The following is a 57,671-nucleotide window of genomic DNA, read 5'->3' as shown; positions in this document are numbered from 1 at the left end:
GTACATTCTATCAGCGTGTTTGCTCCCAAGGCTTTTACCTGTTCCAGAAACGGCAAGACGACATCCGCTACCTCGTCTTTATCCCAAGACGTTGGATCGTATTGATCTGCACCTATAAAATCCACCAATAGGTGTTCATGAATTAGAGTCGAGCCCATTTGTTCGGGCAAAATAGGGCCCTTTACCGTCATAATCATTCGGTTTTCCTGCGCCATCAGGGAAGAACAAACAATAGAAATGAGCCATAGGGGTATCCAAAAGATTTTCATTATCTCTTATTTATTTTGGCCAGTAGTTGGCGGCCATAGCTGCGCCGATAATACCAGCGTTGTTTCTTTTTTCGGCCACAATCAATGGGACATCCACAGTGATTTGGTTTTCGAAAAGATCGAGCTTTTTACTGGCACCGCCCCCAATGATAAATAGATCAGGAGACATGATTCTATTAGTGTGTTTGAGGAATTTGTTGAATCGTTTTCCCCACACTTTGTAACTTAGGTTTTCTTTTTTTCGGGCAGAGTCCGCAGCAAAATACTCTATAAGTTCGCCATTTTTATAAAACACCCTCCCCAATTCGAAGTTTGGAATCAATTTACCGTCAAAGAAAACACCTGTGCCCAACCCAGTTCCAATAGTGATTGTGATCACCAGCCCCATTTTTCCTCTTCCTGCGCCAAACGTCATTTCCGCCAATCCGGCTGAATCGGCGTCATTGATCACTGTCACAGGCAGTCCGGTCGCTTCTTCAAAAAGTTTATCTACCTGAGTGCCGACCCAACTTCTATGGATATTACTTTTTGTGACCGACATTCCGTTTTTTACTACTGTAGGAAATCCGCAGCCGATTGGGCCTTTCCAGTTAAAATGGTCCACAAGAATTTTGACAGATTCTGCTACGCCATCGGGCTTGGTAGGCTTTGGCGTCGGTACCCGGAAGCGTTCTGCTGTCAATTCTCCTGTCGTGATGTCTACAGGAGCCCCCTTTATTCCGGATCCGCCAATGTCAATGCCTAATATTTCCATATTTTAACTGATTTTCCTAGCGAATTTTATCGCTGTTTATAAATGTGCGTACTAAGTTAGGGAATTTAAAAACGCCATTGCCGTATAACTGTAATTTTCTATTTCTTGGATGAAACTGAAAAGTATGTGATAGGACATTTAATCAAGCGGCTAGTTGGGGATAAATTCGTAAAAAATTCCTATTATTGTTAAAACTACATTTTCAATTAAAGATATAATGATGAAGAATCTCAGGAGAGAATTTATAAAAAAGGCATCGTTACTTACCCTTTCCGGGTTAGCAGCCACCCGACTGTTAGAGGCTAAGCCTGCCAAGAAAATCGGGTTGCAATTGTATTCGTTGCGGGAGGATATCAAGGACAATGTCAAGGGAGTATTAGAAGAGGTAGCCAAAATAGGATATAAAACCTTGGAAGCTGCAAATTATCAGAACGGGTCGATTTATGGCATGACTCCCATGGAGTTCAAGAATACCGTAAATGGGTTGGGAATGGAGATGCGAAGTGCCCATGTGGGTGGACCGAATTATACGAAAGAAGCACATTCCGAAGCAATCGACTGGTGGAAAAAGGCATCCGAAGATCACGCCAATGCGGGAGCAAGTTATCTGATAAAACCATCTATGCCCATACCAAAGACCCTTGACGAATTAAAGGTCTGGTGTGATTATTATAATAGTGTGGGAGAAATCACAAGAGCCGACGGTCTAATGTTTGGTTTTCACAATCATTCCCGGGAGTTTGAAAAAATTGAAGGGGAAATCATGTTTGACTTTATGTTAAAGAATACCGATCCCAAATTGTTTTGTATGGAGTTGGACGTATATTGGTGTCAGGAGGGAGGATACAACCCGGTAGATTACCTCAAGACCTACAAGGGTAGATTCCCTTTGCTGCATATTAAAGATGAAATGGAGATAGGCCAAAGTGGGAAAATGGATTTCAAGTCTATCTTCAAAGCGGCCTATGCGCAGGGTATGACGGATTATTTTGTTGAGGTAGAAAAATACAATTTTACGCCAATAGAAAGTGTCAGGAAGAGTTTTGATTACTTGGCTTCGGCTTCATATGTGAAAAAATAACAAAAACACATTCCGGGTATCTAATTTCTGCTAACCGCAAAGGTTTAGTGTATTAGATGCCCGGAATTTTTTCTACTTGCAATCAAACGCTTTTATTTAACTTCTTCTCTTCCATCGGCATGGATGGCAAATCTACCCCGCTCTTTAGGATGGGTGTGCTCATATTCAGGCCAAGGCCATCCGCCAAACTGGGTACGTTGAAACTCCCCAACGGCCTCTTGAATCTCTTCATTGCTGTTCATTACAAATGGTCCATGTTGTACTACCTTTTCATTCAGGGGTTTTCCCTGTAAGAAAAGGAAGGAGGATGGTTTTTCCCCGTTGACGAGGTTGATAGCTATATCCGCAGACAAATCCATACCATGGGAGACAGGTACACTGTTTCCGTCTATTTCCATGTTTTCACCACTGTAGTAAAAGAGTGTTCTGTTCACACCGGCGATAGATTTAGGAATTGTAAGTTTTGCTCCTGGTTCCATATGTATCAGCCAAATCTGCACTTCATGGGAAGGATCAGCCGCCCAAGAATCCGGAGCAGGTGCAGGACCCGGAATGTTTGCGAAATTTCCGCTAATAACCTTGATTTGCGAGACCTTGCCGGATTCATCTGTGTTTTTGTGAACAGGGATGTCCTCATGCCACATCATTTTGAAGTGGGCCGGAACATGTTTGCTTTGTTTAGGCAGATTTAGCCAAATTTGAAACAATAGCAGTTCGTTTTTTTCTTCCTCCTTTAACATAGGAAACATTTCAGAGTGCATGACACCCTTGCCCGCAGTCATCCACTGTACATCCCCTTCACCGAATCTTCCCGCTGCACCAAGGGAATCGGAGTGGTCAACCAATCCTTTTTCTACAATGGTCACTGTTTCGAACCCTTTATGCGGATGTGAAGGAAATCCGGGGATTTTGGTACCATGATACATGTTCCAGCCGTCTTTTCCCTGAAAATCATGACCAAGGGACCGTCCCTCCAAAGAAGCTTTTGGTCCCAGGTTGCCATCACCTTTTGGAAAAACGTCGTGGTGATAGGCACAAAACAAAAACGGATCTTGGGTCTGCCATTGCGACCCTAATTTCTGAATATTTAATATGGGTTTCATTTATCAACTATTTGATGTATATACATCAAATAAGTAGATTTCTTGAGATAAAGTTCCCCTAGAACTTTATCGCTGGAGATTAATTTACAGATCTCAGGGAAGACAAGTATCTTCTGTAGACAATCTGCCCCTGAAGCAAGTGGTCATTAAACCGATTGAAGTTAGGGGTACCTTCAACTTTATCTGAGAATGTAAGAAACAGAGAGCCTTCTAGAGAGATATCATCATACAATCCCAATCGGTAACTGATTCCTCCCCGTAACGGGACATATAAGGTAGATCGCACTTTATTTTCTTGGTATGTCTGTTCGTTTTTATACCTCAATTCCTGGTTTATGGCTAACAGATACCCCAAACCAGCTCCAGCGTAGATGTTGACACTCCTTCTTAATGCATGGTTAGTAAATTTAAATAGATGGGCAGTAGGCACCACATCCATAAAAACAATATTCGAGCGGGTTTCCACTGCGTAATTATTTTCTCCCCATGATGATATCAAACTTTGGCCGTAATATTCTTTGTCTTGACTTTTATAAAATTGATACCCTAAGGTTGCCTTCAGGTCAAAGAAAGAATTAATTTTCTTGCCCATGCTTGCCGAGATTGAAGGTCTAATGTTAAAATCCACATTTCTAAAACCACCGGCATTATCGGCATACATGAATGAGGGGCCAACCCCAAGTTGGACATATTTTTCTCGTGAAATTTTCTCCTTATAAAAATTTTGGGCTTTAGCCTGGGTTATTAGGCAGATAAAGGTACTTGCTAGTAATATAAGTCGGTAACGCATAGTCGGTTTTGCTCCATTCGCTCGGAATGGAGGTATTTGTTGGATATGTTTTCTAAATAAAAGAACGAATATAATGCTTCTTTTTTTATAATTATACCAGTATATTTATTGGTTATTATTTTGTATTACTTTTAAAGGGCTTTTAATGAGAGAAAGCCGCACATTTCGAAATTTTAAGAACGATGAAAGGAATTGTTTTGGCCGGAGGATCCGGCACGAGGTTGTACCCTCTTACTATTGCTGTCAGTAAGCAATTGATGCCAGTGTATGACAAACCCATGATTTATTATCCACTGTCGGTATTGATGATGTCAGGCATTCGGGAAATACTTATTATTTCCACTCCTGAAGATATTGGATCTTTTAAGAAGTTGCTGGGAGACGGGACTCAGGTGGGGTGTCAGTTTTCCTATGCGGTACAGCCTAAGCCTGAAGGCTTAGCACAGGCGTTTATTATCGGTGAGGAATTTATTGGTAAGGAAAAGGTAGCCCTTATCCTCGGGGATAATATTTTCTACGGTACAGGTTTGCAGCCTACGCTTAAGGACCACACAGATCCGGATGGGGGGGTTGTTTTTGCCTATCATGTGAATGACCCCAAAAGGTATGGCGTGGTGGAATTTGACAAGGAGAATAAAGTAATCAGCATAGAGGAGAAGCCTGACCATCCTAAATCAAATTTCGCCGTACCCGGGCTGTATTTTTACGACAATGAGGTTGTGAAAATCGCTAAAAACATAAAACCGAGTCACAGGGGTGAACTTGAAATCACAGATATAAACAACGTTTATCTCAAAATGAATAAGTTAAATGTCGGGATTCTTAACCGGGGTACGGCTTGGCTTGACACTGGAACCCATCAATCCCTGCTCCAAGCAGGACAATTTGTGGAGGTAATTGAAGAGCGACAGGGATTGAAAATTGGATGTATAGAGGAAATTGCCTATAGAAGTGGGTACATTAATGATGAGCAACTGATAGTTCAAGCCGAAAAGCTAGGCAAAAGTGGATATGGAGATTATCTCCGGCGTCTCGTCGACATGAAATAGAGGACCACCCTGTGGACAATCACCCTCTGAAATATATTGAAATACATAATATTAGATTTAAAGTACAAAAAAAAATATTTAAAATTTTTAATTAGCTTGTGTTTTTAAAAAGTTTATTTACTTTTGTACATATCATAATGTTTTTTAAATCTATTAATTTGTATTCCGATGGTGAGGATTGTGTTGATTGATGACGATGCTGTTAGTAGTTTTGTAACGGAAAAGTTTATCCAGAAAAATATTAAGCAACCGTACAAGATATTTAAGTTTACCAGTGCTTCTGAGGCATTGAAAGAAATCTACGCAATCAATCCGAGGTATTTGTTCGTGGATTTGATTATGCCCCAGATGACTGGTTGGGATTTTCTGGAAAATTTGGATGAAAAATCAATGGAGACAGAGATTTACATTCTGAGTAGTACAGTTGACGAACGGGAACTTCGAAAAGTAGCTTTTTGTCAAAAGGTAAAAAAATTCCTTCCCAAACAAACAGTAAAGCATTCTATCGAGGATATTTTTAGTAGTTGATTTTTCGTTTTTAGGTGGGGTAATTTCTATGTATAGTGGACGGTCACACTTACATAGCTAAATGATTCCACTGTTTACCTCGACTTATCTTGAAAGGTCATTTTCAATAACTTTTCAAATTTCGGTCTGTTAAAACGCTGGACCAAAACCGGATAAACATTCAGGAGAATGTTTAAGAGTAGGAGCCAAATAGATTTTACGATTCCGAATTTTACCGCGACGAATATGGTGAATATCATCACGATGAAAAAAATCACCAGGTGTCCAAATTCAGATTCTCGCGTAGCATAGGATAAATTCATTAGGGATTCCGAACTGTTTTTCACGGGTAGCGTTTTTTTGTTGAGCTTTTCCCACCCCACCCAAACCAGCAGCTTTCTGAAGATATTTACTCCTAGTAATTTATAAATTCTCCCCTCCTGTTCCCATTTTCTGATGGTGTAATAGGTTGATTTAAAAGTAGGTTGGACGGTTTTTGTAAAGGCTAATAAAGACATCATCAGCATAAAATTCAATACCCATGCGAATAAAAAGCTATCTAACCCGGTCCATACAGCTACCAAATAAATCACGAACGAGGCGAATATAACTGTAAGCGTGAGATTTAGAAATTTATGCATGATGAATATACTTTCAATGCGGGTTTCAACATGGATGGTTTAGGAGGGCTCTCTTATTTTGACGATCAAAAACCAGTCATTATCAAGCTCAAGGTACCCATAGTCATAGCAATATCCGTAGACATTTCCCTTTTTGTTGGTATAGGTATGGGTGGTGTATTTAAATTGAAAACCCATTTTCAAGAGTTTTTCCCTAGTGGTTTTTACCGTATCCCCATTGTCCGCTAGAAGGCTGAGCAAGATATTACGGTTTTTTTTCAGGGCATTGTTGATATTCCTTATCAGGTTGTTGCTGAAAGCCTTTAGCTGATTGTTGTAGGTATTCCGGCAGTAGTCATCACAAAACTTTTTATCCACCCGGCCCTGTATCGCTTTGTCGCAACTCAGGCATTTTTTGACGTCGGTTTGCATACAAATCCATTTATATCAAAAATACAACTGAATATATGGAAAAAAAATAACTTCGCAAGCGTTTGTAAACGTTTACAATCGGATTTAAACGAATATTAACCGACTTGCGGTTGCCAGCAACCAGATATTTGTATCGTTCGGTTCGTCGGATATGCTTACAAATAATTATTCAACTAAACTTTATATCATCATGAACGCAATGAAAAACAAAGTACAACTGATCGGGAGGCTTGGCGCCGATGTGGAATTGAAAACAATAACCGGTGGAAAAGCCATGGCCAAATTTAGTCTTGCCACTAATGAAAGCTACAAGAATGCCAAAGGAGAAAAGGTGGACGAAACCTACTGGCACAACCTGGTTGCCTTCGGCAAAACCGCTGAAATTATCCACAAATACACCCGTAAGGGGTCTGAAATCGGTATCGAAGGAAAATTGGTGAGCCGTTCCTATGAAGACAAGGATGGTCAAAAAAAGTATGTCACAGAGGTACAGGTAAATGAGGTCTTGCTAATGGGTGAAAAGGCTAACGCCTAATTGGATTGCCAAATTTTTAAAGCCTAGTTGTTAAGCCATTCATTTTTGAAAAATCCTTAAGGGAATTTGCTTTTTTGAATGTCCGAATAGGTTGGTGTACCTATCCTTTTTTAAACTGTATTTTTTATCTTTTTACGGTTATTTTTCGCTAAAAAGCCATGGTCCCTTGATAAACGGACCATGGCTTTTTGCAGTCAAATACAGTTATACAATACAGAAGTTTACCAAAGGGAATGTATAGAATCTTTTAAATACTCAGTATATACATCCTCAACAACCTGCATTTGATATTGGTTGAAATGAGGTAGCTCCGAGGCTCCGATATTTGCTTTTACTTGATCAATGGATGAGGCACCCGGAATTACTGTACTTACTTCCGGAAACATCAGGATCCATCTAAGGGCAATAGCAGCCAAATTATCCGAGACATTCAGCCGTTTTTTCAATTCCTCGACCGCCTTAAGTCCAAGTTCAAAATCCACCCCGGAAAAGGTCTCCCCTTTATCAAAGGCTTCGCCATTGCGGTTAAACGTGCGGTGGTCTTTTGGGTCGAAGGTAGTGGAAGCTTTGATTTTGCCGCTCAACAATCCACTTGCCAAGGGAACTCGGGCAATGATGCCACAGTCCTTACCCTTCGCCATCGAGAAAAATTCAGTAGCAGGTTTCAGGCGAAACATATTAAAGATAATCTGCACCGTGCATACATTTTCAAAGGCTAACGCTGCTTTGGCTTCTTCCACTTTTTCTACGCTAACTCCAAGATGTTGGATTTTCCCTTCTTCTTTTAGCCTTTCGAATAACTCAAAAATTTCCGGCCGATAATAAACCTCTGTAGGAGGGCAGTGAAGTTGGATCAAATCCAAGGTTTCCAATTGCAAGTTTTTGAGACTATTTTCCACATACTTCCGAAGAACGTCAGGTTGGTATCCTTCATTGACATGGGGCTGAATTTGCCTTCCGCATTTGGTGGCTACGAATATTTTCTCTTTTCTGGCCTTAAGGACCTTACCCACGGCTGCTTCACTGAGGCCTGCATCGTACACATCCGCGGTATCTATAAAGTTTATACCCGAATCAATGGCTGCGTTGATAATTTGGTCAGCCGCTCGATGGTCAAAGCTTCCTCCCCATCCTCCGCCGACCTGCCATGTCCCGAGCGAAATTTCAGATACCTTCATTTCCGTTTTGCCTAGTCTTCTATAGTTCATGTGGTTATGTTTTGGTTCTTGCTTTTTTTCTCCTCTATCCTTAATAATAAAAGGAATTAATATCTAAAGTTAATCGGTTTAGACCATTTCCACCTAGTCCGATTTATTTAAAAGGCGGAAAAACAGACAAGAGATTAAGATTAAAGGAGCAAATTCAACAGAAAGAACATCTTAATCAAAACGTTCCTTCTGAAATTGTGCAACAAGATGTTTCACAATTTAATGAAGAATTAGTGAAGCATATCTTCACTATTGATAAAAACTTAGTTACTGATGTGGCAGCGCGCATGCGCTTATCCTGAGAATTATTAAGTAGTTAAACCATTTGGTGTATCCAACGCTTTATCATCTAAGCCCGCATTCATATAATACCGGATTTCCATCAAAAACAGGTGTAGACAAAATATATCCCCCAACTATTTATTTCTAAGTACTTCTGGCTTAATTTTGAACCATGAACAATACCCTTACCGATTTCACTCCCCTTTTAAGCCAGTTAGCTAAATCTTTGGACGGAGAGTTACACAGTGATCAATTGATGAAGACCCTATATGCCACGGATGCTTCCGTATATAGGTCCTTGCCTTTGGCAGTTGCTTTCCCAAAAAACTCCCAAGATATTCAAAAGCTGATAAAGTTTGCATCTGAAAAGGGGACCTCTTTGATTCCCAGGACCGCGGGTACCTCGCTAGCGGGTCAATGTGTGGGTGACGGAATAGTTGTAGACGTTTCTAAACACCTCAACAAGATTCTTGAATTTAACAAAGAGGAGGGATGGGTTAGGGTGCAGCCAGGCGTAGTGCGCAATGAGCTGAACCATTTTTTGCAGCCTCATGGATATTTTTTCAGCCCGATTACCAGTACGGCGAGCAGGGCGATGATTGGTGGCATGGTAGGCAACAATTCTTGTGGGACGACATCCATCGTCTACGGAAGTACAAGGGAACACACCCTGGAGCTGAAGGTGTTGTTGAGTGATGGGTCTGAAGTAATTATCAAGTCTTTATCTCAAGATGATTTTGAGGGAAAATGTCAACTGAAATCATTGGAAGGAGACCTATACCGACATATCAAAGGCGAACTTAGTAGTCAGGAAACCCAAGAACAAATTAGAACTCACTTTCCAAAGCCCTCTATTCACAGAAGAAATACCGGATACGCTGTTGATTACCTTTTGGAAACAGAGATTTTTACTGAAAAAGATACTCCTTTTGATTTCTGCAAACTGATCTGTGGATCTGAGGGGACTCTTGCCATTGCCACGGAGATCAAGCTTCACCTCGACCCCTTGCCGGATCCTTTTGAGATAGTTGTCGCAGCCCACTTTGAATCTATCCACCAAAGCATGAAAGCTGCGCAAATAGCCATGAAACACCAGCCGACGGCAGTGGAACTGATGGATAAAATCATTCTCGATTGTACTTTGGAGAATGCGGAACAAAGTAAAAACCGCGATTTTGTGGAAGGAGATCCCATGGCCATTTTAATGGTGGAGTTTCGGGGCAAAGAGCTGGATGAAGCCAGAGCCCAAGGCGAGGCCTTTATAGATTCACTTAAAACGGCAGGGTTGGGGTATGCCTTCCCTATCATTGGCCCTGACCGGACCAAAAGTGCTTGGGAGCTGCGAAGTGCCGGATTGGGTCTGCTTGCAAATATCCCCGGTGACAGCAAGGCGGTCGCCTGCATAGAAGATACTGCGGTGGATATTGACGACTTGGCGGATTATATCGATGAATTTGCCGAGATCATGAAAGGTTTTGGGCAAAACCCAGTTTATTATGCGCATGCAGGAGCGGGAGAAATACATCTACGTCCGATCCTTGACCTTAAAAAGTCAGCCGATGTTCAGCGGTTTCATGAGATTAGCGAAGCCTCTGCCAAACTGGTCAAAAAATATAATGGCTCCCTGAGTGGTGAGCACGGTGACGGAAGAGTCCGGGCGGAATTTATCCCACTGATGGTGGGAGAAGAAAATTATGCCTTATTTAAACGTATTAAAAAGGAGTGGGATCCAAAAGGTATCTTTAACCCGGGAAAAATTGTGGATGCTGCCCCTATGAATTCTTCCCTCCGGTACCAGCCCGATATGCCAACGCCTGAGCATGAAACCATCTTTGATTTCAGTCATGAAGGAGGAATTCTCCGCATGGCAGAAAAATGTAACGGCAGTGGGGATTGCAGGAAATTGCCTAAATCGGGCGGAGGCACCATGTGCCCAAGTTATCAGGCTACACGTAACGAAAAAGATACCACTCGGGGAAGGGCAAACACATTAAGGGAATTTTTGACTACAAATACCAAAGAGAATCCCTTTGACCATCCTGAGATAAAAGAGGCGTTGGACTTGTGCCTTTCCTGCAAGGGTTGCACATCGGAATGCCCTTCCAATGTGGATATGGCTACGATGAAGGCTGAGTTCCAGTATCAATATTATAAAACAAATGGAGTACCCTTACGGGCAAAAGCATTTGCCTATATCAATTTGCTTAATGGTCTAGGAAGTAAAATTCCAGGTATATCCAATTTCTTTTTGGGAAATTCGCTAACAAGTGGTTTGTTGAAAAAGGTGTTGCGGGTTGCTCCCCAACGGAATCTGCCAGCAATTTCTTCCGTCTCCCTGAAAGCGTGGTATAAGAAAAATTATCAAAAACTTCCAGGAAAAACACCAACCATAAAGTCCCTGTATTTCTTTGCAGACGAATTTACCAATCACAACGATACGGAAGTTGGGATCAAGGCTATTACACTCTTGAAGTATTTGGGGTATGAGGTCAGGATGGTTGACCATCCCGAAAGTGGGAGAGGGGCTATGTCCAAAGGGTTGTTGGAATATGCCCGGAAAGCTGCGGATGAAAATGTACGTATTTTCAGTAAACTGGTGGGGCCGGAATGTCCATTGGTAGGAGTAGAGCCTTCGGCGATTTATAGTTTCAGGGATGAATATCCAAAATTGGTGTCCAAGGAATGGGTTGCTGATGCGAAGAGCCTGAAAGTGCATGCCGAGATGGTTGATGAATTTATTGCAAAAGAAATTATAGCGGGCAATATTACCGAAGGTCAATTTACCGTTAGGGAAAAGAAAATACTGCTTCACGGTCATTGCCACCAAAAAGCGCTATCTTCCGTCAGTTACAGCAAGAAAATCCTAAGTATTCCGAAAAACTACGAAGTAGAGGTGATTCCTTCCGGGTGTTGCGGAATGGCTGGTTCCTTTGGCTATGAAGCGGAGCATTTTGATCTTAGCATGAAGATAGGGGAGATGGTATTGTTCCCGGCAGTGCGCAAAGCAGCAGATGAGACAACGATTGCCGCGCCTGGCACAAGCTGTAGACATCAGATAGCGGACGGCACTGGCAGGAAAGCACTGCATCCTATTGAAATATTATACGAGGCCGCAGGTCTACACTAAGTTGAAATGGAATTCTTTTTCCGGAAGAATCGTTTTGTGTAAAATTAAATTCGGTAGCAAATCAATTAACATTCAATAACCTGCTTTATGGAATTTATTGATTATTATAAAGTCTTGGGGCTGACTTCGTCAGCTACTGCCGATGAGGTCAAAAAAGCCTATCGGAAACTGGCGCGTAAATTCCATCCGGATCTCAATCCGAACGACGTCTCTGCACAACGGAAATTCCAAGAAGTAAACGAAGCCAACGAGGTACTTTCTGATCCGGAGAAACGGAAGCAATACGATAAATATGGAAAAGATTGGAAGAATGCAGACGCTTTTGAAAGGGCTGGATCCGCTTCTTCCGGCAGAAGAGGATTTGGAGGTAGGACACAGGGTAGCGGTGACTATTCCGATCCATTTGGTCAAGCAGGTTTTTCCGATTTTTTTGAGCATCTTTTTGGGGGTGGGCAGACGTATGGCCGATCCCAAGCGAAATTTAAAGGACAGGATTTCAATGCCTCTCTTCAACTTTCACAGCGGGAAGTGTATGAAACCCACAAGCGAACCTTGGATATCAACGGTCAAAAAATACGATTGACAATTCATGCGGGAGTGGAAGATGGGCAGACGATTAAAGTAAAGGGATATGGCGGTCCAGGTACCAACGGCGGACCCCGGGGCGACCTTTTTCTAACGTTTCAACTTACCCCTGATCCCGCCTTCAAGCGGGAGGGCAAAAATTTGTATAAGACAGAAACATTAGATCTTTATACAGCAGTACTTGGTGGAGAAAAGACTGTCAATACTTTCGAAGGAAAAGTCAAACTTCAAATCAAACCCGGAACACAAAATGGGGCTAAAGTGAAGCTTAAGGGAAAGGGATTTCCAATTTATAAAAAGGATGGAGAATTTGGAGATCTATACCTGACATTCCAAATTGAAATCCCAACAAACCTGAGTACGGATGAGCGGGAGCTTTTTGTTAAATTGGCTGAGTTGCAAAAAATGAAAACACAAACTTCCTAAGCAGGTAGATTTTGGAAGATTTCGGCGGTAGCTCTACCTACAAAAGCGATAAACTTAACCTTATATAACGAAAGCAACTATTTTCAACCATTGAAGAAAATTAAGCATTTCAAGTAGGTCGTACCAGGCTCGAACTGGTGACCTCTGCCCTGTCAAGGCAGCGCTCTGAACCAACTGAGCTAACGACCTAGGTTCACGGTGCAAGTATACGGGGAAATGCCAACAAATTCAACCAACAGCCAGGATAAAAATTATCAACATTTTCCCCGTAACTTTACAAAAAGTATTCGATATGATCGTTAGCGTTGGTTTATTGCTGCTTGGGTTTGTTATTCTAGTCTACGGGGCGGATAAGCTTGTGGAGGCTGCATCTTCTCTAGCTTCTGGCTTTGGGGTTTCCCAATTGGTGATCGGGCTTACCATCGTTGCCTTCGGAACCTCCGCTCCAGAGATGGTAGTGAATGTTTTTGCGTCAATGGATGGATCTTCCCAGATGGTGCTTGGGAATGTTTTAGGAAGTAATATTTTTAACGTTTTTGCAATTTTGGGGATAGCAGCAGTAATTTTGCCCCTTCAGGTAAAAACAAATACTACATGGATCGAAATACCACTTAGTTTTTTGGCCGCCGTTTTGGTGCTCGTATTGGTCAGTGACGTTTGGCTTAATGATTTTTCTGTCAATTTAATTAGTAGAGGTGATGGTATTGTATTGCTCCTGTTTTTTTCGGTTTTTCTCGTTTATAACATCGTTGTATCCAAAAATCCAGACCAGCATCCCGATTCGTTGGAAATTCCGGTATATGCCACCCGAAAGGCAATCTTTTGGATATTGGTTGGCTTAGGTGGATTGATTTTAGGAGGGAAACTTATTGTAGATAACGCAATATCGATAGCCCTGGACTTGGGGCTTTCTGAACGGATAATCGGCCTAACAATCGTATCTGTTGGAACCTCACTTCCTGAATTGGCCACGTCAGTAGCTGCCGTTCGGAAAAATAAAGTTGACATTGCGATAGGAAACGTAGTCGGTTCGAATATTTTTAATATTTTCTTTATACTCGGTGTGTCAGCGGTAATCGGCCCAGTAGTCGTCGCCGATGCCAATTATGTTGATATTCTGATTAATATCCTTGCCGGTTTACTTTTGTTCATATTTATATTTACTGGGAAAGGCAGAATTCTTAACCGTTTGGAGGGAGGGATTTTCTTGGTGATATACGTGATTTATATCGCTTCCCTTGTGTTAATGGAATAAAAAAAGCCCTCCTGAAAAGGAGGGCTTTGATTCTGGGTCTTTTTTCGTATTAGATTACAGGCTCGACAGTAGAAGTGTCTACAGCTGCACTGTCAAGAATTTCTCCTTCAATTATCTCTTCAGATGGAATTTCTTCCATGGCTGGAGTTTCATCAATAATTTCGATAGGAGCAGAAGTTTCTTCTTCTGTTTTTTTCTGGCCGCAAGAGGCGATTACCATTGTTGCGGCGATCATCATCGCAAAGATGCTAGTTTTCATTGTTATAAGATAGTTGTTTAATGTCCACTTGGACGATACAAATGTAATAAATTCTATGCCAAAAAAATATAAACGGTAAAAAATAAGTTTAAAAAGGCAAATAATTTTTTCAACGGATTTAAATCGATTTTTCCATTGTCCGTATCCAAAGATTTTTACTGTTTATAATTTCAATACCTGACAAGTGGGTCTCTAATAAATGCGGGTTGGATCTATTTTAAAATAATAGTATGGTAAGAAGTTTTTATACTTTTGATAATATTACGTAAAATACTCAGTAGGTTTCTGTAACGGAAAAAGAAAAACCTTCCAGGTTTCACACGATTTATTTTATCATTTAGCTTATTAAACAAAACCTGGAAGGTTTGCGAAGTTAATGTATTACTAAATTCAACTTGTATGATCGCAAAAATAATAATTCTTGGAAAATGGAGCCTATTAATTTTATTTCAGGCCCCTATTATACTTTTTGGGCAAGAGCAATTATCACTTGATAGGGCCGATATGTTGTTTTTAGAAAAAATGACTGCTGATGTCTTAGAGCAGTCACGGATTTATCCTCAGCAGTATATTTCCCCAACATATGGATCTAATGAAACAAAGGGAACCTTGATTAGACCTGGTGGAAAAGATGCCTACCCCTCTTTTTGGATTCGGGACTATGCGATGTCCTTAGAAACCGGTATGGTGACCATGGAGGAGCAGCTTCATATGCTCACATTGACCGCGTCGACACAGTCAGACAAAACGTGGATTACAAAAGGTGGAAGCTTGGTTCCTTTTGGTGCCATTGCGGACCATATTCGGATTGACACCGGGGAGCCGATCTATTTCCCAGGAACCTATAGTTTTGCAGACCAGGGAACTTCTGAATGGGGGAGCAGACCTCCCTTTTGCGATCAGTATTTCTTTATCCACATGGCTCATTATTATGTCAATCGATCAGGACACATCGATATTTTGAATCAAAAGATTAATGGTATTTCGCTGATTGACCGTCTGATGGTTGCTTTTCAAGTCCCGCCTTCCTTGCCGCAAAGTGATTTGGTATTTGCCAATGAACGGTTTAGGGGAGTGGATTTTGGCTTTAGAGATGCCATCACCATTACGGGGGAACTTAGTTTTGCATCTATTCTAAAATACAAAGCAGCTGTCCAACTTTCTGACTTGTTACTACTATTGGATAGGAGGGAGGAAGCTGTCCACTATTTACAAATATCTACTTCTTTGAAAAAAGCCATACCGGAGACTTTTCGTCATCCAAGCGGATTGTTGCTGGCCTCGACGGGAAAAAGTAGTCAACCCGATGTGTGGGGCACAGCTTTGGCGGTTTATTTTGGGGTTTTGGATAGTAAGGACCTAATAGAAGCGAGTCAGGCACTTGTCGAAGGCTATGTCGCCGGTCAGCTCAGTTATCGGGGTAATATTCGGCATGTGTTGACGATCCATGATTTCGATGCTACTACAGCCTGGGAAGTTTCGATGGCACCCAAAAACAGGTATCAAAACGGTGCGTATTGGGGGACGCCTACGGGATGGGTATGTTATGCGATGTATCAGACTGATCCCGAAAGGGCAATACAACTTGCGAGTGAATACTTTGACGAACTCAAGGAAAATGATTTTCGGAAAGGCGGCGAATTTGGTGCTCCTTACGAATGTTTTAATACTGAAGGGTATACTCAAAACCCAATATACCTGACTTCCGTTGCGGTGCCCTTGATTGCTTTTAAAAGACTACTACATGATTAAAGTTTCAATTTGTGCGGGCTATCTAGGTACCATGCGTCATTTACATTAATTATAGGAGGTGTTTGGAAGGTGCAAACAGAATAAGCTACTTTGAGCGAAACTCCTTTGTTCAATTTTTCCGGTGATAGACAACAAAATCGAGGTCAAATTCATCAGCTGTATTTTTTTTATCTATACGCTCTCGGGATTTTTCCACCCATTGATCCGTGTCAATGGGCGGGAAAAATGTGTCAGCTTCAGGATTTGCATGTACCTCTGTGATTATCAATTCATCTGTAAACGGAATAGCCATCTCATAGATCTCCGCACCGCCCAAAATAAATATTTTATCTAGATTCTTAGATTTGCCTATATCAAAAGCTTCTTCCAGGCTTTGTACCGCATAGTGCCCTTGGGGTGCACGAAAGGATTCGTTTCTTGTCAGAATGATATGAGTCCTTCCCGGGAGTGGCTTTGCCAAACTTTCAAAAGTCTTCCGGCCCATGATAACATGATGGCCGGCGGTTGTTTGCTTAAAATGCTTCAGATCAGATGGCAAGTGCCAAGGTAAATCGTTGTTTAAGCCGATGGCATTGTTGGTTGCTTTCGCAACGATGATACTTTTTACCAATTTATTTTATGTATTTAGTTGATCTTAAAGAATGAGTTAAAATTATTTTTGTTTCATGACATTAGGATAAGCTTCCATGACAAAAGTATTTGTTTCATCAACGTCAATATTGACCATTGTAAAGGAGGTGCTGGATTTGTCTTCCTGGCTGACAAAGTTCATTTCCATGACACTCCCTTCGGGGAATTTGTTGAAATACTCCTGGTTTTCAGTCTGCATCCGCTGTGTGATGAATGGGCTGTTCTTTCCCCAAAAGGCTTGAAGCCCTTCGATTGGTTTCGTACTTATCCAATAAACGGCTTCCATTTCCTCATTTTTAGCTAAGTATTCCTCACAGGCGTATCCAAGAATAGTTTTTGTTTTGCCTGTTTTTTCAAACTTGAATTCATCCCAATCCACTGGTTCGGCATTTTCTTCTTCTACGTCCATTTCTTCCATACCTTCCATCATCTTTTGCCAGTCCAAACCAAACGCCATGCTTGATTTACCTTCGTCGTTTTCAACCAGCATAATGGTTGCATTATTCTTAAAGTCAAAAATCATGACGGTTTTTTCCTCGGAATTCTTTTTAGTATCGTCCCTAAATTCCATTCCCGTAAATTGTTCATCATTACTAAGGTAGGATATGATGCGTGCTGGGTCTTCAGACTTACCTTTCGAATCGGTTGAAGTAACCTCCATTTCGGCCACTCCTTTAAATGAATAAGATTCTTCCGTTTCCACATCCATATTTACAGATTCCAAAATTTTACTAAAGTCATAGGTCCTATTGGATCCCTTTGGTCCCGTATATAGGTTGCCAAAAGCTTTTTCAAACTGGTTTTGGGTGGCCTTCTCAACCTCACTGACAACCCGCCTTTCTACAGCACGTGCTACGCCTTCTTCGGCTGCGCTTTTCAAGCGCCTTAACAGTTGGGCTTCGGCATCAATAGGTATAAAAACTACTGTACCAATAATAAAAATTAAAAGAATGTTTTTCATGTCGTTCAAATTTATTTATTCCCTAAATTTAAAAAAAATGTTTTAAAACTCCCAAAATATCATTTTAAATAAAGAAAAATGTATTTTGTTAAATTTCAAGAATATATTCTAATATACCTGCGTTTTTCCCTTTTGGCCTAGTCACAAGTAGGGGGAATGAATCGTTCATCTGAATGAGGCGCTCAGCCATGCTTCCTATAAATAGTGCCGTAGCCGCAGTTCTTCCTTTTGCTCCGATCACGATTCCGTCAGCATGCATTTCCTTAGCCATTTGAAGGATGTCTTCTACCGGATCATCATCTTCGTCTTTGGTATAGATGGGAGTAATCTTAAGGCCTTTAGTGTCGACTTTTCGGATGAATTTTTTATAGTTAATTTCTGCATGGGTCTGCATGATTGCGGCAAATTCGTCATAAGTTTTACCCGTAAAGTGGTAACCGGATGGTACGGTAAAAACGTTTTGACAAATGATCTCTACTTTGTTGCTGGTTTTCCCCGCAATTGTGATAGCCTCTTCCATCGCGTCCCGTGAGTAATCGGAAAAATCACTCGGTACCAAAAGGCGTTTAATTTTTGGTTTGCAGTTTTCCGGAACGATCAAAAGGGAGCAACTGGCGCGTCGTGCAAGCCGCTGTGAAAAAACGCCGGTGCCTGGAAGGGATACTTTCCGGCCCACTAGTATCATGTCTGCGGATTTTTCATGGGCAAGCTTGAGTAATTTTTTAGACAATTGACCTTCCTTCACGATAAAGGAAAACTCCGTATCCCCTCTTTTGCAAAAATGTGCCTCCACAGTTTTCTTCATCTGGGATTTTCTTTCATCAATCATCCCCTCTATGAGGTTCGGGAATTCATTTAATACCTCTTTAGGGATACTTAGATTTCGAATGACATTGGTAAAATAAATCTTTTTCGCCTGATTGATTTCCGCTATAAATGAAGCAAACCTCACCAAGGTTTCATCCATGGGCGTCTGATCCAGACATACGATAAGTTTCTTGATTTGATACATCCTATGCTACAATGATGTTGCCGTTATTATTTCAATCGAATTAACAAAGATTTTATTAAAAAATAGAATACGCTTCTAATTTAAATGATTTTATCAGGTATCCAAAGCATTCGTACCCCAAAATTTGAGGGAAGGTGTTAGGTTTACAACATAGCTTTCGCGGTACAACCGCACCCATCATCTCGAATAGGTCATCACTGATTTCCAAAAAATAAATCATCCCATTTCTGACTTCTGACAAAGGTTTCTCTTGAATTGTAATTTGAAGCTCCGATATATTTAATATTCCGCATTCTAAATTGTATCTTTGCAGGGAGTTCGGGTCTGCGACATGTTCAAACTTCACAATTTAATTAAAATACCGAGTGAAGCTCTTTTTCAAAATCAGGCCTCATCCGTCTTCCTTACGGAATTCGGACCTCGCTTCTAACCAGGCAGGTTAACAGTGGAAGGTTGCGATGTAGGAGCAGCTCAAATCTTGTTATCCCGGAGGTTTGTAACACTCCAAGATCCGGACTCAATTTAAAAAGGAACCTTGACCGTAATACTTACGGAAAGGTTCCTTTTTTTTGCTCTGAACGTTAGTAAAGCATTCTGAACCTAATTGTTCCGGAGATATTTTTCAGTTCATCAATTACATCCGTTGAATAGGCTTTGTCAATATCTGTGATTACGTACCCGATTTTTTCATTGGTTTTCAAGTATTGACCTACAATATTGATCTGGTGATTGGCCAGAATTTGATTGATTTTGGCCATAACTCCTGGTTCGTTGAGGTGTATGTGGATCAACCGGTGTGCATCCTGTAAGAAGGGCAACTGAATATTTGGGAAATTCACGCTATTATAGGTATTGCCCGTATTGATGTATTCCATGATTTTGCCGGGAACGAACTTAGCAATATTGACCTGCGCCTCAGAGGTACTTCCACCAATATGTGGCGTAAGAATGGTGTTGGGCAAATTCAATAATTCGGATTCGAATGGCTCGTCATTATTTTTGGGTTCTGAAGGGAAAACATCTATACCTGCCCCAGCCAAGTGACCACTTTCCAAGGCATCCCTCAGTGCGGGTATTTCTACCACATGCCCTCTACTTAGGTTGATGAGCAAAGCCCCTTTTTTCATTTTCTGAATCCGTTCCCGATCAAGCAGGAGGTGGTTTTCTTTTCTGCCATCCACGTGCAAAGAGATAATATCACAGGTTTCCAGCAATTCGTCCAGCGAATCCACTTTGGTGGCATTACCGAGGGCAAGTTTTTCCAATACATCGTAGTAGTAGACATCCATACCCAGATTTTCAGCCAAAACCGAAAGTTGCGCTCCAATGTTGCCATATCCGATAATACCGAGTTTTTTCCCCCTCACCTCAAAGCTGCCGGTAGCGGATTTGTCCCATACGCCTTGATGCATGTTGACACTTTTGTCAAAAAGTTTCCTTCGGAGGAAGATAATTTCTGCAATGGCCATCTCGACTACCGATCGGGTATTGCTAAAGGGTGCGTTGAAGACAGCAATTCCTTTTTCTTGGCACGTCTCCAAGTCTATTTGGTTGGTTCCTATGCAAAACGCTCCAATGGCCATAAGCCTGTTGGCATTTTCTAACACTTTCTTTGTCACTTGGGTTTTTGAACGGATTCCCAAAATAGATACCGACTTGATTTTCTCAGCAAGCTCCTCTTCGGACAAGGCAGAAGATACAACTTCCACGTTATACCCTTCCTGTTTCATCAATTCGACACCTATGGGATGCACGTTTTCCAAAAGGAGAACATTGATTCTGCTTTTGGGATAGGAAAACTTCTTGTTCATTTTATTTACATATAGAATCTCGTCCAAACTTGGAGCAACGTGATCTGCTTTAGCACGCACTTTGGGACGGTTTACATTTTCTGTAAACGCATAAAATTTATTGGCTACGCCGGATGCTTTGATTTCGTAATCCGTATAGCCATCACCAATTACATAAATATCACCTTCTAGATTTAATCGTTTGATGGTTTCAGGTTTGCCGTTATTTTTGGAGAGCAAGTTGTCCCGATTGAAATCAATAATGTTTTCGTTTTCATCGTAAACAAATTCATTTGCGAAGACATTCTCTTCTTTAATGCCGTATTCTGCGACGATGGGAATAATGAAATCCTTAAATCCGTTTGAAATAATGTAAATATCATCTGCATTGTCCTGAAAAAATTCCTTATTACGTTGGAATGATTTTGACACTTTGTTTCTCAAAGAAGCAATCAAATCACTGATTTGGGGCTTTGTGGCGTTTAATAAATCAATTCTTCTTTCAAGGCTCTCCCTGAATGTAAGGTTCCCCTCCATTCCTTGGTCAGTAATGTCTTTGATTGCTTGCAGTTTTTCTTCTTTCTTTGGATCACCATTTAAGCTGATTTCTCCTAGGATGTCAAGTGCTTCCACCTGGGTAAAGGTACTGTCAAAATCAATAATAAATTTCTTGGTAACGGCCATGTTGTTGGTAAGGTTTTAATTACAAGCTGCAAAATTAATAGATTATAAAATAGATTGCAGCTTTGACCTAAATTTACTTTACGTTAATAATTGATTCTAATTCCAAATCCCTCCGTAAATTTGTAAAAAGCAAATCCAAGCAATCAGTCTTAGATGGCAATTGGCGTCGTTTATTCTTCCCAAAAGGCTAAAAAACTGACTCTAATTGCTGAACCAATTCAGGAAGAATTGTCGTTTAAGTTGTATTCAAAAAGAATTTAACATGAAAATAAATTATTTGGTAATGATAATGGGTGCATGGCTAATGGCCTGCCAGCCTCAGAGAACAGAAATCACCGAAGAAGAAAAGCCGGAGCATGTTAGCGGATATTATGGGGAGAAAATTACTGAAGAAAAGGCAGTTTCAATAGATCAGATGCACAGGGAACTATTGCATGAAGGTGTTTTTCAAGGAAAAGTCCGAGGAGAAATCAAAGAAGTCTGTGTTAATAAAGGATGTTGGATGACATTGGCTTTGCCTGACGGTAACTTGATGCGGGTGACTTTCAAAGATTACGGTTTTTTTGTTCCAACTAATTCCAAGGGATACCCGGTCATCGTGGAAGGGACGGCGGTAAAATCGGTTACGGATATGGCTACCCTCCGGCATTATGCCGAAGATGCCGGCAAGTCCGAGGAAGAAATCGAAGCTATTGATTCCGATGAGGAAAGTTTTACCTTTGAAGCTACCGGGGTAATAATTTCCAACGCAATTTGAGCTACGGCAGTTTTAGTGTGGTCTTTTTAATTTTATATTCATGCCATTGGCTTTAGACAATATCAGAGTAGGTCGGGTATACCGATTGACAAATTATGGAGAAATCCGGTTTTTACAAGCCATGGAGCGACTCAGCGGTGTTAACTTTAAAATGAAAGATCTCGATACCTTGGAGTTTTACGAACTGGAAGAGCTTCTTCGCTGGGGCAGAGGAAAAGACTATGATTTGGATGAATTGCGTTAGTTTGGTTTATTAGTCAAAAAATGGGAGAGAAAAAGAATTATCGTGTTTCGGCAATGGAAGCCGTGATTAAGGCAAAATGTCCGAGATGCCGCAAAGGAAACTTATTTCCAGTATTCATCATGAGTTATAGGAGGCTATCTGACATTAATCAGGTCTGCCCAAAATGTAAAGAGACATTGGTTCCTGAACCCGATTTTTATTATGGAGCCATGTATATCAGTTATGCCTTTTCCGTGGCGTTAGTTGTTACGGTAATGGTGGCTTTAAATGTGTTGTTTGAGCGGCCCGCACTAAGCACCTACCTTGTATCCGTTGTCGTTGCCAATCTGTTGCTATTACCTCTGATGTTGCGGTACTCAAAAGTACTATACCTCTATGCAATGGGAAGGATTTCGTACGATGAATCCATTTCTGACAGATAATTTGCTCAATCAAAGGATATCGATCTTAATTGAAAGGCCTTTAATTTGCTTTAATTATCTTATATTTTTCACCAAATCCCTTACTTTTTTTTAATTAATCCGATCTTTTTTTGATATTTATCAGTTGTAAGTAAACCATACTAAATTGAAAGTCGTATAGACATTTTGTGTGTTTTGTAAAAAAATCTCTATGGATAAAATTTTAAACAGTATTGTCGTTCAGGTCAATGGTGAGGTTTATATAAAAGATCCCTTAAGTTCTGAGTTGGGGAAACGGATTATCAGTGAAAGCCTTCTGCTCATTTCTGAGCTTGGTATGGAAGGGTTTACCTTTCGGAAGCTATCCGAAAAAGTAGGCAGTACCGAAGGTGCCATTTACCGCTATTTTGAAAACAAACATAAATTGCTTGTTTACCTAACCGCTTGGTACTGGGGATGGTTGGAACATCATTTGGTTTTCAGTATTTCCAACCTTACTGATCCAAAAGAAAAAATGAAAATTGCCATCCGGCTATTGGTAGAAGGACCTGTAAACAAACAAAATCAATATTTGGATCCTGTTGTACTTACACAAATTGTTACCGATGAGTCGTATAAAACCTTTTTAACCAAAGAAGTTGATGCTGAAAATAAAAATGGTTTTTTTAAGCATTTCCATGGATTAAACAGTCGTATTGTTGCCATAGTAAAAGAGATAAACCCATCCTACAAATACCCTAAAACGCTGGTTTCCACACTTATGGAGTCTACATTGCTTCATGCGTTTTTCAGGAAGCACATGCCGTCAATGACGGAGATTGGACTGAAGGGGGATCAAAAAGTAGATTTTTATTACGAGTTGGTATTTAAAACGCTAAAGGATGAAAACTGATGTAGTTGAAACACCCCTAAGAAGGTTTTTCAACCTTTTGAAGGAAGAAAAGAATGAGGTTTACGCCATTTATTACTATGCGATTTTAAACGGTATAGTATCGCTATCCCTTCCTTTGGGGATTCAGGCCATCCTAAATTTTATTTTGGGGGGTAGAATGACGACCTCTTGGATCATACTGGTCGCAATAGTGGCGTTGGGCGTTATTTTTGGAGGATTTCTGCAGATCAGTCAATTGTATTTAACTGAAAAACTTCAGCAACGTGTTTTTAGTAAGTCTGCTTTAGAATTTGCGTATCGGCTTCCCCGAATCAAAATGGAAGCGCTCGTAGGAAAATACGCACCGGAACTGGTAAACCGGTTTTTTGATACAATAAATCTTCAAAAGGGTCTTGCGAAACTTTTAATTGACTTTAGTACGGCTTCTCTGCAAGTGTTTTTTGGACTGGTTCTTTTGGCAGTTTACCATCAGTTTTTCATCATTTTTGCGGTGGTTCTTGTATTCTTGCTTTATCTCGTATTCAAATTGACTTCGCCAAAGGGTATGCAGACCAGTTTGAAGGAATCATCTGCAAAATATGAAGTAGCCTATTGGCTGGAGGAAATCGGCCGCACCCTAGGCACCTTCAAGCTTGCAGGCCATTCCAATTTGCCATTTTCACGTGTGGATAAATTGGTTAAGCAGTATGTAGAATATAGAAACGGACACTTTGCTGTATTGATTTTTCAATACAAGGTGATGATAGCTTTTAAAGTACTTATTGTCGTCTCTCTTTTAGTCGCCGGAAGTATACTTTTGATGAGCGATGAGATCAGTATTGGACAATTTGTAGCAGCGGAGATCATTATTATCTTAATCATCGCATCAGTGGAAAAGCTGATTTTGAGTTTGGAGACGGTTTACGACACGCTCACCGCAACCCAAAAGCTTGGCCTTATTATGGACATGGAATTGGAAAGAAATGAGGGTATAGGTAAATCTTTAAAGACCGATTCAGAAGGGCTGCATTATGAGATTAGGGGACTAAGCTTCAAACATTCGAATGCAGACAGACCAATTCTGGATAGGGTTAGTCTTGAAATTCAATCGGGTGAAAAGGTAGTTGTAACGGGTAAAAGCGGCTCCGGAAAGAGCACCTTGCTTTACCTGATGGCGGGATTGATTGAGAACTATTCAGGCAATATTATCATCAATAAGTTGCCTTTGGAGACCTTGGCATTGGACAAACTACGGGCGATGATAGGAGATTCGCTGTCTCACCAATCCATTTTCCATGGTACTATCCGGGAAAACATAACAGTAGGTCAGGAAAATGACGAAGTGAGGCTGAGAGATATCATTAAATTAGTGGAATTAGATGAATTTGTCTTCAACTTAAAAGAGGATTTAGATACTGTTTTATTGCCAGAAGGAAAACAAATTAGCCATGCGGCAATCAGCAAGATCATCTTGGCACGAAGCATTTTTTGCAATCCTAAATTGATGCTGCTTGAGGAGGAGTTTAACCATCTCAATAAAAATGATTCCGAAAAGCTGTTAGACTTTATATTTAGTGGCCCATGGACCTTGGTTGCCGTATCCAACCAAGAGCAAACTATGGAAAGGGCTGATAAAATTGTGGAATTGGATCTGGGCGAGATTACCTTCATAGGTACGTTCGAGGAATATAAATCATATCTTAAAGGAGAAAATTAGTCACTGTTATGTTGAATATTTCAAAAAATACGGTGAAAGGTCGATTTGATCTTTCTTCCTTTGAAAGTTACAAATTGACAATTCCCAACAACGAAAGTAGAAAGCGGGTAAGAATTTTACTTTACTGTATGTTGGTTGCCTTTGTAATTTTGTTTTTGCCCTGGACTCAAAACTTCAGGTCCAGGGGAATGCTTACTGCATTGAAGCCAGAGCATAGGCCTCAAACTGTTCATTCTATTATCCCTGGAAGAATTGAAAAATGGTACGTACAGGAAGGCGAATTTGTCAACAAGGGGGATACTATCTTGTTTATTTCTGAAATCAAGGACGAATACATGGACCCGGACTTGTTGGGCCGTACGAAATTACAGGTAGATGCTAAGTTCTTGTCCGTGAGGTCCTACGAGGAAAAGGTAAAGGCACAGGAAAATCAAATAGGAGCGCTTACACAAAACAACAAACTCCGACTGGAACAGGCTCAAAACCGACTGCAGCAAGCTCAGCTGAGTATAATGTCTGACAGTATAATGTTGGAGGCGGAGAAACTGAATTTATCGGTCGCAGAAGCTCAATTTGAACGGATGGAAAATCTTTATGAACAGGGATTGAAATCTTTGACAGAATTGGAACAGCGAAAGATAAAACTACAGGAAACGCTTGCCAAACGGATCAGTGCCGAAAACAGACTGTTAAGTAGTAGAAATGATCTTTTGACCGCAGAAATTGAACTGAATGCAATAGACAATGATTTTCAGGATCGGTTAGCCAAGGTCAATGCGGATAGATACAGTGCCCTTTCAGATCAATATGATGCAGAAGCCACGCTTACCAAACTCGAAAACCAACTATCCAACTACACAGTTCGTTCCGGAATGTACTATGTACTTGCTCCACAATCTGGTTACATAACCCAAGCAATACAAGTTGGCTTGGGCGAAACTATAAAAGAAGGTGCTGAAATTGTCAGTATCATGCCGCACGACTACTCATTGGCGGTAGAACTTTATCTAGCTCCCATTGACCTTCCGCTCGTAAAAACCGGAAACAAAGTCCGGTTTATCTTTGATGGTTGGCCAGCTATCGTGTTTTCTGGCTGGCCGCAGTTGTCCAATGGTACCTTTGGAGGGGTAGTATATGCGATAGACAATTTCACCAGTAAAAACAACATGTACCGGATACTTGTTGTTCCGGATCCTGATGAACATCCATGGCCAGATGCCATCAGGCCGGGATCGGGAGCCGATGGTATAGCTTTGCTTAACGATGTTCCCATCTGGTACGAGATATGGAGACAGATGAATGGTTTCCCAGCTGATTTCTACACCCTAAAAGAAGCCCGGGAAATGAAAAATAGTGAGTCAAAATAAAATCTAGATTTATGAATATTCTAGTTCAAACTACTTAACGTCTAACAAAGATATTTGCCAATGAATTATCTGTGTATCAGAAATATAGTTGTTTTCATTTTCATCTTAGGATTTATTTCTCCAGGGCATTCGCAGGAAGTACTTTCCTATGGGCAATTTTTGACCTGGGTTCAGATGAATCACCCGGTTGCCAAACAGGGTGATTTGATTCTTGAACTTGGTCAACAGGAATTACGGATGGCTAGAGGTGGCTTTGACCCATTTTTATTTGCCAACCAGAACGAAAAGACCTTCAACAACACAAATTATTACCAAAAGCGGGAGGGGGGCGTACTTATACCAACTATGGCAGGGGTAGAATTCAAGGGACTCATGGAACAAAATTCCGGAACTTATTTGAATTCGGAAAATACTGTCCCATCTTCAGGGCTGGTCGCCGTAGGAGCGTCGGTAAACTTGGGTCAGGGATTATTTATTGATAAAAGAAGAGCAGCCCTTCGGCAGGCACAGATCTATCTGGAATCCACCGCTCAGGAACGAAATTTAATATTGAATGATTTGTACCTGGCAGCTACTACTGCGTACTGGGATTGGGCAAAAAGTTATGCAGACCTGGAAATTTATCAAGAAGGACTGGAATTTGCTGAGTTTAGGTTTGAGGGAATAAAAACTAGCTTTTTTCAAGGGGATTTACCAGCAATCGATACAGTTGAAGCTTATACGCAAGTTTTAAACCGGACCATTAGGTTGCAAGATGCCGAAAATTCGTTTTTTGCAAAAACACAAGAAGTAAACGTGTTTTTATGGGACGAATCTGAAAATACCATGTTCCTACAACCCAATATTGTCCCGGAGTCACTAGAAAACGAACTCTTAGCGGGATTAGAGATTGATGCGTTTAGGGCACAACTTTCTAGTCATCCAGAGATTAGATTATTAGATTATGATATCGACTATTTAGAAGTTGAGCGCAGATGGAGGGCAGAACAATTGAAACCTGTAGTCAAGTTAAATTATAATTTTCTTTCAGAAACGATCAGTGGAATGGAGCCTAGTCCATTTTTTGAAAACAATTACAAATTTGGTGTTACTCTAAGTACACCGCTCTTTTTGAGAAGAGAAAGGGGGGCTTTAGGAATTACTAAAGCTAACATTAACATCACGGGTTACAAACGAGATCTGACTTATCAAAAAATAATTGCGGATTTGGAGAAACAATATAATAATTTCTTAGTTTTAAACAGGCAGCTGTCCACTTTTGAAAGTAATATAAGTGCGCTAGAACGTTTGTTAGAAGGAGAAAGAATTAAATTTGATCTGGGAGAAAGTTCCCTTTTCCTTATCAATGCCCGGGAAGTGGGTCTTTTTGATGCGCTTGTGGTGTTAAATTCTATATATGCGGAACGGAATATCTCCATTGCACGGACTAGGACTGCGGCCGGTCTGGGCTTTGATTTGGTGGATGAATGAAAAAAATGTAGTGCTAGAAAATTAAAGAATCTTTTTAAGCTTCTCGAATGTCAGTGGTTTTTCAATGAATCCGTCGACATATGGGAATTCCTTCGTTTTTTGCCTATCCTGGAAGTCAATGGAGCTAGAAAGCATAATAATTGTATCCTCACGGAAAGATTCGAAGTGTGCGTATTCTTTTAAAAAATCCCAGCCGTTCATAACAGGCATATTAATATCGACCAGAATAAGCACCTTACTTAGGTGGTTCAAAGTTTGTATGTATTTTAACGCCTCTTCTGCCTCCAAAAATTCTTTAATATTAGGAGATAAGACCAGCTTTTTAATCAACCGCTTATTTATCAGGTTATTAATGGGGTCATCATCAACTAAAACAATTAAATCGAATGAATACATTGATTCTTAATATAATAAAATAGCCTCCTTAGATTTGTAGCTTGAAATTTACCACGATAATCCCAGTATAAAAATTTATTAAATAAATTTTACTTTCATGTAATTATCAATTTTCTAGCGTAAAAGTAAAAAAAATAGGGAGGTTTATCTGCCTCCCTAATGGAAATTATTAAATCATATGGAATTACATCATTCCACCCATGCCACCGCCGTGCATTGGAGGCCCTCCCGCAGGAGCATCTTCTTTCACATCAGCAATTACACATTCTGTAGTCAACAGTAATGCTGCGATGGATGCGGCATTTTCTAGAGCCAACCTAGTCACCTTGGTTGGATCAACTACACCTGCCTTGAACAAATCCTCGTATTGGTCTGTTCTGGCGTTATATCCAAAGTGAACGTCATTGGTCTCTTTGATTTTGTTGATGACAACAGAACCTTCCGCTCCTGAATTGGAAACGATCGTTCTTAATGGAGATTCGACAGCCTGTCTAATTATGTTAATACCGGTATCTTCATCTTCATTGAGTCCTTTCAAGTTGTCAAGGACAACCGAAGCCCTGATAAGGGCAACACCACCACCGACTACAACACCTTCTTGTACAGCTGCTCTAGTAGCATGCAGGGCATCATCCACTCTGTCTTTCTTCTCCTTCATCTCTATTTCAGTAGCCGCTCCTATGTAAAGGATTGCTACGCCACCCGACAACTTGGCAAGTCTTTCTTGAAGTTTTTCGCGATCGTAATCCGAAGTGGTTTTCTCAATCTGAGATTTGATTTCGTTAATTCTGCCTTGGATAGCCGATTTTTCACCTGCACCATTAACGATAGTTGTGTTATCTTTATCTATGTTGATTTTCTCAGCAGTTCCCAGATAATCAATGGTTACATTTTCTAGTTTGTACCCTCTTTCTTCTGAAATCACCGTACCGCCAGTCAACGTAGCGATATCTTCCAACATGGCTTTTCTTCTGTCGCCGAATCCTGGAGCTTTAACAGCGGCAACTTTCAAAGCGCCTCTGATTTTGTTAACTACAAGTGTAGCCAACGCTTCTCCATCAACATCCTCAGCAATGATTAAAAGTGGTCTGCCGGACTGAGCAACAGGCTCGAGAATCGGAAGTAACTCCTTCATTGAAGATATCTTTTTGTCGTAGATGAGAATAAACGGATTCTCAAGCTCGGCTTCCATTTTCTCGGTGTTGGTTGTGAAGTATGGAGACAAATATCCTCTGTCAAACTGCATACCTTCTACAGTTCTCACCTCAGTTTCAGTTCCTTTGGCTTCTTCTACGGTAATAACGCCATCTTTACCAACTTTTTCCATCGCGTCAGCAATCATGTTGCCGATTTCTTCGTCATTGTTGGCAGAAATAGTACCTACCTGAGCGATTTCTTTGCGTGTGGAAATTGTTTTAGAAGATGCTTGAAGTTCTTTAACTACGGCACTTACTGCCTTATCAATGCCTCTTTTGAGATCCATTGGATTGGCTCCCGCAGCGACGTTTTTTATACCTACTGAGAAAATGGACTGTGCAAGTACAGTGGCTGTGGTAGTACCGTCTCCTGCATCGTCTGCAGTTTTGGAAGCTACTTCTTTGACAAGTTGAGCTCCCATGTTTTCGATAGGGTTATCCAACTCAATTTCTTTGGCTACTGTGACTCCATCTTTGGTGATGGATGGAGCACCGAACTTCTTGTCGATGATGACATTTCTACCTTTTGGTCCTAACGTTACTTTGACCGCATCAGCGAGTGCGTCAACACCTTTTTTGAGTCTGTCTCTAGCGTCTGTTTTGAAAAATAATTCCTTAGCCATTTTCTAATTTTGTTTTAGTTTTTTAATTGATTTCTTAGATTATCGAATTTTAAAGTATAGCGAAAATATCCGCTTCCCTCATGATTAGATAATCCGCACCCTCTACATTTAGTTCGGTGCCGGAGTATTTACCGTAAAGTACCGTATCTCCCACCTTTACTGTCATTGGCTCATCTTTTTTACCATTACCTACAGCCACTATGGTGCCTTTCTGTGGCTTTTCCTTGGCAGTGTCAGGAATGTAAAGACCTGAAGCAGTTTTTTCTTCGGCTGCAGCGGGTTCTACTAAAACCCGGTCTGCTAAAGGTTGAATGTTTACTTTAGACATGTTCTTAGTTATTTTTTTTAGTTAATTTCTTAGTACTATACCCTCCTTCACACTTTCTGTGCCAAGTAGCTATTGAGGAATTTCTATGACATAAAGTCTTGTCAAACGCTTACACTTTGTCATTTTTCGGAAAATATTAGCTTTTAGCTGTCATTTTTTCTCTGAACTATTGACCCATATGTCAGGATTTTGTACATTCTGCCAAAATCTACTAACACCCAAATAGAAAATATGAGTACCTTATCTGAAAACTGGATTTCCGAAGGCTGGATTGACTTCGAATACAAGAAATATATCCTTTTGGGATATCTCAAAAGTGTAAATGTTCAATTTAAAGAAGTCAAACTCTATCCCCCTTTGGCGGATTTAATCCGGCATTACGAGCGCCTTCAGCGGTTCAATGAGACAAAAAAGCAACTAAAACTCTCATTCCCTAAAGATGTGTCGGGCATAGATTTCGAGAAGCTTCAAGTAACTTATGAAAGCCGTATGGAGGAGGATGAAATGATGAAAGAATTGGCCGACATTGTTGCTTTCGCACTTCCTAAAATCAAAACCCATATCGAAGAAGGAAAAGACATTTACGATTTTATTGAAAGCAACCTCGAAATTGAACCAATTGGAATCACACCCATTTATCAGCGGGAGGGTTATGCCATTTTGTCCTATGACCATTCCAAGGACGTTTATGTCTATCGTTACAGTTTAAATTTATTTCAAAACAGCGCAGATATTTTTAGGGGCATAGCTTTGAGATTTGTCCAGAAAATCAGACAGTCCCTGGTGTATTCTTTACAAAAAATAAAAATGGATTTAGTCAAAAATTTCACTGACTTACCTAATCCCTCAGCTTGGAGAATCCATTCTTCCCAGGCCATTCCCCTAGATGAGAGTTTTGTGCCTATTAGTAAAAGATTATTACTTAAAACAATAGAGATCTAGTTGAATTATCAGCCAGACCTCTATTAGAACCTAAATTACTATTTAGGTGTTAATCCTCTTTTTTCAAAAGGGAATTTTCATTCACACTTAATGAAGGGGTGGGTCTACTGTCCTGATAGGCCACCTGTTTTGCCTTTTCCCTGGCTAAATCCCTGTTTTTAATGATTTCTGCACCTGGCTTGGAAAAAAGAATTTTCCACCCTTCAGAAATACTTTCCGCCTTTCTAACGTCTTTAACGATGTCTATAAATTCATGGAAATTCAAATAAATGGGATTATAAGAATCAACATTCTTAGTAATTCCATAGGTAGGGCGTTCTTTTTCTTCCATGAACGTACCAAAAATTCGGTCCCAGATGATAAACGTAGACCCGTAATTTTTATCCAGATAGTGTTCGTCACTAGCGTGGTGGACCCGGTGATGGGATGGCGTGGTAAAAAAATACTCAATCGGTGCTGGTAACTTGGTAATGTATTCCGTGTGAATCCAAAACTGATACAATACCGCAATTTGATGGCATATAAAGAAAACAAATGGATCAAATCCCATCAACATCACAGGAATGAAAAAGATGATTTTTATGTGCTGAACCCATCCCAATCGAAAGGAAACAGAGAAATTATATTTCTTGGAGTTGTGGTGGGTTATATGGGTTGCCCACCAAAACCGCTGCTCGTGAGAAACCCTGTGTGCCCAGTACCTAGCTAGATCCAACGCAAAGAAGCAGAAGATAAAAGACCACCAGGTAACTGGAATTTTAAAGGGACTTATGTTCCAAAAAAACAAGGCTATGCCAAAGATTGCGAATTTTATCAATGCACTTATACCAACATTGACTAAGCCGATAGTGGAAGCGGCAAGAAAGTCCTTGCCGTCATAGGAGTCTCTTTTCTTATATAAGCTGATCCCCCATTCCACAAAGACGAGAAAGAACATTATAGGTGCAGCCCAAATAATAATATTGGGCCAGTTATCAGCACCAACATCTTGTAGAGTCAAATGATTTTCAAACATACAATGTAATGTTGAGTTAGTTTTTAGTTTTTCAAATAGCTTACAATTTACAAAAAACCTACAGTGAGATCAACTTAATTGTGTTTATTTTTTTAAATGACTATAAATAAAAAAGTCTGCTCCTGAGAGCAGACTTTCATTATTCCTTTTTAAAATTATATTTATTGTTCAGGTGTTTCTTCAAGAGGCAACTCCTCAGAAGGTAATTCTTCTTCAGTCGGGGAAGGAAGAAGTGTGTTCTCCTCAAAAGAAGGAGTTAGTATTTGCTTTCTTGCGTTTTCGATATTTGGAGATGTAAATTCAGATGGACTACTTGACTTATAAAATGCGGAGGATGCCAAGGAAAGTGCCAATATACCAATAGCTAATATCCAAGTAGTCTTTTCCAGAATGTTTCCAGTCTTGGTTACCCCCATTATCTGAGAAGCACCTCCACCAAAAGCTGCTCCTACACCACCCTTGGAATTTTGTCCCAAAATTACCAAAATGAGCAAAATTGCTAACACTATTATGATACTAATTAATACTACAAACATGGTATACAAGAATTAATTGTTTTCTAGTTGTTTTAAACAATCCGCAAAGTAAGCCTTTTTATCCGGAAATTTCAACTGTAATTTCTTATAAATTTCTTTGGCTTCCTTAAATTTTTTTTGCCTTACCAAAATTTTCGCGAATGATTCAGATAGCAAATCTTCTTTTATACGGGTACTTTCTATGGAAAGATCGGTGGTTTCACCGGCCTCTTCAGTATTAGGAATTATCTTAAATTTAACTGTTTTCTTGTTGAACTCGTCGATTAATTCATCTTGAATTTGTTTTTTCTCATCCTGAATATTTTTTTCTTCCCGCGCCCTAATTGCGGCCATTAGCTCAAGTTCGTGACTATCTTCGCCGGGGTGTAGATTAGATGGAAGGTCACTAGCTGCTGGTGAATCATCCTGTTCGGCTGATTTTAAGCGGCTCAAATTTTCCTCCAACTCTTTTAGCACATCTTTTCTTTTCTTTTTGACAGGAGCATGAGCAGGTATAGGCACTTCATTTTTTTCATCCGGCACTTCCTTTTCTTGTACTTTTGAAGAGATCTGTTCACTTTCTTTTTCTTCCTCATCCAAGTTTGATTCATCTGGAATGGGAGCAACATACTCATCTACTTCAAAATTTGCTTGGTTGGTGCTCTCCTCCGAGGACTCCTGGTTTGGAAGAAACGGAAGAAATGGAATTGGATTTTCTAAAAGAAATTTAAGTCTCTTTCGATCTGGGGATTGGGTGGCTGAATGGTATAAAAATTCGTTGTCTTTTTTTCTGTGGTCCTTACGCTCGTATTTGGCAGCTAGAATGGAAGGCAATACAAAATAGGGGAACTCCCGGTGAAGTTGTACCAGTGATTGGTATTCTAATTCACTGAGATTATTCCCATTGTTTATTATATGTATCAATTCCCTTGCTGTCACCTTTCTTTGATTTTGTATAATTCTAAATATAGAAGATAAATATTGAAATTACCAATTTGCAACTGTGGAAGTGAAAATGTCCTGTATGATGTTGTCGAATATCTCCTCCACCAATTCGGTTTCAACTTGAAGCAGGGAAATACTCCGTGGGTCATAATCTTTGAAAAACGAAAAAGTTCTCTTCATGTTTTGCTCTTCATCAGCCATGTTGGTAAAATCCACCTCTACGGCAATAGTTATGCGCATTTGGCCGGCACGATCCGGTTGGTTGGGGCTTTGGCTGGAAACCGTGGCCTGTGGCGTGAGCGTATATCGGGTAATCGCCCCCAATAACTGCAAGTCTCCGTTGTTTCGGATTAACTCCAGTTGGGTGTTTCGTTGGAAATAGTCTTTAAGATTTTCAGTGAAAAGCTGGCCCATATTGGCCGGGCCGCCGCCGGAATCATTAAAAAAGTTTTCCACTGAGAACGTCTTGGTTACATTGTAATCCAAGGTAGTACCCGTAAAGCTATACTCCACCTTGCAAGCCCATAAAAGAAGCAGGATCAACCCGAGGGCAACTATATTATTCCTGAATGTCATATTGTTTAATTTTGCGATAAAGCGTGCGTTCGGATATCCCCAAATCCATGGCGGCGTATTTCCGCTTATTGTGGTGCTTCTTGAGTGCCCGAAGAATCAACTCCTTCTCTTTTTTCTCAATGGACAGGGAATTGTCATCCTCTTCATGCGTGATGTCTTCAATGATTTGATTCTCATACTCCCTGGATAAAGAGCTTCTATCCTGTATTTCTTTTTCACTTTTATTTTCAAGAACAAGAGGAAGATTTGAAGAAACCTTTTCTTCTTCATATTTTACCGAAGATTCCATATCCTCAAAAAGATTTTGGTGCTTCTTCATGATAGAACTGTTCAGCCCTCCGGATTGATAGGACTCCAAGACCAACTTTTTGAGTTCTGTCATGTCCTTTTTCATGTCAAAAAGGACTTTATACAAAATCTCCCGCTCACTGAAATCAGCTTGCGCTTCCGTACTGCCTCTATAGGTCACGGGCAAGGTTGATCCCTCTTTGGGTAAATACCTTGCAAGGGTATCTACCGATACTTCCCTCTCGTTTTCCAATAACGAAATTTGCTCGGCTAAATTTTTGAGCTGTCTAATATTTCCGGGAAAAGGAAATTTCACAAGCAGTGATTTTGCGTCCTCGGAAAGCATAATGGGCTTTACGTGATACTTATCCGAAAAATCGGTGGTGAATTTCCGAAACAACAACACAATATCTTCTCCCCGCTGCCTCAACGGAGGAACGAAGATGGGGACAGTATTAAGTCTGTAGTAGAGATCTTCACGAAACTTTCCTTTTTCTACGGCCTTCAATAAATTGACATTGGTGGCGGCTATGACCCGAACATCAGTTTTGAGCACCTTGGAAGACCCCACCTTGATGAATTCACCGTTTTCGAGGACCCTCAATAACCGCGCTTGTGTCCCCAGAGGCATTTCTCCGATTTCATCCAAGAAAATTGAGCCCCCGTCAGTTACCTCGAAATATCCTTTTCGGGCTTCATAGGCACCTGTAAATGACCCTTTTTCATGTCCGAAAAGCTCGGAATCAATGGTGCCCTCAGGAATGGCACCGCAGTTGATGGCTATAAATTTACCGTGTTTTCGGGTACTTAGGGTATGAATTATTTTGGAAAAAGATTCTTTTCCGCTTCCACTCTCTCCAGTAATCAATACAGTCATTTCTGTAGGGGAGGCCTGCATGGCTACCTGAATAGCATGATTTAGCAAGGGACTGTTGCCGATAATGCCAAATCGCTGCTTAACACTGAGTATCTCAGATTCGCTGATCATATACATAAGTCTTCAAAAAAAAGGTTAATTCAGCAATTCACCAAAGAGGGTAGCTGATGAACAATCCAAAATTCTCACGTTGACATAATCCCCAGGTTTAAGGTCTTCTTTTGGAACGATCACTACCTTGTTTGCGGAATTTCTCCCTTTCAACTGGACCTCGGATCGCTTTGAAGGCCCTTCGATTAGGATTTCCTGTACTTTGCCAATGTCGAGTTGGTTCCGTTTCATAGAAAGGAGATGTTGCTTTTCGATAATTTCCTGCAGTCTCCTTTTCTTAATTTCCAAAGGAACATCATCCGGATATTTTTTGGCGGCAAGGGTTCCCGGCCTTTCGGAATAGTAAAACATGTAGGAAAAATCAAAGCATACTTGATCCATCAAACTTAGGGTGTCGTGGTGCTCCTCTTCCGTCTCCGAACAGAACCCGGTAATCATATCTGAAGAAATGCCGCATTCATCCCCTAATATCTCCCTGATTTTCTGTACCCTCTCCAAATACCACTCCCGGTCATAGGTTCTGTTCATTAAATCCAGAACTCTGCTGTTACCGCTTTGGACAGGAAGATGAATATATTTACAAATGTTGGGATACCTCTTCATGGTATACAAAACCTCATCTGTAATGTCCTTTGGATGGGAAGTAGAGAAACGTACTCGTAAATGTGGACTCACCAATGCCACCATTTCAAGTAATTTTGCAAATGTTATAAGTTGTGTTATATCTTCCCCTTTTTTGTTTAATCTCGCTTTGTTGTTTTCTTCCGGGGACCATTTGTAGCTGTCCACATTCTGCCCCAGCAGTGTTACTTCTTTGTATCCTTTTTCCACAAGGGTTCGGGCTTCTGCGATAATGGAATGAGGATCCCTGCTCCTTTCTCTTCCCCTGGTAAATGGGACTACGCAAAATGAGCACATATTGTCACACCCCCTCATGATGGAGATAAATGCCGATACACCATTCGAATTGAGGCGTACAGGAGCGATGTCCGCATATGTTTCCTCTCTAGAAAGAAATGTGTTGACCCCTTTGATCCCATCTTCTGCCCGTTGTACCAAATTGGGAAGATCACGGTAGGCATCAGGCCCTACCACCACATCTACCAACTGCTCCTCTTCCAATAATTTTTCTTTAAGCCTTTCGGCCATACAACCCAAAACCCCTATGGTCAATTCAGGGTTAGATGCTTTAAGTTGATTAAACTGCTGAAGTCTTTTTCGGACAGTTTGTTCAGCTTTATCACGAATGGAGCAGGTGTTTAAGAAAATGACATCAGCATTTTCAAACGAGGATGTTGTGTCAAATCCACTCTCTTTCATGATGGAGGCCACAATTTCGCTGTCGGAAAAATTCATTTGGCACCCATAACTTTCAATATATAACTTCTTTGATTTACCTGTATTCTCCTCTTGAGTTACTTTAAAATCACAGGCCGCTGTATCATCTACAGGGATAATAGCTATATCTTTTATTAAATTCTCCATTTGTTCTACTTCTTTCGAGGGGCAAATTTAACAAAATACCGACAATTTGACAGTATAAGGTAGCTTAAATAATCAAATATTGAGTTTTGGATGGATAGGGTTATCGGATAACAAAATCTCAATACGGATAGTACCTATTTTACAATTGGATCTAGTATCGGGATAATTGGCATAATGACTCGGAGGCGGATTGGTCGCATCTGAGGTTGAAGGTATAAATGAACGGGGAAAATCATTCCCGTCCCGTGGTTGATGAACGGGGATAATTGGCATTTTAAAAACATTATTTGGTCCATTCAAACCAATTTGGTGGTGGTACTGTTTTTGTACCAGAATTAAATAATAGACGCACCCGATTATTTGCTGGAATGCTAATGATTAATTCAAAATTTTGATCAGAATGTATGAAAGTATCGGTCTTGGAATTATTTATTAGATACAAATAGGCTAATGATTTCAATAAATTCAGGGTGGGAGTTCAAGTTTTATCAGATAATTTTAGATACTAATTTTGGCTAATCGTTATAAATTTATCACCAAATTAGCTAAGGTCATCGGTTGGATATTTTTGTCCCTGCTGATTCTTATAGCTGCGCTTATCCTTTTTATAAGAAGTCCTTGGGGCCAGGATATTGTCGTTCAAAAGGCAACAACTTATCTTGCGGGAAAGACTCAAACCGCTGTTTCTATAGAGCGACTTTTTATCACATTTTCCGGGAATGTCTATCTCGACGGCCTCTATATGGAAGATCAGGAGGGAGATACGCTGATATATTCCGGTAAACTTGAGACCGGTGTGAGATTCCTACCGTTGATTCGAAGTGGTAAAATCCACGTATCTAAATTGGAATGGTCGGGATTAAGAGCGAATGTAGAGCGGGATTCAACCGGAAAATTTAATTTTGATTTTATTATTGATGCTTTCGGTTCCGGGAAATCTGATAATGCGGATTATCCAGTGCCTGATCAGGATGCTGTAAATCAACAGGATTCTACCGGATATCCGGAGATAGACCTAGGTCCCATACTGATCTCTGATGCCAAGTTGGTTTACGTAGACGAATTCATGGGATTAGACGCCAATATTCTGTTGGGAGAGCTTGGATTATCAGTTAATAAACTCGATCTCAACAAAATGGATTTCTATATATCGGAAATTGAGTTGAAAAATACAGACCTGTCTTATATTCAGGAAAAACCGTTTGAGTCAGAAGAGCCAGATGAACCCTCACAATCGGGGGACCCGGTACTGATTTTGGATCGATTAGCTATTGAAGGGGTGAATGTGATTTATCAGTCGATTCCTGACCAAATGACCGCCGACATTCAATTAGGGGAGCTTTTTCTTTCCTTGCCAGAAGCTAATATGTTGGAGAAACGGATTCTGTTGGATCAATTGGAACTACATAGGTCGGATTTTGATATAGCCATACTGCAAACTTCGACACAGGGTGAATCTGAGCCAACTTCTCAAACTGACTCAAATTTTGAATGGCCCGATTGGGAAATTGAGCTAGGAGCGATCCATTTTTCAGAGAATGACTTTTCATTTCGCACATCCGAAGAGGTACCAGCCAGAGGCTATTTCAATCCATCATCTATATCGGTAAGTGATTTAACCCTAAAGGCAAATGGGGTTGCATTGGGTGAGGAAAAAGCCGTTTTGGATTTGGAGGCTTTTTCATTTAAGGAATATTCTGGATTTGAGCTTCGGGAAGGAACCTTTAGAGCTTCCATTGATCAAAAAACAATAAAACTACGTGACCTAAGAGTGCAGACGGGCAATTCTCGGATTCTTGCAAATCTGGAAGTAGGATACCAGAATATAGATCAATTAATTGATAACTATCTTCAAGCAGACCTGAATCTTACTATTGCAGAAATAGTAGTAGGCCTCCAAGACGCGTATTTCTTTGAACCTTCTCTAAGAAACGATCCAAATATTGCAGCAATAGGAAGAAAATCATTAACAGGCAATTTTGAATTATCAGGTCGTGTGAATGACCTAAATATAAACAACGCTCAACTAGCCTGGGGAGGAAATACTCGGGTCGGCTTGGAGGGGATAATCAAAAATGTCCTGGACATGGACAGCTTATGGGTGGACATTGATCCCATAGCCTTTGAGACAAACCGGGCAGACATGGAAATATTTTTGACCCAATTGGACTCAAGTATGACGCTCCCAGAAACAATCCAACTTGATGTGGCGGTAAAGGGAGGAATGAAAAATATGCAGGCAAATGCAAACCTAATTGTACCCGAAGGAGAAATTTATGTCGACGCCGATTATGCGTTTGATCAAGTCCACAAGCTGGAAAGCAAGATCTCGATTGTTGAATTGGATTTGCAAGGTTTGCTTTCCAATCCTAATCTTGGAGTAGTTTCTTACTATGCGGAATTGACCGCACTAGGAACATCAGTAGATGATCTTGTACTGAATCTCAATTCAGAATTTTATCACCTAAATCTATATGGGTATGATTATGACGGTTTGGAATTTGATGCTGAAATAGATGGTGGCGTCGGAGGTGTCAGCTTATCTTTTAAAGACGAAAACCTGGATGTAGGGCTCTTAGCTAAATTGGATCTGGACAGTATCAATTCCAAAATAGAGGTGGACTTGGATTTACGGGGAGTAGATTTAAATGCTTTAAATCTGAGTGGACGAGAACTAAAGGCGAGAATCCACTACAAGGTAAATTGGGAGGGCAATCTGGATAATTTTGAATTAAGGACCATATTGGAGGAGGGCACTTTGGTGTTGGAAGATCGACCTATTTTAATTGAAGGGTTTGATATAGTTGCTTCTGTGGGAGACACGCTTACCGTAGCAACTTTGCAAAGCTCGATCATGAATTTGGAACTGGAGTCAAACTCTGCCCCCGATCAGGCTTTTCAGGCTTTTTCCAATTATTTTGGGAGGGTTTTGGGGGATAGTCTATTGGGCTATACGGCAGATTCACTGGTCCTGTTGAAATTGAATGTCGACATTCCCCGTTCCCAAGTATTGGAACAATTAATTCTGCCAGGATTGGAAAGTTGGGAAACGTTCAAACTTTCCGTCGAATTTGACGAATTAGGGAATACTTTCGATGCTCGGATTGATTTACCCTCCATGATCTATTCAGGTATTGAAATTGACAGCCTTGGTGTTCGTGCTAACGGGCAGGGTAGTGAGTTTGAGATCCAAGCAGGCTTGGTGTCTTTAGAGTCAGGAGTCTTATCAATGGGAAGGACATACGTTGATGGAAAGTTGGAAGATCATTTATTTGACCTGGATTTTTTGTCGTATGATGGTGATGAAACTTTGGTGCATGTCCATTGGAACATTTCCAATGATTCCGACACATTGCAACTTCGTATTGACCCTAAAAACTTGATTTTTAATAAAAAGGAGTGGGAGATATCCCCCGAAAATAGTATTCGCTATGGAAGTGGTTGGATAGATTTTCAGAAATTTGAGTTAATTCGTAATAATCAAAGGCTATTGGTTAGCAGCGATTTGGAGGATATCACAAATGAACACATCGGGATTGATTTTCAGGAATTTAGACTTGGGACATTTACCAGCCTGCTTAATCCCGACTCTCTTATAGCTACAGGATTTGTGGATGGTAGATTTGTTTTGGAAAATCCATTTGGTGCTACAGGTATTTTGGCTGATTTGAAAATTAATGAATTAGCTGTATTCGAAGTACCTTTGGGTAATTTTAGTTTGGATGCGGAATCGGTAGGTGATGCATCCTATAATTTTTTATTAGCTCTTAAAGACGGAGGTATTGACTTTGATCTTGAAGGTGACTACACTGCTGCTGAGACAGGGGCAGAATTGAACTTGAACTTTGATTTAAATGAACTGAGAGCCGATGTTCTACAAGGTATGCTTGCCGAACAGCTTAGAGATGGTGAAGGAAGTATTTCAGGAAATGCTAAAGTATCAGGCACTACGGCAAATCCCATCTATGAAGGAGAATTCTCTTTTAATGACTTTGGCATTACCATTAATGCCATCAATTCCAAATACACCGTGGCTAATGAGACTGTCCGTCTAAATAATGAAGGTGTTTATTTGGATGATTTCACGGTAAATGATCAGGGGGGGAATACCTTCGTCATCTCCGGATCTGTAGGTACAGAAGAACTAGCCAACCCATCTTTTGACCTTAGACTCGTTGCCGATAATTTTAGGGTCCTAAATTCTACAAGGGAGGATAATGAGCTGTTTTTTGGTCGAGGCATTATAGATGCGAATTTGGACATTAAGGGTGATCTGAATCTTCCTAGAGTGAATGCCAGGCTGAAGGTGAAAAGCGGGACAGAGCTTACCTTTATCATCCCGGAGACGCAGCTGGATATTGTCGAGCGGGATGGGGTTGTTCTGTTTGTAAATCGGCAAGATCCGGACGATATTCTTACACGACGGGATATGGAAGTAGGCAATACAGGCCTAACTGGCTATCAATTGGCGGCCGTATTGGAGGTAGATCCAGATGCTTCATTTAACATAATTATAGATGAGAGATCAGGTGACAATCTTCTGGTTTCGGGAGAAGCCAATTTAACACTTAATTTTGATCCGAACGGCAGAATTACACTTACAGGGTCGTACGAGTTAACAGGAGGACATTACGAAATGAGCTTATACAATCTCGTTAGTAGAAGGTTTGAGATTCAGGAAGGAAGTACCATTACTTGGGCGGGAGATCCCTTGGATGCTAGCCTGAATATGGTGGCGCTTTATCGGGTTCGCACCTCGGCGGCGGAATTGATGGCAGCTCAAACATCCGGTATGGGCGCTGAAGCAAATGCGCAATACAATCAGGAACTTCCTTTCTTGGTTTACTTAAATATTGACGGGAACCTAACCCGGTTGTCACCCTCCTTCCGCTTGGATATGCCCGAACAACAGCGTGGTGCGGCGGGAGGAAATGTGTATGGGCAGATTCAGATGTTGAACAATCAGGAAGGAGAGCTTAATCGCCAGGTGTTTTCATTGATGGTTTTAAACCGGTTTTTCCCGGATAGAGGGGGAGATGGTGGTGGTGGGGGCGCAGCCGGGATAGCCCGATCCAGTGTGAGTCAACTTCTATCCGGCCAGCTCAATAGCCTATCTGATAATGTGCTGGGAAAAAGTGGAATCGATTTGGACTTTGATTTAGACACCTTCACAGACTACCAAACAGGTGCGCCTCAAGATAGGACCCAATTAAACGTCAACGCAAGTTCACGATTTATGGATGATAGATTGATTGTACAAGTGGGAAGCCAAATTGATATTGAAGGAAGTTCCCAAACAATGGATAGAGGCAACGCACTTTTGGGCAATGTCAGTATAGAATACCTCCTGACAGAAAACGGAAGATATAGATTAAGGGCCTTCAGAAAAAACCAATTTGAAAGTTTCATAGACGGTCAATTGGTGATTACAGGAATGTCTGTGATTTTTAACAGAGAGTTCAACAAATTCCCCGAACTATGGAAGGGAATAGAGCGGCAAAGAAAATCTGTCCTAAACGCCATCAAAGAAGACGAAGAAGGTAAAGATGAACCTGATGAAATTGAGGAGGGTAATGATGATTAATTATTTTCATATAGATTTTTACACCATGAAGGTAAAGATTTTAAGGATGTTATGTTTTTTAATAGGGTTTTGTGCCCTTGCCTCGGGTTGTAATGTCAAAAAATACATCCCTGAAGACGAATTTTTATATACGGGCGCAAATTTAAAGGTGGATAGGCCCTCTGGAATACAAGATTGGAAATCAGTAGATAGGGAATTGGAAAGTCTTTTTAGGCCGCAACCCAATACAAAAATACTGGGCATGTACATTCCTCTTTGGGCTCATTTTAAGGGCAGCAAAGAAAAGCCTGGGTTTATTAATCGGTTTTTGAAAAATAAAATTGGAGAGGAACCCGTCTATTTGAAAGATGTAAATGTGCCTCAGACGGAGTCATTGCTTCTAAACCGATTGGAAAATAACGGGTTTTTTTATTCCGAAGTCGATTCTGAAATAAATAGAGGTAACTATAAAGCTGGTGTGAAGTATGAGTTGGAACTAAAAAAACCCTATACCTTGAAAGAATACACTTATGATCATGACTCAAGTCAGATAGACAGTGAAATTCAGGAGTTGATGGAGGATACCGACATAAAAGTTGGCGACAGATTCCAACTTGCCAAATTAAGGGGAGAGCGTGAGAGATTGGATTTGGAATTGAAAAACAAGGGATTTTACAACTTCAATCCTGATTTCTTGATTTTCGAATCTGATACCAACCAATACGAGGATAGAGGGATTGACTTGTATTTGCGTCCTAAAAGAGGAGCTCCCTCCGAAGGATTAAGACCTTATGAAATTCGTAATATCCGCATATATCCCAATTATACGTTGGATAGCTTAGAAGATTCCCGTGATACAACTATAATAAGAGGCATCGAGTTTATTCAAGATAAACCAATAGCTTTTAGACCCGACCGCTTGGAGGAATACATCCTCTTGGATGAAGGCGAATTATATAATGCAGAAAGGTCCAAATTAACAAGTAACCGAATTTCGGGGATAGGGAACTACCGGTATGTAAATATCCGATATGATGAACTGGACAGTATATCAGAGGATGGCAAAGGTTTTTTGGACGCCAATATCTACCTTTCTCCCCTTAATAAGCGTTCGGTAAGAGTGGAACTTCAGGGAGTGTCCAAATCGAACAACTTTGCGGGTCCTGCCTTGTTGCTTAGTTATAGAAATAGGAACCTGTTTCATGGTGGTGAAATTCTCAATATCACAAGTAAATTCGCTTACGAAACCCAGATTGCAAGTGGGGAAAGAGAAGGGTTGAGTTCGTTCGAACTGGGCTTGAAAGGAGATTTGATTTTCCCTAGAGTGGTTTTTCCCATAGATATTAAAGAGCGTTTTGCCTATTCAGTGCCGAAGACAAAAATCAGTTTGGGGACCGAGTATCAGGATAGAAGAGGTCTATATCGGTTAAATTCCGTTTCCGCTTCCTATGGATATTTCTGGAATGCCAACCGATTTGTCTATCATGAGATTAACCCTATATCGCTGAATTTCGTAAATCTGTCCCGTACCAGCCCTGTATTTGAGGATATTTTGGAAAACAACCCATTTTTAAGGCTAAGTTTTGAGCAGCAGTTTATTGCTGGGGTCACCTATAGTTTTTCGTACAACAAGCTAATGGACACTTTCAGAACACACAGCATCTTCTTCGGCGCCAATCTTGATTTTTCTGGTGCGGGAATAAACTTGCTTAATAAAATGGTCAGCTCGGATAATGCAAATCAGTTTTTGGGTTTTAACTACGCACAGTATAATAAAGGAGATATTGATTTCAGGTATTACCTGCGTTTTTCAGAAGAAAGTGTAATTGCCACCCGGTTGTTTGGGGGCGTTGGCCTTCCGTATGGAAATTCGGTTTCTCTACCTTTTGTCAAACAGTTTTTTGCCGGTGGACCGAACAGTGTTCGAGCATTTCGAATTAGATCCTTGGGGCCGGGTTCCTATGCCCCGGAGAATGTAGGGGTGGGTGGATTTTTCGATCAAGCTGGAGATATCCGTCTAGAGGGCAATATCGAGTACCGATTTCCTATTGTTTCTTTTTTCAAGGGAGCTCTTTTTGCTGACGCAGGCAATGTATGGTTGGTCAATGATAATCCGGCCCTCCCTGGGGGTAAGATTTCCTCCAACTGGATGAAGGAACTCGGCGTAGGGGTAGGATTGGGTTTGCGAATAGATGTTGATTTTTTTGTGTTGAGATTTGATTTAGCCACTCCTATCCGAAAACCCTATGAACCTGCTGGAGAGCGATGGGAGAGAAGCTTCCGCATCAAAGATGGAGAATGGAGAAGGCAAAATCTGATTTTTAACTTTGCGATTGGGTATCCGTTCTAAAGTTGCGCCCGTTGGGAATTTTTGGTTAAATCTTGTAGTGGAGGTTGGAGTGGCCAAATATTAATAGATTAATGAGGCAGGAACGAAGGCTTTTTCAATCTTCGTTGCTTTGATCTGTACTGTCCTCAAAAAAACGTTCAAATACTAATTGAATACCTGCTTTTTCTTCTTCCTGGTCAAAATTTGAAAGACCCAGCCCCATCAATCTGATCGGCATTTTCAGGGATTCTTGGTAAATAAGCTCCTTCGAAAGGACTCTAATGTCTTCCTGTGTCAGGAACCGATTCAGAGTTTTGCTTCTTGTCTGTTGTGTGAAGTCCTTGTATTTGAGTTTCAGCGTCAGCGTCCTGCCTTGAACCTTGTTTTTTTCGATTCGTCTAAAAAGTTCATCCAGAAGATCGCTACGAACCTGATCTAATTCGGTTTCCAAATGAATATCTTTCTCAAAGGTATTTTCCACACTCAGGGACTTTCTATCCCTATGGGGGTTTACGGGGCTTTCATGGATACCCCTTACAATGTTGTAATAATGTAACCCCGACTTGCCAAACCGCCTAGTCAAAAAATCCAAAGAATATTGTTTTAAATCTAGGCCGTTATGAATCCCGAGTTTTTTCATCTTTTCAGAAGTGACTTTTCCAATACCAAAAAAACGTTCGATTTCGAGTTTCTCCAGGAATTCAGTAGCTTGGCGGGGAGTGATTACTGCCTGCCCGTTTGGCTTATTGATGTCCGATGCCACTTTGGCCAAGAATTTATTGTAAGAAATTCCCGCCGAAGCATTTAACCCGATTTCAGCTTTGATACGGGCTCTAATTTCTTTGGCAATCAGGGTGGCTGACGGGAGATTAAATTTGTTTTCAGTTACATCAAGGAATGCTTCATCCAGCGAAAGCGGTTCGACCAAGTCGGTGTAGGCAAAAAAGATATCCCGGATTTGCACAGACAGTACCTTATACCGCTCAAAGCGTGGTTTTACAAATATCAATGAGGGACATTTGAGTGCGGCTATTTTTGATGACATGGCAGATTTTACTCCAAATTTTCGGGCTTCATAACTTGCCGCAGCCACTACTCCACGTTCCCTATTACCGCCCACAGCCACCGGCTTGCCCCGAAGGTCAGGAAAATCCATTTGCTCCACAGAAGCAAAAAATGCATCCATATCTACATGAATTATTTTCCTAACGATTGTCATGGGATAATGTTGGGAGAAGAAAAGCAACCACTCTACGACGAGGAAGACTTAAGTGACCGATTGGAAGTAAAGGAGACAGAAAAAAAAGCGGGAATTTCCCGCTTTTTTTTGTAACCCTACCAGGATCCTTGGGCTAGCATTGCTTTAGCAACCCTTTCGAATCCGGCTATATTAGCAGCGTTTAGATAGTCGTGTGCTATCAGATCATTTTTTTTGATGGTTTCCAAGCATTTTTCATGGATACCATGCATGATAAGTTTCAATTCTTTTTCCATTCTCTCTCTAGACCAGTATCTTCCTAACCGATTTTGAGTCATTTCCAGTCCTGAAATGGCAACACCCCCGGCATTAGCAGCTTTACCGGGTGCATACATTACTCCTGACCGTTGAACTTCTTTGATTGCAGGGTCAGTGAGCGGCATATTGGCACCCTCAGCGATTAGAATTAATCCATTTTTTTCCAACAATTTGACATCTTTCTCATCCATTTCATTCTGGGTAGCACAGGGAAATGCACAATCAGCTGGTATAGACCAGATGTTTGTTTCACCTGTCTTATAAAAAGTAGCCGAAGGGAATTTTTCCGCATACCCCTCAATGCTTTCCCGTTTCACATTTTTTAGTTCTTTCAAAAAAGCCAGTTTATGCCAATCCACGCCTTCCTCATCATGGATATATCCGGTAGAATCCGAAAATCCTACTACAGTGGCCTTATCTTCCAACAATTTCTCCATGGCAAATTGGGAGACGTTTCCTGAACCTGAGACTAGACAGACTTTATTTTCAAGTGTTTCATTAATTTCGGCGAGTATATAGGAAGCGAAATGAATCAATCCGTAACCAGTAGCCTCCGGACGTAAAATTGATCCTCCCCAAAGCGGGCCTTTTCCGGTTATGCTGCCTTGAAACTCGTTTTTAATTTTTTTGAAAGTACCGAAAAGGTATCCGATTTCTTTTTCGCCCACTCCAATGTCTCCCGCTGGAATATCCGTAAAGTGTCCGATGTGTCGGTGCGCCTCCATCATCCATGCCTGACAAAATCGCATGATTTCCCGATCTGATTTATGCTTGGGATCAAAATCAGATCCACCCTTCCCCGCTCCAAGAGGAAGTCCGGTAAGGGCATTTTTGAAAGTCTGCTCAAAGGCCAAAAACTTCAGAATACTCATATTGAGGGTGGGGTGAAAACGGAGCCCGCCTTTGTACGGGCCCATCGCAGAATTCATCTGCACCCGATAACCCCTATTGACGTGGATTTCATTGTTGTCATCTGTCCAGCATACCCGAAAACTAATCACCCTCTCGGGTTCGGCCATGCGTTCGAAGACTTTCTCATCTAGGTAACGCTTATTGGATGCCAGTATGGGGTGAATACTGTCAAATACTTCCGATACTGCCTGATGAAATTCAGGCTGACCCGGGTTTTTTTCTTTAATAGCGGATAATACATAGTCAATTTGTGACATGTTACAATTACAGGTTTAGTGTGTTTCCAGCAAGGCAGGAAATTAAATTACAATAATAAGGAGGAATAGGAAAAATCTAAAATTCAGCAAGAAAGTACATTTCCCAAGAAGTATAGAATTGTCAGTGTTTTTTGCAAATATAATTATATCGTGGAATTAATCCAGAAGTGTGGCGAAAATCGCCTGTGCCTTTAGTTGGCATTCTTCATATTCCTGGACAGCATCCGCATCGGAGGTAATGGCACTTCCTACGGCAAAATAAAATTTCTTTTCTTCTCTATCTACAATCACACTCCTAATAATAACGTTCCAATCAAAGTCTCCCTGCTCATCCACATATCCAATTGATCCTGAAAACCAGCCTCTTTTAAAATTTTCGTAGTGATCTATTAGTTCCATGCATTTGATTTTTGGTGCGCCCGTCATGCTGCCCATCGGAAATGTTTGCCTAAACACCTGCTCCAACGATATGTTTGGCTTCATCTCGCAAGATACTGTTGAAATCATTTGGGTAATTTGTCTAAATTGATATATCCCAAATAATTCTTCTACAACTATTTTTCCCGGTTGTGCTAATTTTGCTAGATCATTGCGCATCAAATCTACAATCATCAGGTTCTCGGCCTGTTCCTTTTCGCTGCTTCTCAACTGAGCGGCGAGAGCATCATCTTCCGCAGGTGTATTTCCTCTTTTCACACTGCCTTTAATGGGTTGGGCAATGAGTTTATTTCCAGCCCTTTTTAAAAAACGCTCCGGAGATGCGCCTAAAACCAATTTGTTTTTTGCTTTAAAAAATGCACTAAAGGGCATTGGCGACTTTTCGCATAGTCTCAAGTAAAAACCGATAGCGTCCAATGTTTCAAAGGTGCCTTCAAAGCCCATGCAATAATTCATTTCATAAATATCGCCTTCCAAAATATGTTCCTGAATCTTATGAAAGGTCTTGAAATATGCATCCTTGGTAAGTAAAGAATGAACAGTAGGATTGGTAATAGTGCGTGAAAGGACCTTTAATTCGAAATTTTGAATTTCATTAAAAATTTGACGAGCATTTGGATGTATAATTGTTGCTAGATCACCGTCAAAAATTACTTGAAACTCCGGGATGAAAAATTCCGATTCTGGGCAGTCAATAGGAGCAGCATTGTTGCTGGCTAGTTTTTCATAGATATTTTTTTGATCATAGCTGACGATTCCCACCCGTTGGCGGTGGGGCAATGCGCTTGCTTGAGAAAGGGAAATGGAACTTTGGGCGGCGAAAAGTTGATGCCTGAATCCATCATAAGGATAGGAAATACCATGTGAATTAAAGTAAGCAACATAAGCGTAGTTATTGTCTGTCCAGTGAAGTAACTTCAGGACCCAGTCTTGGTCAATGCGAAATTGGCCAGAAGAAAGTTGTTGAGTCATGAAGGCAAAGGTACGATTAAGTCCAAAAAAAAGGGATAAGTTAACTTACCCCTTTTGTATTGAAATTTGAATGCCAATTAGTTTGTTTGTACGTCAAAATCCACACTTACCGTATTGTAGATAAATTGGTCCTTAGCTTTATCAACTGCGGTAGATTCGTCACCATAGGATAGTCCCCAATTTGTACGATCAATGTTAAACCCAGCTTTGGCAGCTACTTTCCCATTGTTAATAGAAACATTTGCGGGGAATTTAATATTTTTCGTAGTGCCTCTCATGGTAAGGTTTCCGCTGATCCAATGCGTTGGATTTGCAGGAGCGATTTCAGACTCACTCTTTGGTGTGTTTTCTGTCTCAAATTGATCCTGATCTTGGATAGTTCCAGCACTGTAGGGCTCTACTGCCGTAATCTCAAATTTGGCCTGTGGATGGTTGGCTGCGTCGAAAAAGTCATCAGATTGAAGATGACCAAAAAGCTTTCCGTGATTTTCAGAACCAGCTTCCATGTCATGGATCTCCAATTTGGTTATGTCAAACGTAAATGAACCAGCAGTAATCGCATCGCCTTCCAGCGATAATTCCCCACCGGTAACTGGGATTATTCCAAAATGCTGTCCAGTTGGTTTGTATCCTCTCCAATTTACTTTGGAGTTGGCCGCATCCAATGTTACGGTACTTCCTGTTGCCACGGCTACGTCTCCTGCTTCAGATGTTTCTACTGTGTCTCCACTTTTACCACATCCGTACATGATCAATGCGGAAGCAAACAATAATGATGATAATTTGAATAGTTTCATGATGTTAATAAGTTTTTAAATTTGGTTCAGTTTTTTATATGTATGTACACAAAACTATTTCTGACGAAAAAAGTTCATTCGGGGATTTAATTATTTTAGCTTTGACTGGCAAATTGATTAACAGAAAATTTAATTACAACAACAAATAAATGGCTCTTATAAAAAAGGTCTGGGGATTTACACCCCAATGGGGAAGAGACTGCTGGATAGCGGATAATGCTACCATCGTGGGAGATGTCGTGATGGGCGAGAAGTGCACTGTATGGTTCAATGCTGTCGTACGGGGAGATGTGAATGAAATTCGGATAGGAAATCAAACCAACATTCAGGATGGAGCGGTCATCCATTGCACTTATCAAAAAGCAGGCACCTACATAGGAAGCAATGTATCTATCGCCCATAAGGCCATTGTTCATGGCTGCACCATAGAGGATAATGTGCTTATAGGCATGGGTGCGATCATTATGGATAACGCACTGGTAAAAAGTGGAGCGGTGATTGCCGCCGGTGCGGTGGTCTTGGCAGGAACGGTAGTGGAGGAAAACAGCATTTATGCAGGCATTCCAGCCAAAAAGGTCAAAGATACGGGCGAATTTATGACTGCGGAAATTAAGCGGATTGCGGGCAACTACCCCATGTACGCCGGTTGGTATAACGAATAAGCTATATTTCTTCCTCCGGTCGAAACCGCATATGCTTAGGATAAGGAAATGCATGGATAAACTCCCCACGAGCAATGCTTTCACGGATTTGATTCCAATGTTCAGGATCAAATAGATTTGGATGGATATCAAAAAAATATTCCCGAACATCCGGTCTTCCAATCATAAAGCGCTTGAAATCTTCCGGAAATACATCGTTGGATGCTATTTCGTACCAAGGTTTGGACGCATAGATTTGTTCATTGGTTTCTGCAATTGGTTTTTTGCGAAAGTTCATGTCCGCCAGAAATTCGATTTCGTCATAATCATAGAAAATTACCCTTTTTTGCCGGGTTACCCCAAAATTTTTGGTCATCATATCCCCTGGGAAAATGTTTGCTTGGGCGAGTTGCAAAATAGAGTTCCCATATTCCTCCACCGCCTGACGGGCTTCGTCCAATGAGCAGCTCTCGAGGAAAATATTTAATGGCTTCAAGCGTCGTTCTGTGTACAGGTGTTTGATAATAAGGGTTTCATCTTTAAATTCTAAAAGAGAATTTACGGTATTTTTGAGCTCCTTCAACAAGTCCGGATGGATTCGTTGCAGCGGTAATTGGAAATATTCAAATTCATGGGTATCGGCCATTCTTCCTACCCGATCATGGAGGGAAACCAATTTATATTTTTCCCTTACCTGTTGACGGGTCATGTTTTTTGGCGGGTCAAAGTGATCTCTTATCAGTTTAAAAACAATATTGTAAGAAGGAAGCGTGAAGACGGTCATCACCATGCCTTTGATTCCAGGTGCCAGTACGAACTTATCGTCACTTTCAGACAAATGTGTTAAAAAATCCCTGTATAGCTCTGTTTTTCCATGCTTGTTAAACCCAATGGCATTATAGAGTTCGTGGGGCCTCTTGTTCCTGATGATTGAATTCAGAAAGTATACTACCTGAGCAGGCACTTCGATCTCCGCCATAAAATAGGATCTAGTGTAAGAAAATATTCCACTCATGATATCCGGATTGAAAATGAGTGTGTCCGCAAAGACACCGTTTTTGTTGTGGACGAATGGAATCAGAAAAGGCATCCATTTTTCCCCGATAAATGTCCTTCCTATCAGGTACGCAGCTTTGTTCCTATAGAATACAGTCTTCAACATTTGAATGGTGGTGTCAGTAGAAGTGGCGTATCGAGTCAAAATAATCTCCTGAACTTCCCTTACCAGAAATGCTAAATCTTTTTCTTTTTGGAAATAAGGCACCCCAAAATCAAAATCCTCCAGCATTTTTTCAAAAATCCGGGTCAATTCCCAGTGTCCGGGATAAATATAAAAAAGGGAAGTATCAGGTACAGCCGGAGCTCGTTGTATTCCAGGATAAACGAACATCAATTCTGAATCGACGCATTTTCCGGGATAAGTCTTTCTAAAGACGGAGTTGAAAAAAGACTCAGCCAATTCTCCATCTGGCCGCTGGGAAACCAATTTGCTAAACCCTGCTTTTATTTCTTTCCAAAGCCCCCGGTCACCTTTATTTTCCTTCAAAAGTTCTTCACACTTGCTAATGATGATTTTCAAGTTGTCTTTATAAAGGCGTAGTCTCTTTTTATGGTTTCTTTGGAGTTCATTCCAGTTTCTTTCCTTAAAATTAATGGGAGCTTGCCTGGACAGTGCGTTGAAAGCAAAAATATAGTCATCAAATCCACGCTGAATTTCGCAAATCACTTGGCTTATTAGGGAGCTGTTTTCTGTATCGGTCATGGAGGTTGAATTTAGCACACAAAAGGGTGAGTAGAGGATGATTTTTTAAAAAAAATGTGCACGTTTTTTTTCGAATTTTTGGAATAAAAGAATTTATGATTAAATTTCCTCAAGTTTATTCAAATTTTTGAATAATACCCAATAGGTTTAATAGGTTTGATAAGTAAAAAAGGTTTGGACTATGTCCAGACCTTTTTTTGTAAGAGGTTGGTTTCAAAGGTAATGTAATTAAAATTTGCAGCTAGTTGGGTTCATGAAAGATGGGAATTTCTTCAGTTTTAATTAACCTAGTACTTTTTAAACCAGTTTTTTCGACTACAAACCGCAAGCTATGTTTATCTCGTGGGTTTCACCAACCAATTTTTTTTGTTTAATTTGACACGCAGATAACGACGGGCCATGTTTCATAAGATAAATTTACGACAGTTTTGCAAGTTAGCAGGACCTGTTTTTTTTATAGGTGTGTTAATTGCCTGTTCGGGGCGGGTAGAAGAAGGAAAGTCCGAAGCCGGCGGACCAAACCCTGAGGCAACCAGTGAGGCTCTATTAGAAAGAGGTTTGAAGATTCTTCAGCCTTGGACATCGCATTGGGCAGACTGGGGTATGCCTGATGCCCTGTCTTCCTTTAGGCAAATTGCAGATCTGAATTTGGAACTGCTCGAAAGACCCGAGGTTAATCCAATCAAAGAAGGAGAACATCCGCTTGCCACCTTTCAGTTTCAACATCCCGACGCTATAGGTACAGTAGACATCTATCATTATAAGGTGCACATTGACGATGCCTCACGTGTATCGTTTGAGCCAGATGCTGAAGTTATTTTCTACCGGCAAAACGGCATGCGTGAACGTCTTTTATTTATAGGTCCTTCCGGATTGTTTGAAGATGCCGTTTGGATTGATGCTATTCATCTGTTGGTGGTAGGTTACTTTGAAAATGAAGCCGGATTTTCGCCCATGGCTTGGCTGTTGGATATTGAGAATTCTTCGTATCTGCTATATGAAAGTGAATTTGTCGTCTCGAATTATGACCGATTTGGTTATCTGAAAAAAAAGTTATCAGCTCTAAATTTAGGTCCATGAAGTTTGATACCGTACTCAAGCATTTGTCAGAGGCCCTAAAGCATCCGCTACCGGGTAAAGTGGGCCAATTATCCATGGCTCCTCTACCCTTAAATGAGGACCGCTTTGCCTCGATGGAACTTCCAAATGCGAGAAAAGGAGCGGTGTTGCTATTGCTCTATCCAGATGATGAGGGATGCATGGTACCTTTCATCAAGCGGTCTATTTATGAAGGTACTCATGCCGGACAGATTTCTCTGCCGGGTGGCAAATGGGAACCCTCAGATGCTTCGTTGGAATATACAGCCCAGCGAGAAACGGAAGAAGAAATAGGGGTTCAGATGGATAGCATAAAAATACTGGGTCGGCTTTCGAGGCTCTATATACCACCAAGTAATTACTTGGTCGAACCTTTCGTGGGCTACGTGGAGAGCAAACCTAAATTCAGTCCGGACCCCAGGGAAGTGGACAGGGTGGTAACCTGTAGTTTTGCCCATCTGATTAACAGATCTACCCGAAAGCAGAAGGATATAATTATTCGTAAAGATCACCATTTATCAGCACCCTATTTTGATATAGACAATGAAGTGGTTTGGGGTGCCACGGCAATGATTTTGGGTGAATTTCTTCATCTCTGGGAAAAAGAAGTTAATTAGATTGGCAAAGAAATATGGATGGAGAAGTACCTTTGATTGAAAATGATGCAGTCGTTTTGGGCTTGCTGATGGGGATTCTAGGGTTGGTTTTTTATACTTCGGCAAGTGATCATCCAGTCTTTAAAAAAATATACCGGGTTGTACCCACGGTATTGTTGTGTTATTTCATTCCATCCCTTTTCAATACCTTCGGAGTTATTTCTGGAGAAAGTTCAGGGCTATATTTTATGGCTTCCAGATACTTATTGCCGACCTCTCTGGTATTGTTGACATTAAGTATTGACCTCAAAAGCATTGTCAAATTAGGCCCTAAGGCACTAATTATGTTTTTATCCGGAACCCTTGGAATTGTTTTGGGAGGCCCCATAGCGTTGTTGATTGTATCATTTTTTGTTCCAAGTATCATGGATGGTTCAGGTAGTGATGAGATATGGAGGGGCCTAGCCACCATAGCCGGTAGTTGGATTGGCGGTAGCGCTAATCAGACCTCCATGTTGGAAGTGTTCGGTGCCAGCCCTGCGCTTTTTAGTCAAATGATAGCCGTAGATGTAATCGTTGCCAACATTTGGATGGCAGTGCTGTTATATTGGGCGGCAAAGCCGGAAATAATCGACCGGTATTTCAAGGCTGATACCAGTGCTATTAATGAATTGCAACAAAAGGTAGAACAATATCGGAAAGGAATACTAAAGATTCCTACTATGGGTGATACGATGGCTATTTTGGGAGTTGGTTTTGTTGTTACCGGCATAGCCCACCTAGCTGGAGACGCATTTGCGCCATATATCCGGGTAAACTATCCCCAGCTGGTTCAATATTCTTTGGACAATACCTTCTTCTGGATTGTAATTGTCGCCACTACAGGAGGCCTTATACTGTCCTTTACCCGGGTTAGGAAACTGGAAGGAGCAGGAGCATCTCGGCTGGGAAGTGTCCTGTTGTATGTTTTAGTAGGAACTATCGGCATGCAGATGGATTTATTTTCAATCTTGGAAAATCCCCTTTTCTTTTTAATAGGTATGGTATGGATGTTGATTCATGTAATTATTATGTTGGGAATCGCCTATTTGATCAAGGCTCCTTTTTTCTTTGTGGCGGTTGGTTCTCAAGCAAATGTAGGCGGTGCGGCATCAGCCCCTATCGTGGCCTCTGCATTCAATCCGGCCTTGGCTCCAGTAGGGGTGCTTTTGGCAGTATTTGGTTATGCTTTGGGTACTTATGGGGCCTATTTATCCGGATTGTTATTGCAAATGGTGTTTAATTGGTAACTAAAGATGGCAACATACCGAAAATTTATTTTTGTTTGTACAGGATCTGATTGTAAAAAAAACGGGTGCAAAACTTTGCTCAAAGAAATGGGTCAGCTTCTTAAAACTGATCCCCATAAGGGGAAATGGAAGATAGTGAAAACCAAATGTATGGATTTTTGCAAATCCGGTCCTGTAGCAGTAATTAGCAACGAGTTGATCAAGAAGATGGAGATAGGGGATCTTCGGGGAAAATTATAAGATAAACCTTTATTTATTATAATTTGAAAGAAGAATAATGAAAATTTTTAAATATAAAGTCGTATTTAATTAATTACTTGTATATAACCGTTATTTGTTTTTATATTTATACGTGCATTTACTTCACTATTATTTTGATTACTGTGCTTTAATTCAAGCTTCTTGACTCTAAAGCGATCATACTGATTTTTATAATGAACACAATTTTCAACCGTGGTTTTTCCAGCGAAAAGTTGAATTATCAAGATTTTTTCTTGGTGTTCAATGAGCACGCTATACTTTTTTCAGAAGGAATTCCTGATTCTCCGGGATCCTGGGAAGAAATTTTTCAGCGGGATGAGTTTTTATTAAGCAAACTAATCGCATATTTTAAATCCATCGATAAAAAAAACTTCGTTTCCATAAAGCAGTTGCCTACAAAGGAAACACCTACTGCATGGCGAATCGAGGGCATATGGATGGAAGGATATGGGAAACTTTGTTTTGCTGCGGGAAAATGGATGCCTGATCGTGATAATCTATCATTATTGGATCAATCCTTAGGGAGGTTGATACCGCAAGATAAGCTATTGCAAGAAGCTGAGCTTTTGGCAAAAACAGGGTCATGGAGGTTTTTGAACGCCCAGAGAAAGGTGTTTTTATCTCCCGGTCTAAGAAAGCTTTTTGGTCTACATCTGGAAACCGAATCCATAGCGATAAGGGATTTTATCCATCTTGTGAGGTCAAAGGATCGGGCAAAGGTGGGGAATCAGTTGAAGAAAGCCATTAAGACAAGAAAAACTACCTCCGGAGAGTTCGTGTATAGTCATCCTGACGGGAAAGACCGATTTATTTCATATAGGATTCAGGTGAATAGTCTCAGTCCCCAAAATCAATTGGAAGTATTCGGTTATTGCATGGATATTTCAGACAAAAAGGAAATTGAAAGAAATCTCCAGTTTGAATCCCAAATATTAGCCCAAGTAAAAGATCCGATTTTTGTGACTGACCTGAGCTTCCAAATTATCTACATGAATCAGGCTGCCTCCAAATCAAGTGGAGTGCCAGTTTCATTTTCCGGTAGGATTGGAGATTTATATACGCTTATATCGGGTGAAAATAAAACTTTATATAATTTATTTGAAGAAACCTATTTGACAGGTAACTGGTGCGGTGAGGTTTCATTGGCTTGTATTTCCAAACAACAGGCACCATTCGAACTGTCTATAACATTATTGAAAAACCCCGATAAAGAGGTCGTTGGATTTTCGCTGATAATCAATAACATTGCCGAAAAGCGGGAGCGGGAAGAAATGGCCAACACGGTCAAGGTCATTGTGGAAAAAAGCCTAGCCGTTATGTTCAGATTGGATCCGAAAAATCACTTTGAGATTACATTTATTACAGAAAACATCAAAAAATACGGTTATCGGGCCAAAGATATTATAGAGGACAAAACCAGTTTTCTGGACTTGATTCACCCTGATGACCTGCCGGGCTTTGTTCAGTCATTTGCAGATTTAGACAATCCTGTACGTATAAGGGAGTATAGAATCCGGCAAAAAAATGGGAATTACAAATGGATTGAGGATAAAGCAAGTGCCCTTTCGCTCGAAAAAGGAGAAGCGGTTTGCTATGAGGGGCTTTTTCAAGATATCACTGAGAAAAAGTTTGACCGGGCAGAGATAGAGCGTATTAAAAATCAATACCGTGTTTTAGCTTCAAATATTCCGCTTACCAATGTATTTCTAATAGACAAGAATTATACTTACCTCGTCGCAGAAGGGCCAAATTTTGATTATTGGGGGTTGGATAAGGCCTATTTTGAAGGGAAGACCATACAGCAAGCAAATACCACCAACTTTGATGTCATTCTTCCGCTATTTGAGACAGCTAGGAAAAGAAAAGTTACAACATCAAAAGAGTTACACTACATGAATAGGGTGTATAAATTGATGGCTAAGCCTATTTTTTCGGATGAAGGATTGGAGTATTTTTTGGGTATCATCCAAGATATATCTGATGAGTACCACATCAAAAAAGCACT

The 57,671-nt window shown here is 40.7% G+C and carries 51 protein-coding genes and 1 tRNA gene (2 of these 52 running past the window's edge); 25 read left to right on the top strand and 27 right to left on the bottom strand.

All coding sequences use genetic code 11. From position 1 onward, the window contains the following. Both FQ608_RS18605 and ppgK read right to left on the bottom strand, forming a co-directional pair. Positions 1-269, bottom strand: the 5' portion of a protein-coding gene (locus FQ608_RS18605) for a phosphotriesterase family protein (protein WP_158859991.1). Its footprint begins 739 nt before the window's first position; 269 of the gene's 1,008 nt are visible here — the first part of the coding sequence; its start codon is at positions 267-269; the stop codon falls past the left edge of the window. A 10-nt stretch (positions 270-279) separates the two neighbouring features. Then, complete coding sequence (gene ppgK, locus FQ608_RS18600; RefSeq protein WP_158859990.1) at positions 280-1,023, bottom strand: polyphosphate--glucose phosphotransferase; 744 nt, start codon at positions 1,021-1,023, stop codon at positions 280-282. Positions 1,024-1,240: 217 nt separating this feature from the next. Between ppgK and FQ608_RS18595 the strand changes: the two genes are divergently transcribed. Beyond that, positions 1,241-2,104: a sugar phosphate isomerase/epimerase family protein gene (locus FQ608_RS18595; protein ID WP_234364271.1), complete on the top strand. Its 864-nt coding sequence runs from the start codon at positions 1,241-1,243 to the stop codon at positions 2,102-2,104. Between the two features lie 92 nt (positions 2,105-2,196). On the opposite strand, the gene FQ608_RS18590 is transcribed toward FQ608_RS18595, so the two are convergent. Both FQ608_RS18590 and FQ608_RS18585 read right to left on the bottom strand, forming a co-directional pair. Next, the gene (locus FQ608_RS18590; RefSeq protein WP_158859989.1) at positions 2,197-3,207 is read right to left on the bottom strand and encodes a pirin family protein; all 1,011 of its coding nucleotides are present in this window, start codon (positions 3,205-3,207) and stop codon (positions 2,197-2,199) included. 79 nt (positions 3,208-3,286) lie between these two features. Then, a complete protein-coding gene (locus FQ608_RS18585) occupies positions 3,287-3,997 on the bottom strand; it encodes a hypothetical protein (protein ID WP_158859988.1) in 711 nt (236 codons plus the stop codon). 182 nt (positions 3,998-4,179) lie between these two features. Here FQ608_RS18585 and rfbA point away from each other — a divergent pair, with 182 nt between their 5' ends. Both rfbA and FQ608_RS18575 read left to right on the top strand, forming a co-directional pair. Further along, on the top strand, positions 4,180-5,046 hold the full coding sequence (gene rfbA / locus FQ608_RS18580) for a glucose-1-phosphate thymidylyltransferase RfbA (protein ID WP_158859987.1): 867 nt from the start codon (positions 4,180-4,182) through the stop codon (positions 5,044-5,046). Between the two features lie 168 nt (positions 5,047-5,214). Further along, positions 5,215-5,574 (top strand): response regulator, encoded by a 360-nt coding sequence (locus FQ608_RS18575; protein ID WP_158859986.1) that lies wholly within the window; start codon positions 5,215-5,217, stop codon positions 5,572-5,574. A gap of 74 nt (positions 5,575-5,648) precedes the next feature. Here the strand turns inward: FQ608_RS18575 and FQ608_RS18570 are convergent, their stop codons facing one another. Both FQ608_RS18570 and FQ608_RS18565 read right to left on the bottom strand, forming a co-directional pair. Next, on the bottom strand, positions 5,649-6,194 hold the full coding sequence (locus tag FQ608_RS18570) for a glycosyl-4,4'-diaponeurosporenoate acyltransferase CrtO family protein (RefSeq protein WP_158859985.1): 546 nt from the start codon (positions 6,192-6,194) through the stop codon (positions 5,649-5,651). 39 nt (positions 6,195-6,233) lie between these two features. After that, positions 6,234-6,605: a hypothetical protein gene (locus tag FQ608_RS18565; RefSeq protein ID WP_158859984.1), complete on the bottom strand. Its 372-nt coding sequence runs from the start codon at positions 6,603-6,605 to the stop codon at positions 6,234-6,236. A 190-nt stretch (positions 6,606-6,795) separates the two neighbouring features. On the opposite strand from FQ608_RS18565, the gene FQ608_RS18560 reads away from it, so the two are divergent. After that, positions 6,796-7,140 (top strand): single-stranded DNA-binding protein, encoded by a 345-nt coding sequence (locus FQ608_RS18560; protein WP_158859983.1) that lies wholly within the window; start codon positions 6,796-6,798, stop codon positions 7,138-7,140. A gap of 221 nt (positions 7,141-7,361) precedes the next feature. Here the strand turns inward: FQ608_RS18560 and FQ608_RS18555 are convergent, their stop codons facing one another. Further along, the gene (locus FQ608_RS18555) at positions 7,362-8,348 is read right to left on the bottom strand and encodes an aldo/keto reductase (protein ID WP_158859982.1); all 987 of its coding nucleotides are present in this window, start codon (positions 8,346-8,348) and stop codon (positions 7,362-7,364) included. A gap of 454 nt (positions 8,349-8,802) precedes the next feature. Between FQ608_RS18555 and FQ608_RS18550 the strand changes: the two genes are divergently transcribed. Next, positions 8,803-11,757, top strand: coding sequence for an FAD-binding and (Fe-S)-binding domain-containing protein (locus tag FQ608_RS18550; RefSeq protein WP_158859981.1), 2,955 nt, complete (start codon positions 8,803-8,805; stop codon positions 11,755-11,757). An 87-nt stretch (positions 11,758-11,844) separates the two neighbouring features. After that, positions 11,845-12,768, top strand: coding sequence for a J domain-containing protein (locus FQ608_RS18545; RefSeq protein WP_158859980.1), 924 nt, complete (start codon positions 11,845-11,847; stop codon positions 12,766-12,768). Positions 12,769-12,882: 114 nt separating this feature from the next. Here the strand turns inward: FQ608_RS18545 and FQ608_RS18540 are convergent. Beyond that, positions 12,883-12,957, bottom strand: a tRNA-Val gene (locus FQ608_RS18540). A 103-nt stretch (positions 12,958-13,060) separates the two neighbouring features. Here FQ608_RS18540 and FQ608_RS18535 point away from each other — a divergent pair. Continuing rightward, positions 13,061-14,023: a calcium/sodium antiporter gene (locus FQ608_RS18535; RefSeq protein ID WP_158859979.1), complete on the top strand. Its 963-nt coding sequence runs from the start codon at positions 13,061-13,063 to the stop codon at positions 14,021-14,023. 49 nt (positions 14,024-14,072) lie between these two features. On the opposite strand, the gene FQ608_RS18530 is transcribed toward FQ608_RS18535, so the two are convergent. After that, positions 14,073-14,282: a hypothetical protein gene (locus tag FQ608_RS18530; protein WP_158859978.1), complete on the bottom strand. Its 210-nt coding sequence runs from the start codon at positions 14,280-14,282 to the stop codon at positions 14,073-14,075. 399 nt (positions 14,283-14,681) lie between these two features. Between FQ608_RS18530 and FQ608_RS18525 the strand changes: the two genes are divergently transcribed. Beyond that, the gene (locus tag FQ608_RS18525) at positions 14,682-16,034 is read left to right on the top strand and encodes a hypothetical protein (protein WP_158859977.1); all 1,353 of its coding nucleotides are present in this window, start codon (positions 14,682-14,684) and stop codon (positions 16,032-16,034) included. 109 nt (positions 16,035-16,143) lie between these two features. Here the strand turns inward: FQ608_RS18525 and FQ608_RS18520 are convergent, their stop codons facing one another. The 4 genes from FQ608_RS18520 to serA all read right to left on the bottom strand — a co-directional run bounded on the left by FQ608_RS18520 (position 16,144) and on the right by serA (position 21,111). Next, entirely contained in the window at positions 16,144-16,644 is a 501-nt protein-coding gene (locus FQ608_RS18520) for a dihydrofolate reductase (RefSeq protein ID WP_158859976.1), read from the bottom strand. A 42-nt stretch (positions 16,645-16,686) separates the two neighbouring features. Further along, positions 16,687-17,625 (bottom strand): DUF4412 domain-containing protein, encoded by a 939-nt coding sequence (locus FQ608_RS18515; protein ID WP_158859975.1) that lies wholly within the window; start codon positions 17,623-17,625, stop codon positions 16,687-16,689. An 88-nt stretch (positions 17,626-17,713) separates the two neighbouring features. Beyond that, positions 17,714-18,637: a universal stress protein gene (locus FQ608_RS18510; RefSeq protein WP_158859974.1), complete on the bottom strand. Its 924-nt coding sequence runs from the start codon at positions 18,635-18,637 to the stop codon at positions 17,714-17,716. Between the two features lie 581 nt (positions 18,638-19,218). After that, positions 19,219-21,111 (bottom strand): phosphoglycerate dehydrogenase, encoded by a 1,893-nt coding sequence (gene serA, locus FQ608_RS18505; RefSeq protein ID WP_158859973.1) that lies wholly within the window; start codon positions 21,109-21,111, stop codon positions 19,219-19,221. Positions 21,112-21,373: 262 nt separating this feature from the next. On the opposite strand from serA, the gene FQ608_RS18500 reads away from it, so the two are divergent. From FQ608_RS18500 to FQ608_RS18470, 7 genes are all read left to right on the top strand, one after another. Further along, positions 21,374-21,868 carry a DUF4920 domain-containing protein gene (locus tag FQ608_RS18500; protein ID WP_158859972.1) on the top strand — a complete coding sequence of 165 codons (495 nt, stop codon included), beginning with the start codon at positions 21,374-21,376 and terminating at the stop codon, positions 21,866-21,868. Between the two features lie 40 nt (positions 21,869-21,908). Beyond that, positions 21,909-22,112 (top strand): hypothetical protein, encoded by a 204-nt coding sequence (locus FQ608_RS18495; protein WP_158859971.1) that lies wholly within the window; start codon positions 21,909-21,911, stop codon positions 22,110-22,112. A 20-nt stretch (positions 22,113-22,132) separates the two neighbouring features. Further along, a complete protein-coding gene (locus FQ608_RS18490) occupies positions 22,133-22,534 on the top strand; it encodes a DUF983 domain-containing protein (protein ID WP_234364270.1) in 402 nt (133 codons plus the stop codon). Between the two features lie 190 nt (positions 22,535-22,724). Then, positions 22,725-23,405: a TetR/AcrR family transcriptional regulator gene (locus FQ608_RS18485; protein WP_158859970.1), complete on the top strand. Its 681-nt coding sequence runs from the start codon at positions 22,725-22,727 to the stop codon at positions 23,403-23,405. Beyond that, the gene (locus FQ608_RS18480; RefSeq protein ID WP_158859969.1) at positions 23,395-25,101 is read left to right on the top strand and encodes a peptidase domain-containing ABC transporter; all 1,707 of its coding nucleotides are present in this window, start codon (positions 23,395-23,397) and stop codon (positions 25,099-25,101) included. Before FQ608_RS18485 ends, FQ608_RS18480 begins: the two co-directional genes overlap by 11 nt. Positions 25,102-25,109: 8 nt before the next feature. Continuing rightward, complete coding sequence (locus FQ608_RS18475) at positions 25,110-26,468, top strand: HlyD family secretion protein (protein WP_158859968.1); 1,359 nt, start codon at positions 25,110-25,112, stop codon at positions 26,466-26,468. Positions 26,469-26,528: 60 nt separating this feature from the next. Then, positions 26,529-27,938 (top strand): TolC family protein, encoded by a 1,410-nt coding sequence (locus FQ608_RS18470; RefSeq protein ID WP_158859967.1) that lies wholly within the window; start codon positions 26,529-26,531, stop codon positions 27,936-27,938. A gap of 21 nt (positions 27,939-27,959) precedes the next feature. Here the strand turns inward: FQ608_RS18470 and FQ608_RS18465 are convergent, their stop codons facing one another. From FQ608_RS18465 to FQ608_RS18455, 3 genes are all read right to left on the bottom strand, one after another. Next, on the bottom strand, positions 27,960-28,334 hold the full coding sequence (locus tag FQ608_RS18465; protein ID WP_158859966.1) for a response regulator: 375 nt from the start codon (positions 28,332-28,334) through the stop codon (positions 27,960-27,962). Positions 28,335-28,518: 184 nt separating this feature from the next. After that, positions 28,519-30,153: a chaperonin GroEL gene (gene groL / locus FQ608_RS18460; RefSeq protein ID WP_158859965.1), complete on the bottom strand. Its 1,635-nt coding sequence runs from the start codon at positions 30,151-30,153 to the stop codon at positions 28,519-28,521. A 49-nt stretch (positions 30,154-30,202) separates the two neighbouring features. Then, on the bottom strand, positions 30,203-30,481 hold the full coding sequence (locus FQ608_RS18455; protein WP_158859964.1) for a co-chaperone GroES: 279 nt from the start codon (positions 30,479-30,481) through the stop codon (positions 30,203-30,205). A 231-nt stretch (positions 30,482-30,712) separates the two neighbouring features. Here FQ608_RS18455 and FQ608_RS18450 point away from each other — a divergent pair, with 231 nt between their 5' ends. After that, positions 30,713-31,423, top strand: coding sequence for a hypothetical protein (locus tag FQ608_RS18450; RefSeq protein ID WP_158859963.1), 711 nt, complete (start codon positions 30,713-30,715; stop codon positions 31,421-31,423). A 49-nt stretch (positions 31,424-31,472) separates the two neighbouring features. Here the strand turns inward: FQ608_RS18450 and FQ608_RS18445 are convergent, their stop codons facing one another. The 6 genes from FQ608_RS18445 to miaB form a co-directional block, all read right to left on the bottom strand. Beyond that, positions 31,473-32,438, bottom strand: coding sequence for a sterol desaturase family protein (locus FQ608_RS18445; RefSeq protein ID WP_158859962.1), 966 nt, complete (start codon positions 32,436-32,438; stop codon positions 31,473-31,475). Between the two features lie 161 nt (positions 32,439-32,599). After that, positions 32,600-32,974 carry a preprotein translocase subunit SecG gene (gene secG, locus FQ608_RS18440; RefSeq protein ID WP_158859961.1) on the bottom strand — a complete coding sequence of 125 codons (375 nt, stop codon included), beginning with the start codon at positions 32,972-32,974 and terminating at the stop codon, positions 32,600-32,602. Between the two features lie 12 nt (positions 32,975-32,986). Next, positions 32,987-33,553 carry a hypothetical protein gene (locus tag FQ608_RS18435; protein WP_158859960.1) on the bottom strand — a complete coding sequence of 189 codons (567 nt, stop codon included), beginning with the start codon at positions 33,551-33,553 and terminating at the stop codon, positions 32,987-32,989. A gap of 387 nt (positions 33,554-33,940) precedes the next feature. Further along, a complete protein-coding gene (locus FQ608_RS18430) occupies positions 33,941-34,474 on the bottom strand; it encodes an LptE family protein (protein ID WP_158859959.1) in 534 nt (177 codons plus the stop codon). Next, on the bottom strand, positions 34,458-35,750 hold the full coding sequence (locus tag FQ608_RS18425; protein WP_158859958.1) for a sigma-54 interaction domain-containing protein: 1,293 nt from the start codon (positions 35,748-35,750) through the stop codon (positions 34,458-34,460). Before FQ608_RS18425 ends, FQ608_RS18430 begins: the two co-directional genes overlap by 17 nt. A gap of 24 nt (positions 35,751-35,774) precedes the next feature. Then, positions 35,775-37,235 (bottom strand): tRNA (N6-isopentenyl adenosine(37)-C2)-methylthiotransferase MiaB, encoded by a 1,461-nt coding sequence (gene miaB, locus FQ608_RS18420; protein ID WP_158859957.1) that lies wholly within the window; start codon positions 37,233-37,235, stop codon positions 35,775-35,777. 511 nt (positions 37,236-37,746) lie between these two features. On the opposite strand from miaB, the gene FQ608_RS18415 reads away from it, so the two are divergent. Both FQ608_RS18415 and tamL read left to right on the top strand, forming a co-directional pair. After that, on the top strand, positions 37,747-42,819 hold the full coding sequence (locus FQ608_RS18415) for a translocation/assembly module TamB domain-containing protein (RefSeq protein ID WP_158859956.1): 5,073 nt from the start codon (positions 37,747-37,749) through the stop codon (positions 42,817-42,819). A gap of 46 nt (positions 42,820-42,865) precedes the next feature. Next, positions 42,866-45,148, top strand: coding sequence for a translocation and assembly module lipoprotein TamL (gene tamL / locus FQ608_RS18410; protein WP_234364269.1), 2,283 nt, complete (start codon positions 42,866-42,868; stop codon positions 45,146-45,148). Between the two features lie 94 nt (positions 45,149-45,242). Here the strand turns inward: tamL and dinB are convergent, their stop codons facing one another. Beyond that, positions 45,243-46,346, bottom strand: coding sequence for a DNA polymerase IV (gene dinB / locus FQ608_RS18405; RefSeq protein WP_158859955.1), 1,104 nt, complete (start codon positions 46,344-46,346; stop codon positions 45,243-45,245). On the opposite strand from dinB, the gene FQ608_RS27265 reads away from it, so the two are divergent. Next, on the top strand, positions 46,320-46,460 hold the full coding sequence (locus tag FQ608_RS27265; protein WP_199856410.1) for a hypothetical protein: 141 nt from the start codon (positions 46,320-46,322) through the stop codon (positions 46,458-46,460). The two genes, dinB and FQ608_RS27265, sit on opposite strands and share 27 nt — an antisense overlap. Before the next feature lie 2 nt (positions 46,461-46,462). On the opposite strand, the gene gdhA is transcribed toward FQ608_RS27265, so the two are convergent. From gdhA to FQ608_RS18390, 3 genes are all read right to left on the bottom strand, one after another. Further along, positions 46,463-47,812: an NADP-specific glutamate dehydrogenase gene (gene gdhA / locus FQ608_RS18400; protein ID WP_158859954.1), complete on the bottom strand. Its 1,350-nt coding sequence runs from the start codon at positions 47,810-47,812 to the stop codon at positions 46,463-46,465. Between the two features lie 156 nt (positions 47,813-47,968). Beyond that, positions 47,969-49,222 carry an anthranilate synthase component I family protein gene (locus FQ608_RS18395; protein WP_158859953.1) on the bottom strand — a complete coding sequence of 418 codons (1,254 nt, stop codon included), beginning with the start codon at positions 49,220-49,222 and terminating at the stop codon, positions 47,969-47,971. A 77-nt stretch (positions 49,223-49,299) separates the two neighbouring features. Beyond that, positions 49,300-50,019, bottom strand: coding sequence for a YceI family protein (locus FQ608_RS18390; protein ID WP_158859952.1), 720 nt, complete (start codon positions 50,017-50,019; stop codon positions 49,300-49,302). Between the two features lie 149 nt (positions 50,020-50,168). Between FQ608_RS18390 and FQ608_RS18385 the strand changes: the two genes are divergently transcribed. Further along, the gene (locus FQ608_RS18385) at positions 50,169-50,681 is read left to right on the top strand and encodes a gamma carbonic anhydrase family protein (RefSeq protein WP_158859951.1); all 513 of its coding nucleotides are present in this window, start codon (positions 50,169-50,171) and stop codon (positions 50,679-50,681) included. Position 50,682: 1 nt separating this feature from the next. On the opposite strand, the gene aceK is transcribed toward FQ608_RS18385, so the two are convergent. Further along, positions 50,683-52,422, bottom strand: coding sequence for a bifunctional isocitrate dehydrogenase kinase/phosphatase (aceK, locus tag FQ608_RS18380; protein ID WP_158859950.1), 1,740 nt, complete (start codon positions 52,420-52,422; stop codon positions 50,683-50,685). Between the two features lie 399 nt (positions 52,423-52,821). Between aceK and FQ608_RS18375 the strand changes: the two genes are divergently transcribed. The 5 genes from FQ608_RS18375 to FQ608_RS18355 all read left to right on the top strand — a co-directional run. Next, on the top strand, positions 52,822-53,502 hold the full coding sequence (locus FQ608_RS18375; protein WP_158859949.1) for a bifunctional isocitrate dehydrogenase kinase/phosphatase: 681 nt from the start codon (positions 52,822-52,824) through the stop codon (positions 53,500-53,502). Further along, positions 53,499-54,137 carry an NUDIX hydrolase gene (locus FQ608_RS18370; RefSeq protein ID WP_158859948.1) on the top strand — a complete coding sequence of 213 codons (639 nt, stop codon included), beginning with the start codon at positions 53,499-53,501 and terminating at the stop codon, positions 54,135-54,137. The genes FQ608_RS18375 and FQ608_RS18370 overlap by 4 nt, the downstream gene beginning before the upstream one ends. A 14-nt stretch (positions 54,138-54,151) precedes the next feature. Next, positions 54,152-55,405, top strand: coding sequence for a DUF819 family protein (locus FQ608_RS18365; RefSeq protein ID WP_158859947.1), 1,254 nt, complete (start codon positions 54,152-54,154; stop codon positions 55,403-55,405). A gap of 6 nt (positions 55,406-55,411) precedes the next feature. Beyond that, entirely contained in the window at positions 55,412-55,645 is a 234-nt protein-coding gene (locus FQ608_RS18360) for a (2Fe-2S) ferredoxin domain-containing protein (RefSeq protein ID WP_158859946.1), read from the top strand. A gap of 194 nt (positions 55,646-55,839) precedes the next feature. Beyond that, positions 55,840-57,671, top strand: partial view of a PAS domain S-box protein gene (locus FQ608_RS18355; protein WP_158859945.1) — the 5' portion only. It continues 1,534 nt past the right edge of the window; the window shows 1,832 of its 3,366 coding nt (coding positions 1-1,832); it begins with the start codon at positions 55,840-55,842; its stop codon lies beyond the right edge, outside the window.

Source organism: Lunatibacter salilacus (assembly GCF_009797935.1).
In the GTDB taxonomy this organism is placed as follows: Bacteria; Bacteroidota; Bacteroidia; order Cytophagales; family Cyclobacteriaceae; genus Lunatibacter; species Lunatibacter salilacus.
Note: the sequence above shows the minus strand (reverse complement) of the source record. Positions and strands in the feature narration are given on the sequence as shown.

Bases quoted from the DNA above. Each gene is read 5' to 3' on its own strand.
- ppgK (WP_158859990.1), bottom strand. From the start codon at position 1,023: ATGGAAATATTAGGCATTGACATTGGCGGATCCGGAATAAAGGGGGCT.
- FQ608_RS18595 (WP_234364271.1), top strand. From the start codon at position 1,241: ATGATGAAGAATCTCAGGAGAGAATTTATAAAAAAGGCATCGTTACTT.
- FQ608_RS18590 (WP_158859989.1), bottom strand. From the start codon at position 3,207: ATGAAACCCATATTAAATATTCAGAAATTAGGGTCGCAATGGCAGACC.
- FQ608_RS18585 (WP_158859988.1), bottom strand. From the start codon at position 3,997: ATGCGTTACCGACTTATATTACTAGCAAGTACCTTTATCTGCCTAATA.
- rfbA (WP_158859987.1), top strand. From the start codon at position 4,180: ATGAAAGGAATTGTTTTGGCCGGAGGATCCGGCACGAGGTTGTACCCT.
- FQ608_RS18575 (WP_158859986.1), top strand. From the start codon at position 5,215: ATGGTGAGGATTGTGTTGATTGATGACGATGCTGTTAGTAGTTTTGTA.
- FQ608_RS18570 (WP_158859985.1), bottom strand. From the start codon at position 6,194: ATGCATAAATTTCTAAATCTCACGCTTACAGTTATATTCGCCTCGTTC.
- FQ608_RS18565 (WP_158859984.1), bottom strand. From the start codon at position 6,605: ATGCAAACCGACGTCAAAAAATGCCTGAGTTGCGACAAAGCGATACAG.
- FQ608_RS18560 (WP_158859983.1), top strand. From the start codon at position 6,796: ATGAACGCAATGAAAAACAAAGTACAACTGATCGGGAGGCTTGGCGCC.
- FQ608_RS18555 (WP_158859982.1), bottom strand. From the start codon at position 8,348: ATGAACTATAGAAGACTAGGCAAAACGGAAATGAAGGTATCTGAAATT.
- FQ608_RS18550 (WP_158859981.1), top strand. From the start codon at position 8,803: ATGAACAATACCCTTACCGATTTCACTCCCCTTTTAAGCCAGTTAGCT.
- FQ608_RS18545 (WP_158859980.1), top strand. From the start codon at position 11,845: ATGGAATTTATTGATTATTATAAAGTCTTGGGGCTGACTTCGTCAGCT.
- FQ608_RS18535 (WP_158859979.1), top strand. From the start codon at position 13,061: ATGATCGTTAGCGTTGGTTTATTGCTGCTTGGGTTTGTTATTCTAGTC.
- FQ608_RS18530 (WP_158859978.1), bottom strand. From the start codon at position 14,282: ATGAAAACTAGCATCTTTGCGATGATGATCGCCGCAACAATGGTAATC.
- FQ608_RS18525 (WP_158859977.1), top strand. From the start codon at position 14,682: ATGATCGCAAAAATAATAATTCTTGGAAAATGGAGCCTATTAATTTTA.
- FQ608_RS18515 (WP_158859975.1), bottom strand. From the start codon at position 17,625: ATGAAAAACATTCTTTTAATTTTTATTATTGGTACAGTAGTTTTTATA.
- FQ608_RS18510 (WP_158859974.1), bottom strand. From the start codon at position 18,637: ATGTATCAAATCAAGAAACTTATCGTATGTCTGGATCAGACGCCCATG.
- serA (WP_158859973.1), bottom strand. From the start codon at position 21,111: ATGGCCGTTACCAAGAAATTTATTATTGATTTTGACAGTACCTTTACC.
- FQ608_RS18500 (WP_158859972.1), top strand. From the start codon at position 21,374: ATGAAAATAAATTATTTGGTAATGATAATGGGTGCATGGCTAATGGCC.
- FQ608_RS18495 (WP_158859971.1), top strand. From the start codon at position 21,909: ATGCCATTGGCTTTAGACAATATCAGAGTAGGTCGGGTATACCGATTG.
- FQ608_RS18490 (WP_234364270.1), top strand. From the start codon at position 22,133: ATGGGAGAGAAAAAGAATTATCGTGTTTCGGCAATGGAAGCCGTGATT.
- FQ608_RS18485 (WP_158859970.1), top strand. From the start codon at position 22,725: ATGGATAAAATTTTAAACAGTATTGTCGTTCAGGTCAATGGTGAGGTT.
- FQ608_RS18480 (WP_158859969.1), top strand. From the start codon at position 23,395: ATGAAAACTGATGTAGTTGAAACACCCCTAAGAAGGTTTTTCAACCTT.
- FQ608_RS18475 (WP_158859968.1), top strand. From the start codon at position 25,110: ATGTTGAATATTTCAAAAAATACGGTGAAAGGTCGATTTGATCTTTCT.
- FQ608_RS18470 (WP_158859967.1), top strand. From the start codon at position 26,529: ATGAATTATCTGTGTATCAGAAATATAGTTGTTTTCATTTTCATCTTA.
- FQ608_RS18465 (WP_158859966.1), bottom strand. From the start codon at position 28,334: ATGTATTCATTCGATTTAATTGTTTTAGTTGATGATGACCCCATTAAT.
- groL (WP_158859965.1), bottom strand. From the start codon at position 30,153: ATGGCTAAGGAATTATTTTTCAAAACAGACGCTAGAGACAGACTCAAA.
- FQ608_RS18455 (WP_158859964.1), bottom strand. From the start codon at position 30,481: ATGTCTAAAGTAAACATTCAACCTTTAGCAGACCGGGTTTTAGTAGAA.
- FQ608_RS18450 (WP_158859963.1), top strand. From the start codon at position 30,713: ATGAGTACCTTATCTGAAAACTGGATTTCCGAAGGCTGGATTGACTTC.
- FQ608_RS18445 (WP_158859962.1), bottom strand. From the start codon at position 32,438: ATGTTTGAAAATCATTTGACTCTACAAGATGTTGGTGCTGATAACTGG.
- secG (WP_158859961.1), bottom strand. From the start codon at position 32,974: ATGTTTGTAGTATTAATTAGTATCATAATAGTGTTAGCAATTTTGCTC.
- FQ608_RS18430 (WP_158859959.1), bottom strand. From the start codon at position 34,474: ATGACATTCAGGAATAATATAGTTGCCCTCGGGTTGATCCTGCTTCTT.
- FQ608_RS18425 (WP_158859958.1), bottom strand. From the start codon at position 35,750: ATGATCAGCGAATCTGAGATACTCAGTGTTAAGCAGCGATTTGGCATT.
- miaB (WP_158859957.1), bottom strand. From the start codon at position 37,235: ATGGAGAATTTAATAAAAGATATAGCTATTATCCCTGTAGATGATACA.
- tamL (WP_234364269.1), top strand. From the start codon at position 42,866: ATGTTATGTTTTTTAATAGGGTTTTGTGCCCTTGCCTCGGGTTGTAAT.
- FQ608_RS27265 (WP_199856410.1), top strand. From the start codon at position 46,320: ATGAATTATTTTCCTAACGATTGTCATGGGATAATGTTGGGAGAAGAA.
- dinB (WP_158859955.1), bottom strand. From the start codon at position 46,346: ATGACAATCGTTAGGAAAATAATTCATGTAGATATGGATGCATTTTTT.
- gdhA (WP_158859954.1), bottom strand. From the start codon at position 47,812: ATGTCACAAATTGACTATGTATTATCCGCTATTAAAGAAAAAAACCCG.
- FQ608_RS18395 (WP_158859953.1), bottom strand. From the start codon at position 49,222: ATGACTCAACAACTTTCTTCTGGCCAATTTCGCATTGACCAAGACTGG.
- FQ608_RS18390 (WP_158859952.1), bottom strand. From the start codon at position 50,019: ATGAAACTATTCAAATTATCATCATTATTGTTTGCTTCCGCATTGATC.
- FQ608_RS18385 (WP_158859951.1), top strand. From the start codon at position 50,169: ATGGCTCTTATAAAAAAGGTCTGGGGATTTACACCCCAATGGGGAAGA.
- aceK (WP_158859950.1), bottom strand. From the start codon at position 52,422: ATGACCGATACAGAAAACAGCTCCCTAATAAGCCAAGTGATTTGCGAA.
- FQ608_RS18375 (WP_158859949.1), top strand. From the start codon at position 52,822: ATGTTTCATAAGATAAATTTACGACAGTTTTGCAAGTTAGCAGGACCT.
- FQ608_RS18370 (WP_158859948.1), top strand. From the start codon at position 53,499: ATGAAGTTTGATACCGTACTCAAGCATTTGTCAGAGGCCCTAAAGCAT.
- FQ608_RS18365 (WP_158859947.1), top strand. From the start codon at position 54,152: ATGGATGGAGAAGTACCTTTGATTGAAAATGATGCAGTCGTTTTGGGC.
- FQ608_RS18360 (WP_158859946.1), top strand. From the start codon at position 55,412: ATGGCAACATACCGAAAATTTATTTTTGTTTGTACAGGATCTGATTGT.